Origin of the sequence: Methylobacterium sp. E-016, from assembly GCF_022829745.1 — a bacterium.
Lineage (GTDB): Bacteria > Pseudomonadota > Alphaproteobacteria > Rhizobiales > Beijerinckiaceae > Methylobacterium.
Genome location: NZ_JAKSYF010000129.1, coordinates 1 through 53,200, shown reverse-complemented (window position 1 = coordinate 53,200; position 53,200 = coordinate 1). Strand labels below are relative to the sequence as shown.

Sequence of the window (53,200 nt, the reverse complement as noted above, 5' to 3'; positions counted from 1 at the left end):
TACACACCGCGTATTAACGATGAAATCCTCAAATCAGGGTGGCCGGGGAATGGTCGGCCGACGTTCTGGTCGGGCCCGGTTGCACCGGGCCGTTCTTGATGGAGATCCGCGATGAGCCTGATGGATGCGCTCTCGAACGCCATCACCGGGACCTCGGCCCAATCCTTCGCGCTGAACAACATCTCGGGGAACATCGCCAACAGCACCACGGCCGGCTTCAAGAGCACGGATACGAGCTTCGCCGACATGCTGGCGCAGTCCGAGGCCGGGACGCAGCCCGCCGGCGGCGTCGCGATCAATACGCGGTCGAACCTGGGGCTCCAGGGCACGGTGGCGTCGACCGGCATCGCGACGAACCTCGCGATCGGCGGCGACGGCTACTTCGTGGTCCGGCAGAATCTCGGGACCGCGTCGGCGCCGAGCTTCGGCTCGGCGCTGGCCTACACCCGGCGCGGCGACTTCGCGCCCGATGCCAGCGGGTACCTCGTCAACGGGGCCGGGTACTACCTGTTCGCCGGGGCCTCGACGGGCGCGCCGGTCCAGGTGCCGGCCACCGCCACGAGCGCGCTCTCCAGCCTGTCGGTCTCGCCCGCCGGCGCCCTCACCGGCACCCTGTCGGACGGCAGCACCCAGGCGCTCGGCACCCTGGCCCTGGCCCAGTTCGGCGCGCGGGACACGCTCGCCTCGGTCGACGGCGGCGCCTTCGTCGCGACCGCGAGCACCGGTGCGCCGAGCTTCGGCCTGAACGGCGCGACCGTGACCGGCGGCTCGGTCGAGCAATCGAATGCGAGCATCTCGGACCAGTTCTCCAAGATGATCGAGACGCAGCAGGCCTATTCCTCCAACACGAAGGTGATCAGCACCGTCAACGAGATGCTGCAATCGGCCATCGCGATGTACGTCTGACGCGGCGCGCGCCGCTACCCGTCCGCCTAGCGCGCCGTTCGGAACACCTGCAGGTCGAGGTCGCGCACCTTCTTGCGCAGGGTGTTGCGGTTGACGCCCAGAAGCTCCGCCGCGCGGATCTGGTTGCCGCGGGTGGCGGCGAGCGCCGCGCCGATCAGCGGGCCTTCGATCTCGCGCAGGATCCGGTGATACAGGCCGGGCGGGGGCAGCGTGTCGCGGTATCCGGAGAAGTAGTCCGAGAGGTGGCGCTCGACCGCGCCGGACAGGGTCTCGTTGTCGGCGCCGGCCTTGCGCGCGGTGCCGTTCCCGGCCGAGGCCGGGGGGCTGAGCGGCAGCGTGTCGAGCTCCGCCTCGATCACCGGGCCGGTGATGGTCTCCTGCGGGTAGAGGGCGGCGAGCCGCCGGACGAGGTTTTCCAGCTCGCGGACGTTGCCGGGCCAGCGGTAGCGCTTCAGGCGCTCCATCGCCTCGCCGTCGAGCATCTTCCGCGTGAGGCCCTCGCGCTCGACCTGGATGAAGAAGTGGCGGACGAGGTCGGGCACGTCCTCGGACCGCTCGCGCAGGGCCGGCAGCCGCAGCGGCACGACGTTCAGGCGGAAGAACAGGTCCTCGCGGAAGATGCCCTGCTGGATCGAGATCCGCAGGTCCTTGTTGGTCGCCGCGATGATGCGGACGTTGGTCTTGATCGGCACCCGGCCGCCGACGGTGGTGTACTCGCCCTGCTGCAGCACGCGCAGCAGCCGGGTCTGCGCCTCCATCGGCATGTCGCCGATCTCGTCGAGGAACAGCGTGCCGCCCTCCGCCTGCTCGAAGCGGCCGGCCGAGCGCTGCAGCGCCCCGGTGAAGGCGCCCTTCTCGTGGCCGAACAGCTCCGATTCGATCAGGTCGCGCGGGATCGCGGCCATGTTGACGGGCACGAACGGGCCGGTGCGCCGGCGGCCGTAATCGTGGAGCGCGCGGGCCACCAGCTCCTTGCCGGTGCCGGACTCGCCGGTGATCATCACGGTCAGGTCGGTCGGCATCAGCCGGGCGAGCGCCCGGTAGATCTCCTGCATCGCCGGCGAGCGCCCGACCAGCGGGATGTCCTCGTTGTCGGGCGGCGCGGCGGCGGCGGCCGTGCCGCGCGGGCGCGACAGCGCCCGGCCGACGATGGCGATCAGCTCCTTCAGGTCGAAGGGCTTGGGCAGGTACTCGTAGGCGCCGCGCTCGGAGGCGCGGATCGCGGTCATGAAGGTGTTCTGCGCGCTCATGACGATGACCGGCAGCTCCGGCCGCACCCGCTTGATGCGCGGCAGCAGGTCGAACACGTTCTCGTCGGGCATCACCACGTCGGTGATGACGAGGTCGCCCTCCCCTTGCGCCACCCAGCGCCACAGGGTCGCGCAGTTGCCGGTGGAGCGGACCTCGTAGCCGGCCCGCGACAGCGCCTGGTTGAGGACGGTGCGGATGGCGGCGTCGTCGTCCGCGACGATGATGTGGCCGTTGGGCATGACTCTTACTCGGGCTCCGCGACCGCTTCGCGCCCGTCGCGGGCGCTCGACATGGGCAGGAGGATTCGGAAGGCGGTGCGGCGGGGCGCGGGATCGCACTCGACGATGCCGCCATGATCGCCGACGATCTTCGCGACCAATGCAAGACCGAGGCCGGAGCCTTGCGCCTTCGTCGTCACGAACGGGTCGAACAGATCCGGCAGCAGCTCGGCCGAGATGCCCGGGCCGTTGTCGCGCACCGCCACCTCGATCGGCAGGCTGACGCGCTCGCGCGAGCCCGGGACCTGAAGCCGCAGGCCGGTGCGGAACGCGGTCGACAGGGTGATCTCGCCGTCGACCGCGTCGGCGCCGATCGCTTCCGCCGCGTTCTTCACCAGGTTCAGGATCACCTGCACGAGCTGATCGCGGTTGCCGAGCACCGGCGGCAGCGACGGATCGTAGGTCTCGACGAAGCGGATGTGGCGCCCGAACCCGGATTGCGCCGAGCGCTTCACCTGATCGAGCACGCCGTGCACGTTGACCGGGCCGCGCTCGACCGGGCGCTCGTCGCCGAACAGCTCCATCCTCTCGACGATCCGCACGATCCGGTCGGTCTCCTCGCAGATCAGGCTGGTCAGCACCCGGTCCTCTTCCGGCCCCGACTGCTCGAGCAGCTGGGCCGCGCCGCGGATGCCGGCGAGCGGGTTCTTGATCTCGTGGGCGAGCATCGCGCCGAGCGCCACCATCGAGCGCGCCGCGCCGCGATGCGTCAGCTGACGGTTCATCTTGTCGGCGATGGTGCGCTCCTGGAGCATCAGCACCACCGCCTCGCCGTCGTCGCCGAGCGCGGTGGCGAACACGTCGACGCTGCGCTCCGCGCCCGAGCGCGGTTGCGTCAGCTCGACCCGGTACTCGCTGACGCTGGACCCGCGCCGGCGCACCTCGGCCACCAGCGCGATGATCGGCGAGGCGAAGGGGATGATGTCGCGAAGCCGGCGCCGCTGCATCAGCCGGGCGGAATAGTCGAAGAACGTCTCGGCCGCGTGGTTGCAGTGCATGATGCGGTCGTCCGCGCCGATGGTCAGCACCGGCAACGGCAGGGCGTTGATCACCGCCTCGGCGCTCGGCATGCCGCGGGGTTTCGCCGCGGGCTCCTTGGCGGCGGGGTCGAGACCGATCGGCATCGCCTCGTCCCTGGGTTCCCCGTCGCTCATGCGGCCTCCGCGATCGCCGGGGCGGCCTCGAAGGCGGCGCGCAGGAGCCGGTCCGCCACCTCCGGGTCGGTGGTGGTCAGGAGCCGCGTGCGCTCGGCCGCATCGAGGCCGCCCGCCGCGTCGGCATAGGCCGCCAGATGCTTGCGGGCATGACGCACGCCCATCGCTGCGCCGTAGAGCGCGATCAGCCCGGCATAATGCGCCGCCGCCAGCCCCGCCCGGGCCGACCGCGACAGCGTCGGCACCGGGCGCCCGGCCAGCCCCGCGGCGAGGGCGCCGACGAGCCAGGGCCGCCCGACCGCCGCGCGGCCGACCATGATGCCGGCAGCACCCGAGGCCCCCAGGCACGCCCGGGCGCTGGAAAGGTCCGTCACGTCGCCGTTGGCGATGACGGGGATCGACACCGCCGCGACGACCGGCCGGATCGCGTCCCAGTCGGCGCTGCCCTTGTAGAATTGCTGCCGGGTGCGACCGTGGACGGTGACCGCGTTCAGCCCCAGCGCCTGGGCCCGGCGGGCGAGCTCCGCGGCGTTCAGGCCGTGGTGGTCCCAGCCGAGGCGCATCTTCACCGTCACCGGGATCGACACCGCCTCGCGCACGGCGCCGAGGAGGCGGGCCGCATGGTCGAGGTCGCGCATCAGCGCGGAGCCCGAGGCGATGCCGGTGACGATCTTGGCCGGGCAGCCCATGTTGACGTCGATCACGTCGGCGCCGTTCGCGGCGGCGATCCGGGCGGCCTCGGCCATCGGCTCGGGGGCGCAGCCGGCGAGCTGGACGATGTGAGGCGCGATGCCCGACCCTTCCGCCCTGAGCCGCGCCTCCTCCGAACCGCGCGCGAACTCGGCCGCCGCGACCATCTCCGACACCACCGCGCTCGCGCCGGCACCCTGCGCGATGCGGCGCATGTGCAGGTCGGTGACGCCCGACAGCGGCGCCAGCAGCGCCACCGGATCGACCGAGCGCTCCCCTCGCAGGACGCTCAAATAATGATCAGCCATCATTCTGCACAACAAATAGACAAAACCAGCCCGGCGCAAGCCCCCGGGCGAGGGTTGGGCGGGGAACCGCGCGATTTGATTTCGCTTCATCCCCCGCATAAACGACAGGCAGATTTTTGAGGACCCGAACCGGCCGCATGGCAGGCGGTCTCGGCCCCGGCACGACGGAAACCCCCAGGCATGTCCGAACCCGGATCGAGCGTCGCCGCCGTCGTCGTGGCGGCCGGTCGCGGCATCCGCATCGGCGGCGGGATGCCCAAGCAGTACCGTCGCGTCGGCGGGCAGGCGGTCCTCACCCGCACCCTCGACGCCCTCGGCCGCGACCCCGTGATCGGCCGGATCCAGGTGGTGATCGCCGCCGACGCGGCCGCGTTCTACGACACCTGCCGCACCGAACTCGCGCCCGCCATCGCCGACAAGCTGCTGCCGCCGGTCGAGGGCGGGGCGACGCGCCAGGACTCGGTCCGAGCCGGGCTCGAAGCGCTCGCGGCGGCGGGCGCACCGGACGTGGTCCTCGTCCACGACGCGGCCCGGCCCTTCGTCGATGCCGGGCTGATCGCCCGCGCCGTCGCCGCCGGGCGCGACCACGGCGCGGCGGTGCCGGGCGTGGCCGTCGCCGACACGATCAAGCTCGTGGACGAGCAGGGCGGCATCGGCCGCGTGCGCGAGACGCCGGCCCGCGAGCACCTGCGCGCGGTGCAGACGCCGCAGGCCTTCGTCTTCGGGACCTTGCGCGACGCGCACCGCGCCGCCGCCGCCGAGGGCCTGCACGGCTTCACCGACGACGGCGCCCTTGCCGAATGGGCCGGCCTCGCCGTGGTGGTGTTCGCCGGCGACCCGAAGAACCGCAAGATCACCCAACCCTCCGACCTGATCGAGGCCGACCGGGCCTTTTCCGGCTCGGGCGAGGAGACGGCGAAGGACAGTGCGAAGGACATCGCCATGACGACCTACGTGACCCGCCTCGGCACCGGATTCGACGTGCACGCCTTCACCGACGGCGACCATGTCTGGCTCGGCGGGGTGAAGATCCCGGCCGACCGCGGGGTGCTCGCCCATTCCGACGGCGACGTCGCGCTGCATGCCCTCACCGACGCGCTGCTCGGCGCCATCGCCGACGGCGACATCGGCACCCATTTCCCGCCCTCGGACGAGCAGTGGCGCGGGGCGTCGTCGGACCGGTTCCTGGCCCATGCCTGCAAGCTGGTGCGCGACCGCGGCGGCCGCATCGACCATCTCGACATCACGGTGCTGGCGGAAGCGCCCCGCATCGGCGCCCACCGCGAGACGATCCGCGCCCGCATCGCCGAGATCTGCGCCGTGCCGCTGACCGCGGTGTCGATCAAGGCGACGACCACGGAGAAGCTCGGCTTCGTCGGCCGCGCGGAAGGCCTCGCGGCCCAGGCCGCCGCGACCATCCGCCTGCCGGAGGAGGTGGAGACGAGCCCGGTGGACGCCCAGGCCGAGACGGCCATGCGCCAGGGCTGACGGTTGGGCGGACGCGCATCCGCTGCGATGATCCGAAGGCCGCTTCGAACCAAAATGGGATTCGCGCGATGTTCGACGACGCCCTCCTCGCCCGCGCCGCCGCCCTGGTCGGGGCCTACGCCGAGGCCGGCACCCGGATCGCAACGGCCGAATCCTGCACCGGAGGGCTCGTCGCCGGGTTGCTGACGGCGGTGCCCGGCTCGTCGGTGGTCGTCGAGCGCGGCTTCGTCACCTACTCGAACGAGGCCAAGTCCGAGGCGATCGGGGTGCCCGCCGCACTCATCGGCGCGCACGGCGCGGTCAGCGAGGCGGTCGCCCGCGCGATGGCGGGCGGCGCGCTGGCGGCGTCGCGGGCCGACGTGGCGGTGGCGATCACCGGGATCGCCGGCCCCGGCGGCGGCAGCCCGGGCAAGCCCGTCGGCCTCGTGCATTTCGGTCTGGCGACCGGCGGCGGCGTCCGCCACCTGGAGCGGCGCTACGGCGATCTCGGCCGTGCCGAGATCCGACGTCGCGCCGTCGTCGATGCGTTGGACCTGTTGGAGGGGGCGCTCGTTTCCTGATCGGAGCGTTCCTGCGGCGAACGCCGCCGAACCGGAGGCGCGGTTCCATGGACAGCCTGTCGGCACAAATCTGCATCGTCGGCGGTGGACCGGCAGGGATGATGGCGGGCCTGCTGTTCGCCCGCGCGGGCGTCTCGGTCGTGGTGCTCGAGAAGCACAGCGACTTCCTGCGCGATTTCCGCGGCGACACCATCCATCCCTCGACCCTGGCCGTGATGGACGATCTCGGCCTCGGCGACGCCTTCCGCGCCCTGCCGCAGCGCAGGGTCGAGACGTTATCGGCGGTGATGGGTGGCCGGACGTTCAGCGTCGCCGATTTCCGCCGGCTCGCGACGCGGAACCGCTTCATCGCGCTGATGCCGCAATGGGATTTCCTCGACTTCCTCGGCCGCGAGGCGAGGAAGCTGCCCGGCTTCCGGCTGCTGATGGCGACCGAGGGGCAGTCGCTGATCGAGACGGATGGCCGGATCGCCGGGGTTCGCGCCGCCGGCCCCGACGGTACGATTGCGATCGCCGCCGACCTCGTCCTGTGCGCCGACGGCCGGCATTCCGCGATGCGACGTCGGGCCGGCTTCGTGCCGCGCGACTTCGCGGCGCCGATCGACGTGCTGTGGTTCCGCCTGTCGCGCCGCCCCGGAGACCCGGAGGCCGCGGCCGGTCGCTTCGGGGCGGGCCGCATCCTGATCACGATCGATCGCGGCGATTACTGGCAATGCGCCGCAATCGTGCCGAAGGGCGGCGATGCGGCGATCCGCACGCGCGGACTCGCGGCGTTCCGCGCCGGCATCGCCGACCTCGCGCCGTTCCTGGCCGACCGCACCGGCGAGATCGGGACCTTCGAGGCGGTGAGGACGCTGACGGTGACCGTGGACCGGCTGGAGCGCTGGCACCGTCCGGGGCTGCTCTGCATCGGCGACGCGGCGCATGCGATGTCGCCTGTCGGCGGCGTCGGCATCAACCTCGCGATCCAGGATGCGGTCGCCGCCGCCAACCTGCTCGCCGGGCCGTTGCGGGCCGGACGCCTCGCCGAGGCCGACCTCGCGCGGGTCCAGGCCCGCCGAAGCCTTCCGACGCGGCTGACGCAACGGGTCCAGCGCCTGATCCAGGATCGGATCATCGCCCCGGTGCTCGACCACGGGGACGCGCGCCTCAGCCCGCCGCTCGCGCTCCGGCTGCTCGACCGCCTGCCGTGGCTTCAGCGCATCCCGGCCCGGATCGTCGGCCTCGGCTTCCGCCCGGAGCATCCGCGGTGAGGCGCACGATCCAGCGCGTCCTCTTCGTCTGCGGTCGCGCCCGGCTCCGCAGCCCGACGGCCGAGCAGGCCTTCTCTCGGGTATGCCCAACCGGATGCCGCCGGCGCGGCCGGCCTCAGGCCCTACCGTAGACCCGGTCCGCCCGGCTCTCGAACGCGTCGGTGAACTTGCGGAAGGCGCGGTCGAACATCTTGCCCATCAGCAGGCCGAGGGCGAAGCTCTTGAACTCGTAGGTGATGAAGAAGTCGACGTCGCAGCCGCCGTCGCGGCCGGGCTTGAACGCCCAGCGGTTCTCGAGATGCCGGAACGGGCCGTCGATGTACTCGGCCGTGATCTTGAGGTTCGGGCGGTCGAGGCCGACCCGGGTGGTGAAGCGCTCGCGGATCGCCTTGTAGCCGACGCCCATCTCGGCCACGAGCACCTCGGTCCCCTCCCCGGTGCCGGGCTGGCGGCGCAGCACGCGCAGCGATTCGCACAGCGGAAGGAACTCGGGATAGTGCTCCACGTCGGCGACGAGGTCGTACATCTGCTGGGGCGAGTGACGCACCCAGCGGGTGATCCGGAAGGATGGCATGACGACTCAGGCTGAGAGGGTGTCGGGGGCGAGCCGCGCGTTGCGGGCGGCCTGGAGCCGCGAGAAATCCTCGCCGGCGTGGTGCGACGAGCGGGTCAGCGGCGTCGCCGAGACCAGCAGGAAGCCCTTGGCGTAGGCGGTGGTCTCGAACGCCTTGAACTCGTCCGGCGGCACGAAGCGGACGACCTCGTGGTGCTTCTTGGTCGGCTGCAGGTACTGGCCGATGGTGAGGAAGTCGACGTCGGCCGAGCGCAGGTCGTCCATCAACTGCACGACCTCGTTCCGCTCCTCGCCGAGGCCGACCATGATGCCGGACTTGGTGAAGATCGTGGGGTCGAGCTCCTTGACCCGCTGCAGCAGGCGCACCGAGTGGAAGTAGCGGGCGCCGGGGCGGACCGTGAGGTAGTTGCCGGGCACCGTCTCGAGGTTGTGGTTGAACACGTCGGGCTTGGCGGCCACGACCGCCTCGAGCGCGCCGTCCTTGCGCAAGAAGTCCGGCGTCAGGATCTCGATGGTGGTGCCGGGGCTGAGCCGCCGGATCGCCGCGATGGTGCGGGCGAAATGCTCGGCACCGCCGTCGGCGAGGTCGTCGCGGTCCACGGAGGTGATGACGACGTGGTGCAGGCCGAGCTTGGCCACCGAGTCCGCGATCTTGTCGGGCTCGTGCTGATCCAGGGCGTTGGGTAGGCCGGTGCGCACGTTGCAGAAGGCGCAGGCCCGCGTGCAGGTGTCGCCCATGATCATGAAGGTGGCGTGGCGCTTCTCCCAGCACTCGCCGATGTTGGGGCACCCGGCCTCCTCGCAGACCGTGACGAGGCCGTGCTCGCGCACGATCGCCCGGGTCTCGGCCCAGGCCGGGGAGCCCGGCGCCTTCACGCGGATCCAGTCGGGCTTGCGCAGCTGCACCGGCTGGTCCGGCCGGTGCACCTTCTCCGGGTGGCGGATGCGGGCCGGAAGCGGTGGCCGCGGATCGTTCTGCAGGAGATCGAGGACGGTCGCCATGACACACCGCGTGCGAGGCACCCGCGGTGCGGGTATCGGGGAGCACCTGCGACTTAAGACGTCCGGCCCCGCGCCGCAAACCGGCGCGACCGCAGGTCGCCCACGATCCCGAGACAGGGTGCGCGGATTCGTCATGGCCGGCGGGCCCGCGCGATCCGCCGCAACGCCCGCCCGGAACCCGGCGTGACGGATCCGGTTCCTTGGGGTCAACGGCCGCCGCACGGCCCTCACCGGAAGGAAGATCGCTTGACCCGGATCCTGCGCCGCGCGCTCGCCGCACCCGTGATGCTCGCGCTCGTGTTCCCGGCGCTCGCCGGTGTCGGCCCGGAGGACAAGCCGGCGCAGAGCGACGGCATGGTGGTGCAGGGCACCGGCCCGGGCACCAGCGCGGGCGGCAGCCCGTCCGATGTCGGGATCAAGGGCGCCGGATCGAAGGCGGATGCCGAGGGCCGCAACAAGCTCAGCCCCGCCGGCTTCCTCACCACCGACGTGATCGGGATCAAGGTCTCGGACAATGCCGGCAACGCGCTCGGCACGGTGGTCGACCTCGTGATGGAGGACGGGCGCACCCTGACGGCCGTGGTGCTCGACATCGGCGGGTTCCTCGGCGTCGGCACGCGCTACGTCGCGGTGCAGCCGGCCGCGCTGATCCTGTCCCCGGGCGGCGAGCGCTACGCCGCCACGCTCGACATGAGCAAGGAGCAGCTCGGGGCCGCGCCGGACTTCAAGTACAGCAAGTACAAGCCGCAGAACTGACGCGGCATCAGCGTGTTGCAGGCGGCGATGCGTCGTCGGCCACGCCGATCCCGGCCGCGCTAGGGCAGGGAAATCCGCCTTCAAGAATGTCGCTTACGGTCAAGCTTGGCTATGGCGATGTCCACGGGATTTTCGGTGGGAACGGTGATGGTCGAGGCCTTGCGGAAGGCGATCCGGTTGCGGGCGACGCGGCGCTCGCGCGACCTGCGGATCGGAACCAGCGGCTGCGCCCGCACGCCGCCGGTCGGCACCGCCGACCGCGGCACGGCCACGGCGCACCGCCTCACGGCGCGCGAGCTGATCGCGATGGCGCAGGCCGCGCGTCGGGCGCGCGGCAGGGAAGAGCCGGAGGGCTGAGCGGGAGGGCTGAGCCGCCTCAGCCGCCGCCCGGAAGCGCGCCGAGGCCCGCCACCTGGCAGATGTCGCGGGCGGGTTCGGCCAGCACCGTCTGCGCGGCCGCGACCTCGGTCTGCGCCGGGCCGGCCGGGGCGATGGTCGCTGCCGGCGGGATCGCCTCGGCGTAGGCCATCGCGGTCGAGGCGGGCGGCGGGGTCTGGGCCTGGCTCCCGGCCTTGCGCTTCTCGTAGAAGGCGTTGCCGCCGGCCACCGCCACGTAGTGCATGTTGTCGTACGGGTATTTCCGGCCGGCGGTGTGGAAGTACATCGCCCGGCCGACCTTGGGATGGCGCTCGCCGGCAAGGATTGCGTCGGCGGCGTCGGCGACCTTCTGCAGGTCCTTCTCGGCCATCGGCTTGGTCAGCACGCCGGTCGCGAACTGCCGCGGCTGGCCGACCACCGAGCAGATGCCGCCGTTCGGGAAGGCGGCGTTCTCCAGGCGGTTCATCACCACGGTCCCGACCGCGAGCAGGCCTTCGGAATCGCTGCGGTTCGATTCGAAGTACATCGCACGACCGAGGCAATCGCGCTCGGTATCCGACACCACCATCGGCTTGCCGCGCGTCGAGCCGGTGCTGAGAGCGGTGTTCGCGCTGGTGTTGCAGGCGCCGAGACTTGGTCCGAGCAGGAGGACCGACAGGGCCGGCACCGTCAATCTCGTCCCGATACCCTGCATGCCGCCCGGCCTCCCAGCCCATTGCCTCGCCGATGCGATGCGTTCCGGCCAAGCTCGACCCGAAAGGTGCGGATTTTGTGGCATCATGGTGAACCGACGGTTGCGTCAGCGCGTCGTCGCCTGCGCTTTCAGCATCGCCGCCGCGGTTCCGCGGAATGCGGCGGTCGGCACGGCGACGGACGGAGCCCGCCCCTCCTCCCGGCTGCCTGCCACCAGCACGCCGATCACCACGGGGCCGCCCGCCTCGACCTGCAGCAGCGCCGAGCCCGATTCTCCGGGCACCGCCCGGCAATCGTGCAGCAGCAGGGGCGCCGGGCCGGGGTCCCGCCACGCGCTGCAACCGCCCTGCGCGGTCATCAGCTGGGGCTTGAGCCGGCTGTAGCCCGCCCGCCGGATCTCGCGGCGGATCGCGGCCGGGTCGGCTTCGGCACCGGGATCCTCCAGCGTCAGCGGCGTGCCGGGGATCGGGTCGGCGAGCTCGACCAGGGCCCAGTCGCCCTGCATGTTCGGCCGCGCGGTGCCGTAGGCGAAGGCGTAGTCGTCCGGCTTGCGGTAGGCGGCGGCCAGGCTGTGCGCGCGATACGCGCCCTGGCGGTACCCGGCCACGAAGTGGACGACGCCCGGGTTGACCCAGCGCTTGCGCGGCTCGTCCCACAGGCAGTGCGCGGCGGTGAGCGCGAGCCGCGGACCGATCAGGGTCGCGGTGCAGGATTGGAGGCGGTTGGTGCCGAGCACCACGTTGAGCTTGCCGATCGCGCTGTAGGGCCATGCCTCGGCATCGAAGGCCATGTCCTCCGCACGCGCCGCGCCGGCCCACAGGCATGCGCCGACGAGGACCAGGGCGCGCACCTTCCTCAGCCCGCGACGTGCCGGGCGAACGATGCGAGGTCGATGTTGCCGCCGCTGATCACCACGCCGACGCGCCTGCCCCGCACGTCGAGGCGGCCGTGCATCACCGCCGCCGCCGCGAGGCAGCCGGTCGGCTCGACCACGAGCTTCATCCGCTCGGCGAAGAAGCGCATCGTGGCGACGAGCTCGGCGTCCGTCACCGTCACGATGTCGGCGACCCGCTCCTGGATGATCGGGAAGGTCAGCGATCCGAGGAACGTCGTCTGCGCGCCGTCGGCGATGGTGCGCGGCACCGGGATCGTGACGATCCGCCCCTCGCGGAGCGAGCGTTGCCCGTCGTTGCCGGCCTCCGGCTCGACGCCGATCACGGCGCAGCCGGGCGAGCGCTCGGCGGCGACGAGGGCGCAGCCCGACAGCATGCCGCCGCCGCCGAGGCAGACGACGAGCATGTCGAGCGGCCCGGTCTCGGCGATCAGCTCGAGGGCGAGCGTTCCCTGGCCGGCGATCACGTCCGGATGGTCGTAGGGCGGGATCAGGGTGAGGCCGCGCGCCTCCGCGAGTTCGCGGCCGAGGGCGACGCGGTCCTGGGTGTAGCGGTCGTAGCGCACCACCTCGGCGCCGTAGCCTTGCGTCGCCGCGACCTTCATCGCCGGCGCGTCCTGCGGCATCACGATGGTGGCCGGCACGTTCAGCAGCCGGCTCGCGAGGGCGATCGCCTGGGCGTGGTTGCCCGAGGAGTAGGCGATGACGCCGCGCGCCCGCGCGTCGCCGGCGAGCGCCGCGATCGCGTTGTAGCCGCCGCGGAACTTGAAGGCGCCGGCGCGCTGCAGGTTCTCCGCCTTGAAGAACAGGCTCGCCCCGGCGCGTTCGTCGGCGGTGCGCGACGTGAGCACCGGGGTGCGGTGGGCCACGCTGGCGATGCGCTCGGCGGCGCGCGCCACGTCGGCGAAGGTCGGCTGGCCTGGGGTCGCATCGGTCATCGAGGGCTCGCTCGGCGCCCGCGCCGCTCGCGCCCGGAGCGCGACCCTTCGGCGAGGGACCCACGCACCGTCCTATACGCGTCCCCGGGCGCCGCCGGCACCCTCGGCGTGCGAACGGAGCCAATTGCCCGCTCGGTTCTTATCCTCGGACACGATCATCATCCGGCAGGGCCGGTCCCGTCCGATCGGCGGGCCAGGCCGCCGGACGAACGACGGATTCACGGAACGACATGCGGACATCGGCAAAACTCGGGCTCGCGGCGCTGGCCGTGGTCCTCCTCGGCGGCGCGGCCTTCGTGCGCTTCGCGGTCTATCCCGAGAGCGCGTCGCTCCCGCTCGCCGACGGCCAGGGGGCGAGCCCGACGCTGCCCGCCCCGAACGCGACGCCGCTGCCCACCGTCAACATCGCGCCCGCCACCGGCTGGGCGAAGGGCGCCAAGCCCGCGCCGGCCGCCGGCCTCTCGGTCGCAGCCTTCGCCGAGGGGCTCGACCATCCGCGCTGGCTCTACACCCTCCCGAACGGCGACGTGCTCGTCGCCGAGAGCAACACCCCGCCCTCCGACGGCACGTTTCCCGGCGTGAAGGCCTGGATCGCGGGCAAGATCATGGATCGGGCCGGCGCCGGCGTGAAGAGCCCGGACCGGATCGTGCTGCTCCGCGACGGCGACGGGGACGGGGTCGCCGAGGTGAAGACGGTCTATCTGAAGGGCCTGACCTCGCCGTTCGGCATGGCGCTGGTCGGCAGCGACCTCTACGTCGCCAACGCCGACGCGCTGGTGCGAGTGCCCTACGAGGCCGGCGGGACCGAGAACGGCGCGACGCCCGAGAAGGTCGTCGACCTGCCGGCCGGGATCAACCACCATTGGACCAAGAACGTGGTCGCGAGCCCCGACGGCGCCAAGCTGTTCATCACCGTCGGCTCGAACAGCAACGTGGCCGAGAACGGGCTCGAGGCCGAGAAGGGCCGCGCCGCGATCTGGGAATACACGATCGCGACAAAGACCTTCCGCGAATACGCCACCGGCCTGCGCAACCCGAACGGGTTGGGCTTCGAGCCCGAGACCGGCGCCCTCTGGGCCGCGGTCAACGAGCGCGACGAGATCGGCAGCGACCTCGTGCCGGACTACGTCACCGCGGTGAAGGAGGGCGGGTTCTACGGCTGGCCCTACAGCTATTACGGCCCGCACGTCGACGAGCGCGTCACCCCGCAGCGCCCGGACCTCGTCGCCAAGGCGATCGTGCCGGACTACGCCCTCGGTCCCCACACGGCCTCGCTCGGCATCGCGTTCTCGCGGGGCGCGCACCTGCCCCCGGCCTGGACCAGCGGCCTGTTCGTCGCCCAGCACGGCTCGTGGAACCGGCGTCCGAAGAGCGGCTACAAGGTGATCTACGTGCCGTTCGCCGACGGCCGGCCCGCGGGCACGCCGGTGGACGTGCTGGCCGGCTTCCTCGACGCCGACGAGAAGGCGCAGGGGCGCCCCGTGGACGTGGCCTTCGACAAGACCGGGGCGCTGCTCGTCTCGGACGACGTCGGCAACGCGGTCTGGCGGGTGACGGGGGCGGCCGCCTCGCAGTGAGGCGGACGCCTCAGATCCCCGCGTACCAGCTGAAGCCGAGTTCGGAGACCATGCTGCCGCGGCCCTGGCCGAGGCCGTCCACGCGATCGACGGCCTCGATCGAGGCGAGGTACTTCAGCGACTTGTAGCCGAGCTGCCGCTCGACCCGGAGCCGCACCGGCGCGCCGTGCGCGATCGGCAGCGCGTCGCCGTTCATGCCGTAGGCGAGGATCGTCTGCGGGTGCAGCGCGTCGAACAGGTCGTAGGTGTCCCACCAGCCGTCGACGGTGCGGATCACGATGAAGCGCGCTTCCGGCTTCAGGCCGGCGACGGCCAGGACGTGGGCCAGCGGAACCCCGGTCCATCCGCCGATCGCCGACCAGCCCTGCTCGCAGGAATGTAGCGTGATCTGGGTGCGGGCGGGCATCGCCTTCAGGTCGGCGAGCGAGAATGCGGCCGGGTTCGCCACCAGCCCGCGCACCGGCAGGCGCCAGTCCGAGAAGCCGATCTCCTTCGAGCGGCGGTAGGCAACGTCGTCGGGGTCGGTGGTGTTTATCGTCGGGAAGACCGCCGAGATCGCGTCCGGGGAGAACTCGCGCACCAGCGGCTGATGGCGCAGCAGGAAGCGCTGCACGGTGAAGCTCAGGCGCTCGCTGATCCCGTAGAGGCCGCCGCGGCTCGGGCCGCCCTCCCCGATCCTCTCGCAGCCGGCGAGCAGCCCGGTGCCGCCGAGAGCCGAGGCGCCGAGGATCAGCTTGCGCCGGGAGATGCCGCTCATCGCTTTGCCTCGCGCTCGTGCCGCCGCGCGGGTTCCGCGGCCGGCGCCCGGCGCCCGATGGTCATCCCGCGCATCAGCGCCGCCGGGCCGTTGGCCAGGACCTGCCAGACGTGCACGGCGAGGAACGCCACCAGCAGGGACGCGCACAGGAAGTGCAGGGTCCGGGCCGACTGCCGTCCGCCGAACAGGTCGAACAGCTCGGGGATCGCCGTCGTGACCCCGGGCGACATCGTCAGGCCGGTGAGCAGCATCAGCGGCGACAGCACCAGGACGACCGCTAGGTAGGCGAGCTTCTGCAGAACGTTGTAGCGGGTCTGCGTCGGCCCCGGGCCGCGCAGGTGCAGGTGCTCGCGCACCGTGCCGGCGATGTGCGCCGGGCGGACCTGATCCGCATCCGGCAGCAGCCGGCGGGACAGGTGGCGCGTCGCGAGGCTCCAGGCGAGATAGAGCAGCCCGTTGAGGACGAAGATCCAGGCGGCGAGGAAGTGGATGTTGCGGCCCCAGCCGGTCTGCTCGAGGTTCACCGGCAGCGGCAGGGCGATCCATGCCGGGGCATCGAGCGCGCCCGTCTCGCCCCAGAACAGCCGCGGCAGCGCCAGCAGGATCGCCGTGCCGCTGACCGCGAGCGCGACGAACGCGGCGGCGTTGATCCAGTGCGTCGCCCGCACCCAGGCGGAATGGCGGATCCGGCCGTCCTCGCGTCCCGTCATCGTGCGCCGATCGGATGGTCCTGCATCATAGCGCAGGATCGCACGGCCCCTCGATCGATCCAATGTGAAAGTCCGCCGCGGCCCCGGCGCCGCGAGACCCGTGCCGCCCGGGCGTATACGATGGCGGCCCGCTGTCCCCAGCACCTTGCGTCGACGCGGGAACCGTTGCGGTCATCCTCGGCTTCCGGGATGGTCGGTGAATCGGCAATGTTGCATCCGTTCATCCTGCACACAGACAGGATATGCGATGTGCGACCACGGCCTCCGTCGCTGGAAAACGAGCTTCCGTGAAGATCGCTCTCATCGCCCACCTGAAGTTCCCCATCGCGCAGCCGTATCCGGGCGGTCTGGAGATGCACACGCATCTCCTCGCCGGTGCCCTGATGCGACGCGGGCACGACGTGACGTTGTTCGCCTCGGAGGGATCGGATCCGACACTTGCGCCGGTCTGCGTCTGCCCACCGACCGGTGACGGGCTCGGCGATCCACTGCGTCATGCGTCCATCGATCGCGCCGAGAACGCGGCCTATGCGCGGATCATGGAGATGGTGCGGGCCGGCGACTTCGACATCGTGCACAACAACAGTCTTCACGACCTGCCGCTGCGCCGGAGCCGGGACCTCGCGGTGCCGATGGTGACGGCGCTTCACACGCCCCCGTTCAACTCTCTGGAGGCGGGCGTGCGCGCCGCCCCCGCCGGCATGCCGTTCGCCGCCGTCTCGGACCACACGGCCGACGCGTGGCGCGAGATCGTCGCCGAGCCGGTCGTCATCGGCAACGGCGTCGAGCTCACGGTCTTCGTCTACCGCCCGGCGCCGGACCCGGTGCCCTACGTGTTCTGGTCCGGCCGGATCGTGCCGGAGAAGGGGCTGCACCTGGCGATCGACGCCGCGCGCGCCGCCGGCCTCCCGCTGCACTTCGCCGGCCCGCGGCCCAATCCCGCCTACTGGGCGGAGTGGATCGCCCCGCGCCTCGGGGACGACCTCGTCGATCTCGGCCATCTCGGCCATGCCGACCTTGCGCGTCACCTCGGCGGTGCGCGGGCGGCCCTGGTCACCCCGCGCTGGGAGGAGCCGTTCGGGCTGGTGGTCGCCGAGGCGCTGGCCTGCGGCACGCCGGTCGCCGGCTTCCGCCGCGGCGCGCTCCCCGACATCCTCGATGCCACCTGCGGCGCGCTGGCGGCGCCCGACGACGTCGCGAGCCTGTCGGATGCGATCGTCCGCGCCGTCGCCCTCGACCGCCGCGCCTGCCGGCAGCGTGCCGAGGACCTGTTCGACGCCGACGCGATGACCGCCGGCTACGAGGCGCTCTACGACGCGGCGCTCGCCGCGCACGACCTCTCGCTGCTGCCGGTGCCCCGCCTGCGCCGCGTCGCCGGCGCGCAGGCGTGACCATGCGCCCGTCCGAACAGGCGGTCGTCTGCGTGCCCGCCCGCGACGAGGTGCGCTGCCTGCCGCGCCTCCTCCGCTCGCTGGCCGCTCAGGACGGCCTCTCGGCCGGGACGCCCCTGCGCGTCCTGATCGTGGCCAACAACTGCACCGACGGCACGGTCGCCGCCGTGCGCGCGATGGAGGCGGCGGGCGAGGCGCCCGCGCTCGCGATCCGGGTGATCGAGGCGCATCTCGAGCCGGCGGAGGCCCATGTCGGCACCGCGCGGCGGATGGCGCTCGATGCCGGCGCCGCCTGGCTCGACGCCGACGGGCATCCCGACGGCATCCTGCTCACCACCGACGCCGACGCGCGGGTGCCGCGGACCTGGCTCGCCGCCAACCTCCGGGCGCTGGAGGGCGCCGAGATCGTCGGCGGCCGTCTCGTGATCGACCCGGAAGAGGAGACCGATCCGGCGCTCGCCGACCTGCATGACCGGATCGAGCGCTACTGGGCCGCCGTCCGCCGGATCGAGGACGCGCTCGATCCGCCGCCGCACGATCCCGCCCCCCGTCACGGCGACCATACCGGCGCGAGCCTCGCGCTGCGCGCCGCGCTGTATCGCAGCGTCGGCGGCCTGCCGGCCCTGCCGCGCGGCGAGGACAACGCCCTCGTCGCCCGCGTCCGCGAGGCCGGCGGACGCCTGCGCCACTGTCCCGAGGTGTCGGTGATGGTCTCCGACCGCGCCGCCGGCCGGGCGCAGGGCGGCATGGCCACCGAGATGGTCCGGCGCGCCGTCACCGCCCGCGCCGGCCTCCCCTACCGCCTGCCCGCACCGAGCCACTGGGAAGCCGTGATTGCGCGGCGCGCGGCGCTGCGCAGCGTCTTCCGCGGCACGGCCGGACCCGAGCGCCTTGCCGCCCTCGCGGCGTTCGGCCTCACCGCCGCGGACCTCGCATCCATCAGCCCGGATGCCTGCGTCAACGACATCGCCTTCGTCGAGCGGGCGGGCCCGCTGTGCGAGGCCGCCGACGGACCGGCTCCGGAGATGGAACTCGACGCAGCCCTCGCCGCCTTCGACACGATCCTCCGCCCGAGCGCGGCCGCGTGAAGCGGCCGGTCGGCTACTACGTCCACCATCAGGGCGCCGGCCATTGGCAGCGCGCCTGCGCGATCGCCCGGCACCTCGACCGGCCCTGCACCCTGATCGGCACGCTGGCCGGCCTCGATCGCGACGCGGCGCCGGGCAGCGTCCTCGACCTGCCCGACGACCGCTTGCCCGAGGCCCGTTCGCCCGAGGCCGCTTTCGACGGCCGTGACGGGGCGGCGACGCGCCCCGAGGCCTTTCACTACGCGCCCCTCGGGCTGGCGGGCCTGCGCGACCGCATGGCGGCGATCGCGGCCTGGATCGCGCGGGAGGACCCCGCCCTGATCGTGGTCGACGTCTCGGTCGAGGTCGCGCTGTTCGCGCGCCTGATGTCGGTGCCGGTGCTGATGGTGCGGCTCGCCGGCACCCGGACCGATCCGCCCCATCTCGAGGCCTTCCGCAGCGCCGAGCGCCTGATCGCACCGTTCCCGCGCACCCTCGACGGCGCGTCCGTCCCGGCCTGGGTGCGCGACAGGACCCATTACGCCGGCTTCCTCGGCGCGACCGCCCGCCCCGGCCCCGCCCCGGACCCCGACGGCCCGATCGTCGTGGTGTTCGGCCGCGGCGGCGCGGGCGGCGACGCCACCGAGCTTGCCGCCGCGGCGCGCGCGGTGCCGGATCGCGCCTGGCACGTCCTCGGTCCGGTCGCGGGCATGGTCGCCGATCCGCCCCCGAACCTGCACCTGCACGGATGGGTCGCCGAGATCGGCCCGCATCTCGCCCGCGCCGCCCTGGTCGTCGGGGGCGGCGGCGACGGCGTGGTCGCGGCGGTGGCGGCTGCGGGACGCCGCTTCGTCTGCCTGCCCGAACCGCGGGCCTTCGGCGAGCAGACCGAGAAAGCGGCGGCGCTCGAGCGCCTCAATGCCGCCGTGGTGCGCCCGTCCTGGCCGGAGGCGTCCGCCTGGCCCGCCATCGTCGCGGCCGGCCTCGCCCTCGACCCCGCGGCGATGTCCGCCCTGCACGATCCTGACGCCGTGCCGCGGCTGGCCGCGACGATCGAGCGGATCGCCGCCGGCCTCGACGCGCGCTGAGCCCGCGCTCAGAACGGCCGGTCGGCGGGGACCTGCGCCGCCGCGATCTCGGCCTCGGTCGGGGAACGCAGCACGGCGAGGCCGCCGGCGCGGTCGGCCGCCACCAGCCCGAGCCCGGCGAAGGCGTCGAGCCAGCCGTCCATCGGCCAGATCCCGTGGCGTCGGTGGAAGCGCCGGGCGTTGGCGACGATGTCGGTGAAGTGCTGCAGCGGCGGGTCGCAGGACAGGTGGTGCTGGTGGAAGGCGTGCATCCCGCCGGCGAACAGCACCGGCACCCCGGCCTGCGCCGCGCGGAAGGCGAGGTCGGTGTCCTCGGCGCCGTAGCCCGTGAAGCCCTCGTCGAAGCCGCCGATGCGGTCGTAGGTGGCGGCCCGCACCGCGAAGGCGAGCGACCAGAACAGGCCCGGTTGCGGCGCCGGGATCACGCCGGCCTCCGGGAAGCGGCGCGCCGGATGGCGGTGGCCGACCCGGTCGAGGCCGGCTTCGGTCCAGCCGTCGGAGACTGCCGCGCCCGGAAGGTAGCGGATCTCGCAGCAGATCAGCCCGTCGTGCTCGGCGACGGATGCGGCGAGCCCGGACACCAGGGTCGCGGACGGGATGCAATCGACGTCGAGGTAGACCAGGACGTCGCCGGACGCCGCGCGGCGTCCGGCGTTGCGGGCCGCGGCGAGGGGCAGGCCGTCGCGCCGCAGATGCGTGCGCCGCACCGGGAAGCCGAGATCCGGCAGCGGGCCGTCGTCGCCGCCCATCTCGACGATCACGGCCTCCGCCGGCGGCGCGCCGCGCCCGAGGCCTTCGAGCAGGCGCGCGAGATGGTGCCCGCGGCCCTTGTTCAGGGTGACGACGCTGACGCTCACGCCGAGACCTCGTTTACGTGCAGCACGTCGAGGCGGTACTCGGCGGTGCGGACCCGATGCACCGGCCGCGCGAAGCGCGCATCCGCGATCAGGGCCTCGGCCGCGGCGTCGCCCGAGAGCGGATAGTCGGTCTCGCCGAGCCAGTGCACCAGCACGATGTCGCCGCCGGGCAGGATCGACGACCCGATCCGCGCCGCGATCCGCGCGACGTCCGCGCGCGAGAAGAAGTACGCCACCTCCGACAGCACGATCAGGTCGAACCGGCCCGCCGGCCAAGCATCCGGGATCGCGCAGGCCTCGAAGCGCACCCACGGCGTCGCGGCGTTGCGGGCGCGGGCAGCGGCGAGCGCGGTCTCGACCACGTCGATGCCGAGCAGCGCCGCGCAGCGCGGCGCGAGCCGGTGGGTGAGGACGCCGATCGAGCAGCCGATCTCGAGGCCCGAGGCGTAGCGCTCGCGCGGCAGGGCTTCGAGCGTCGCGGCGTACTTGGCGGCCTCGTAGGCGCTGGTGGTGAAGCCCCATGGATCGGGATCGGGGTCGGCGCCGTAGAGCCCGGCGAAGTAATCCGGCGTCAGCGAGTCGGCGCGGCGGCTCATCGCGGCAACTCCACGAAGCGCTCGTAGGGGCCGCACAGGCGCTCGACCATCGCCTCCGACAGGCGGAAGCCGTCCGGATCGTCGGCGATCAGCCGCGTCGTCTGCGAGGCGTGCGCCGCGACCGCCCGGCGCTTGGCGGGGCGGTGCGCCTCGACGTCGAGTCGGAATCCGGTCGGCGCCGGCCCGACCTCGCGCTCCGGCGGCAGGGTCCAGCCCCAGACCGGGTAGGCGTAGGCGCGGATGCCGGGGATCAGCGGGCGGGCGAGCCCGACGATGTCGGCCGCCGCGGTGTGATCGCAATGCGGGTCGTGGCGCCAGGTGACGAACACCGCATCGGCCTCGCTCTCGCGCACGGCGTCCGCGATTACCTCGGCCGCGGCCTGCGCCGTCGCGCCGGTGCTCGGCACGTGCGCGTCGGGCAGGCGCAGGAAGGCGACGTGCTCGGGCGCCAAGCCGAGCTCGCCGACCGCCCGGCGGGTCTCGTCCTCGCGCAAGCCGCGCAGCCGCTCGGGCGGGTACAGGCGGGAATTCGGGTGCGAGCCGCAACCGTCGCTGACGACGACGAGCCGGACGGGCAGGCCGCGCGCCCGTGCCTCGGCGATCAGGCCGCCGCAGCCGAGGCTCTCGTCGTCGGGATGGGGGGCGACCACGACGAGGCCGCGCGTCGCCATCGCCGAGAGATCGGCGACGGGCAGGGTATCGAGGAGGGGCAGGAAGGCGTCGGCGCGCATCGGGTCTCGGCGGTTCGCAGGGCTCGGCGCGACGGGGTCGTGCGTCGATGCGGCTGTCAGGTCGGTTCGGGGTCGTGCCAGAGTGCGTGGACCGGGGCGTCGGCCCCGGCGACGTAGGCCGCCGCGCTGACGAGGGCGCCGTCGGGGGCCGGCTGGCGCAGGTAGGTCGCGAGGTCGCGCACCAGCCGCTCGAGCGGGTGGGCTTCGAGGAAGCCGGAGAGGCCGACCGAGCGCTGGGCCAGCTCGATCGCGTCGAGGCCCGCCCGCTCGACCGCGCCGCGGGCGAGGGCGACGTAGGCGACCGCCCGGTCGCCCTCGACGGGCTCCGTCGTCGCCAGCCGGGCGGCATGCTCCACGAACAGGCGCGCGGTCTCGGCGGCCGTGGCCGCCTGCCCGAGGCGGGCGCGCTGGTGCGGATCGCCGCCGCGGCCGGTCTCGGTCAGGTGGCCGCGATGCGCCTCCAGCACCGCTTCGATGCCGCCGCACTGGACCGCGAGGAAGCGCCACGCCCCGGCGGCGAAGAACGGCTGGCGATAATAGTCGTCCGGGGCGCCGATGCGGTCCAGGGGCTCGACCCGCAGGCCGGAGAAGTCGACGGTGCCGGTGGCGGAGGCGCGCATCCCGTGGGCGCGCCAGTCGGCGAGCTCGGCGCGGGCTTCCGGATCGAGCGGCACCACGAGCATCTGGCGGCGCCCGTCCGGCAGCCGCGCGGTCACCAGCGGGCGCGTGACGTGCCCGGCCCCCGAGGCGTAGGACTTCGCGCCGGTCAGCACCGCCGGATCCGCCTCCGTGCCGAGCGCGAGACCGCCCGGCTCCGCCGGCTCGGTGTTCCACACGCCGAACAGGTGCCCGGCACGGGCATCGGCCGCGAAGCGCGCGCGCACCGGATCGCTGCCGTAGCGCAGCACCAGCGCCAGCGCGTTGACGTGGCCCTCGTAGATCCGCCCGACCGCGAGGTTGCCGCGCCCGATTCCGCGCAGCACGTCGCGCAGGCGGTCGGCGCCGCCGGGCGTGCACAAGCCCGCTCCGCCCAACGCCTCGGGCAGCGGCGCGACGAGCAGCCCGGCGCCGCGCAGCGCCGCGATCGCCTCGACGGGGAAGGTGCCGTGCCGATCGGGCGCCGGCGCGCGCGCCACCGCGGAGGCGGCGAGCTCGGCGATGCCGACGGGGCGCGCGTTCACGAGCGCGATGGGGAGGGGAATCGTCATGTTCGGATCCGCAGAATGACGCGTGCGCGTGAACGCGCCATGTACGGACGCGCGAAGGTTCAATCAGCGGTAGGCGCGGCACGTTCCGGTCGCCCGGAAGGCTTGACCGTCGCACCAGCATGATCCTTGCTCCAGGTCCGAACCGGCCGAAATGAGTCCGGACCGGCCGAAATCCGAGAGGGCTCCTCGTGCTGCTGACGCCTCGCGAAAAAGACAAGCTCCTCGTGGCCATGGCCGCTCAGGTCGCGCGGAACCGCCTTGCCCGCGGCGTCAAGCTCAACCACCCGGAGGCGATCGCGCTGATCACCGACGTCGTGGTCGAGGGCGCCCGCGACGGGCGCTCGGTCGCCGAGCTGATGCAGGCGGGCGCCAACGTGCTCACCACGGACCAGGTGATGCCGGGCATCGCCGAGATGATCCACGACATCCAGGTCGAGGCGACCTTCCCCGACGGCACCAAGCTCGTCACCGTGCACCATCCGGTGCGCGGCGCGCCCTCCCCCGACGTGCCGGGCGCCGTCACCACGCTGCCGGGCGAGATCGTGTTCAACGAAGGCTGCGAGCGCACCGTGGTCGAGGTCGCCAATGTCGGCGACCGGCCGATCCAGGTCGGCTCTCATTACCATTTCTTCGAGGTCAACCCGGGGTTGCGCTTCGACCGGGAGAAGGCCCGCGGCCGGCGCCTCGACATCGCGCCGGGCACGGCGGTGCGGTTCGAGCCCGGCTCGACGCGGGAGGTGGCCCTGGTGCCGCTGTCCGGCGGGCGGACGGTGTACGGCTTCCGCGGCGACGTGATGGGGGCGCTCTAGCATGGCCAACACGCCCCCCCGCGCCGCCCTCCCCCGCGCCGCCTATGCCGACATGTTCGGGCCCACGACCGGCGACCGCATCCGGCTCGCCGACACCTGCCTGGAGATCGAGGTCGAGCGCGACTTCACCACCTACGGCGAGGAGGTGAAGTTCGGCGGCGGCAAGGTGATCCGCGACGGGATGGGGCAGAGCCAGGTCACCAACGCCGACGGCGCGGTGGACACGGTGATCACCAACGCGGTCGTGCTCGACCATTGGGGCGTGGTGAAGTGCGACGTCGGGATCGTGAAGGGGCGGATCGTCCGGCTCGGCAAGGCCGGCAACCCGGACATCCAGCCGGGCGTCGACATCGTCGTCGGCCCGGGCACCGAGGTGATCGCCGGGGAGGGCAAGATCCTCACCGCCGGCGGCTTCGACAGCCACATCCACTTCATCTGCCCGCAGCAGATCGACGAGGCCCTGTGCTCGGGGATCACCACCATGCTCGGCGGCGGCACCGGGCCGGCGCACGGCACCTTCGCCACCACCTGCACGCCGGGCCCCTGGCACATCGCCCGGATGATCGAGGCGGCGGACAGCTTTCCGATGAACCTGGCGTTTGCCGGCAAGGGCAACGCCTCGCGCCCCGACGCTCTCGTCGAGATGGTGCGGGCCGGCGCCTGCGCGCTCAAGCTGCACGAGGATTGGGGCACCACGCCGAAGGCGATCGACACCTGCCTGACGGTCGCCGACCAGCACGACGTGCAGGTGATGATCCACACCGACACGCTGAACGAGTCGGGCTTCGTCGAGGACACGATCGCCGCGTTCGCCGGCCGCACCATCCACGCCTTCCACACCGAGGGCGCCGGCGGCGGGCACGCGCCCGACATCATCAAGGTGGCGGGGCTCGCGCACGTGCTGCCCTCGTCCACCAACCCGACGCGGCCCTACACGAAAAACACCATCGACGAGCATCTCGACATGCTGATGGTGTGCCACCACCTCGACCCGTCGATCCCGGAGGATCTCGCCTTCGCCGAGAGCCGCATCCGCAAGGAGACGATCGCGGCCGAGGACATCCTGCACGACATCGGCGCGCTCTCGATGATGTCGTCGGACAGCCAGGCCATGGGCCGGGTCGGCGAGGTCGCGATCCGCACCTGGCAGACGGCGGACAAGATGAAGCGCCAGCGCGGCGCCCTCCCCGGCGACGCCTCGGGCAACGACAACATGCGGGCGCGGCGCTACATCGCGAAATACACGATCAATCCGGCGATCGCGCACGGCGTGTCGGCCCATATCGGCTCGGTCGAGCCGGGCAAGCTCGCCGACCTCGTGCTGTGGTCGCCGGCCTTCTTCGGGGTGAAGCCCGACCTCGTGATCAAGGGCGGGATGATCGCGGTGGCGCCGATGGGCGATCCCAACGCCTCGATCCCGACGCCGCAGCCGGTGCATTATCGCCCGATGTTCGGCGCCTACGGCCGCGCGCCGTTCGCGACCGCGCTGACCTTCGTCTCGAAGGCCGCGATCGAGGACGGCCTGCGCGAGCGCCTGGGTGTCCAGAAGCAGCTCGTCGCGGTGGAGAACGTGCGCGGCGGCATCTCGAAGAAGAGCATGATCCTCAACGACGCGACGCCCGAGATCGAGGTCGACCCCGAGACCTACGACGTGCGCGCCGACGGCGAGCTGCTGGTCTGCGAGCCGGCCGACGTTCTGCCGATGGCGCAGCGGTACTTTTTGTTTTGAGGTAGGATCGGCACGTTCGAGGAGAGCCACGATGTCGAACGCCGCGCTGAGACCGCCTCCGGCGGCCGATCCCTATGAGACGGACTTCTATCTCTGGACGCAGGCCCAGGCCGAGCTGCTGCGGGCACGCCGGTTCGACGAGCTCGACCTGAGGAACCTGATCGACGAGGTGAGGAGCGTGGGCGCAAGCGAGAAGCGCGAGATCGGCAATCGCCTCGCCGTTCTGCTGGGGCACCTCCTCAAGTGGAAGTATCAGCCCGGTGCTCGCAAGAACGGATGGATGTCGACGATCGTCGAGCAGCGTACGCAGATCGCCGACATCATGACGGCAAGCCCGAGCTTGAAGCGGCATCCGGCGAGCGTCTTCACGAGATGCTACCTGTCCGGCCGCCTGCTGGCGTCGAAGGAGACCGGCATCGACTTCACGCTGTTTCCCGAGGTGCCGCCGTTCACGGTCGTTCAGGCGCTCGACCTCGACTACCTGCCCAAGGAGCCCGACCTGCTGGATCAGTCCTGACCCCATGATCCGCGCCACCCGCGTCATCCGCTCCGACGTTCTCGCCGGGGCCGAGATCGTCGACCGCATCGTGCTCGACCACGGCGACCGGCATCGCCGCCGCATGGCGATGCGCGGCGTCGGCGGGCTCGCCTTCCTGCTCGACCTGCCCGAGCCCATGGTGCTCGACGACGGCGACGCGCTGGCGCTGGAGGATGGGCGGCTCGTCTGGGTCGAGGCCGCGCCCGAGCGCCTGCTGGAGGTCCGGGCCGGGTCGGACCACGCCCTGAAGCGGTTGATCTGGCATATCGGCAACCGGCACATCCCGGCCGAGATCACCGCGGACGCGGTGTTCATCGCCTTCGACCATGTGCTGGCCGAGATGGTGCGGGGCCTCGGCGGCAGCGCCGAGCCGGTCGAGCGCCCGTTCCGGCCGGAAGGGGGCGCCTATGCCGGCGGCCACGCCCAGGCGCATGGCCATGATGTCGGCGACCCTGGCGAGCCCGCGGGCGGCCGCGCCCATCATCACGGCGACGGGCGCTACCACACCCATGATTGAGCGCATCCGGCTGATGGCGTGGCTGTCGCCGACCTACCCGGTCGGCGCCTACGCCTACTCGCACGGGCTCGAATGGGCGGTGGAGGCGGGCGACGTCGCCGACGAGGCGGGCATCTCCGGATGGCTCGGTGACGTGATGGAGCACGGGGCCGGCCGCAACGACCTGATCCTGGCGGCCCACGCCCACCGCGCCGCGGCGGCGGCGGCTCTGCCGGACCTCGCCGGGATCAACGATCTCGCCCTGGCGCTGGCGCCGTCGCGCGAGCTTCACCTCGAGACGAGCCAGCAGGGCCGCAGCTTCCTCGACGCGACCCTGGCGGCTTGGCCGTGCCCACCCCTCGACGGGGTCGCCGGGGCGCTGCCAGGGGCGGTCGCCTACCCGGTCGCGGTCGGGGCCGCCGCGGGCGCGCACGGCATGGACCGGCCGGGGATGCTGGCCGCCTACGGACTCGCCTTCGTCCAGAGTCTCGTCTCGGCCGCGTTGCGCGCCGCGCCGATCGGGCAGGCCGCGGGCACGCGGATCATCGCCGGCCTGAGCCCGCGCATCGCCGCGCTCGCCGAGCAGGCGGAGGCCTGCAGCCTCGACGACCTCGGCTCGGCGACGCTTCGCCTCGATCTCGGCTCGTTCCGGCACGAGACCCAGTATTCGCGGATCTTCCGCTCGTGATCCTCTAACGGAGCTTGCCCCCATGGCATCGAACAACGGACCCTTGCGCGTCGGCATCGGCGGGCCCGTCGGCTCGGGCAAGACCGCGCTGATGGAGCAGCTGTGCAAGCGCTTCCGCGACACCTACGAGATCTGCGCGATCACCAACGACATCTACACCAAGGAGGATGCCCGCATCCTCACGGTGGCCGGCGCGCTCCCCGAGGAGCGGATCATGGGGGTCGAGACCGGGGGCTGCCCGCATACGGCGATCCGCGAGGACGCGTCGATCAACCTGGCGGCGGTGGCCGAGATGCGCCGGCGCTTCCCGAAGCTCGACCTGATCCTGATCGAGTCGGGCGGCGACAACCTCGCGGCGACCTTCTCGCCGGAGCTCGCCGACATCACCCTCTACGTCATCGACGTGGCAGGCGGCGAGAAGATCCCGCGCAAGGGCGGCCCCGGCATCACCCGCTCGGACCTGCTCATCGTCAACAAGACCGACCTCGCGCCGCTGGTCGGCGCCGATCTCGGGGTGATGGAGGCGGACACCCGGCGCATGCGCGGGCCGCGGCCCTACGTGTTCGCATCCCTGCGGGAGGGCGCGGGAGCCGACGCGGTCGCGCGCTTCGTCGTCGAGGCCGGCGGCCTCGGTGAGATGCCGTCGCGTTAGTGCTCGGCGTTGGCCGAGCGGGAGCGGGCCGTCCCCGGGCTCTGCGGGACGCCGCCCATCAGCGCATCGAGGCGGCTCATGCGGGCGGAGAACTTCTGGGCGGTCTCGAGGGCGGCGCGGTCGCGCGGGCTCAGCGGCTTCGACCGGGTGTCGCCGGCGTGAGCCGAGGCGATCGGCAGGGCGGCGAGGACGAGGGCGGCGATGCGCAGGGACGATGTCATGATCATCACTCCATGCCGGCTCGGCCGTTCACGCGCGAGCACGGGTCGGCCTTCGGCAGGACTTCAACGTAGGGGTGAACGTGCGGCCAAGCTGTGCGCTGTCGCACCGCGGCCGGCGACCGCGCGCATCTCGACAGCCGGATCGATCGATGCAAGGTTTCGTTCGGGATAGCGCCGGCCGGAGGCATCGTGTCCGCCGGCTGTGATGGAGCGGGCATGTCGCCGGAATTGCAGGAATCGCGTGCGGCCCTGATCCTGATCGCCGTCGTGGTCGTATCCGTTCTGATCTTCGGGGCCGTGACCCTGTTCAGCCAGATCGGCTGATCGTCCCCCCTCGTCCGGTCTCGGGCCTCGCCCGAGCGATGTCGGGAATCGAACGGGGCGACGTCTCGGCCTCGTCGGCCGGGCCTGCGCGCCTGCACTGGGCTCGAACAGCATTCCCAGCATCGGATAGCCCTGCATCCCCCAGGAATCGGTAGAATGCAGCGGTGTCGAGCCTGATCCGAGTGTTGAATTAACGCGTTGTTAATTCCATCTTGGGTTGTATATCGGCGGTTCCCAAGCGAAACTGCAACCGAACCGTGGAGGTCCTCCATGCGCTCAGAAACGATCGACCGGTCCCGCTCGCGGCCCGTCGACCTGACGGCGGCCCTGTCGGCCTCCGGCGTGGTCGGAACCTGGGCCTGGTCGACCCGGCCCGACCGCTGCATTCTGGATGCCGGGGCCGCCGACGTTCTGGCGGGAGACCATGCGATCGCCGGGCTGCCCGTGCCGTTCGAGCGGGCCAAGGCCCGCGTCCATCCCGACGACTTGCCGAAGCTGTCGCGCCACTTCAAGCGCCTGCGCCGCAGCGGGGGCCTGTTCGTCGCAGAATACCGCACCGTCTCGACCGCCGGCCGCGTCCGCCGGATCCTCGATCGCGGCCGGCTCGTCCGCAACGAGTCGGGGACCGTGCTGCACGGCCACGGGATCATCATCGACGTCACCGAGGGCGATCTCGACCTCGGCGCCTTCGCCGAGATCGAGCGGAAGGACCCCTCGGCGATCCTCGACACCGCCGCCGCCCACGCCTTGGCCTGCCGCGAGACGATCGATCAGCTCGACAACTCGGAGTTGCGTCTTCTCGTCGACGTGCTGCTCCTCAGCCTCGGCCAGCAGATCGCCGCCCTGTCGCGCGGGCCGGGGCGCGGGCACTGATCGTCGAACCGGCCGGTGCGGCGCGCGTGCCGCCGCGCCGCTGGCGAGGCCGGGCTTCGGCACATCGATCGTGCCGGGCCGGGCGTCCGGCAGGCGCCGGGCCGAAGCGGCGGCGTGCTACTGTACCAGCACGGCCTGGTTGCACATCGTGCCGTCGACGGTGACGTCGGCGTAGCCGAGGCGCAGCCCCAGGATGCGCAGCGTCGTGTCGAGCACCATGTCGAGGGCCGGGGTCACCGCCATCAGCGCGGTCGACAGCAGCGGCCCGAGCAGGGGCGGCACGATCAACCCGTTGATCGAGAGCGACAGGCCCTGGACCAGGCTTCCGGTCAGCGATTGCGTCAGGCCGGTGGTGGACACGGTCTTGGTGACCTGCCGCGTGATCTCGTCGTCGGAGAAGGTCAGGGTCTGCGGCGCCGGGCTGGCGATGGTCGTCCGCGCCGTTCCCTGCACCGTCAGCAGCGGCAGCGCGATGAGGTTCGCGAACCGGCTCAGGTCGGGCGTGCCGGCGCCGACCGCGATGCTGCTGCGCGGGACGTTGGCGACGGCGAGGGTCGCGAGGCCGGGCTGCGCATCCACCGTCGCCTGCCGCCGGGTCGAGGCGGTCCAGGGGCAGGCGACCCCGCGCAGGGTCGCCGAGGCCTGCGCCGCCTCGAGATAGATCGGCAGGGTCACGGTTCCGAGGCCGAGCGGCGCGGTCAGCGTCGTCTCGAGCAGCATCCGCACCTGCGCGGTGTGGACCGTCGCGTTCGGCGTGCCCGGCTGGACGTAGCCGGAATCCTGGCGCCGCTCGCCGATCGCCAGCGTCAGCCGCGTGTTGAGCAGGCCCGGGACCGTCGCGCCGAGGTCGAACGCGATCTGGTTCTGGCCGTTGGCGTTGGCGGCGATGTCGGAGATCACGTCCATCAGGCCGACGAGGGGGCCGGCCGCGCCCCGCGCCGGGGACAGGGCGGCCGCATCCCCGAGGTCGACGACCTGCGCCACGGCGATCAGCGCGCCGGCGTTGGGCAGCGCGCCCATCAGCTTCGTCAACGCCGTCACCGCGGCGCCCGCCCCCGACGTGCCCTGTGCCGCGACCTTGAGGGCGGCGGTGAGCTGCCCGACGCTGGCGTTGGCGGCGACGAGGTCGGTGTAGTCCGCCGCCTGGAGGTTCAGGTTGGTCGCCAGCGCGTCGAGGAAGCGGAAGGCGTCGACCTGCATCGACAGCAGCGCGTTGTAGTCGAGGACGGAGAGCGAGAGCTTCGTCCCCAGCATCGCCCCGAGCAGGGCGTTGGCGATGCCGCCATCGAGCGCGGCCACGCCGGAGCCGATCGAGATGGCGGCGAACTGCGCGCTCGCGGCCGTGCCCGTCACCTGGATCGGCACGGTCCTGGGCAGGCCGAGCACCTGGGCGAAATGCACCGGCACCCCCGTCCGCAGCCCGACGCGGACGGCATTGGCGGGGCTGGCGCCGGCCTGGAACCGGCTGGCGGGCGCGATCCTGGCGTTGCCGGCGTAGCTCCCGGGCGAGACCGTCACCGTGGCGGCGGCGTAGCCGTTGTCGGCCAGCGAGCGGCGGGCGAGCGCGTCGGCCCCGCCGCCGCCGGCGGCGGCCAGCATCGCGGCGATGTCGACGGCACCCTGCGCCTTGCGCTTGGCCTGCACCACCATGCCGAGATCGATCCCGACCGCGGCCGCGCCCATCAGCGCGGTGGCCCCGAGCGCCACCAGAACCGCGACCGAGCCGCCCCGGGCCGATCGCAGGTCGCGCGCCCGGCGGCTCACAGCCCGCCCCGGCGCACGCTGACCGTGCTGGTGAAGATGTCCGGCGGCAGCGGGACCAGCTTGCCGAGGGACTTCAGCCCGAGCCCGGAGGAATCGTAGGTGAGCGTGACCGTGTAGACGGTGGCGTCGCTCGGGCTGGTGCCGACCGAGACCCCGACGCTGCCGGCCTTGAACATCGCGCTGGCGGCGAGGCTGCGCTGCACCACCGCCTGGGCGAGGGAGGCGCGCTCGCCGTCGCTGACGCCGGCGACCGAGGCGCGTGCCGCCTCCGCCGCGATCTCGCGCAGGGTGTGCGTGGCGCCGAGATAGATGCCGAAGGCGGAGATGCCGGCGAACAGCAGCAGCAGGAGCGGCGTGACCAGCGCGAACTCGACCGCCGCGTTTCCGCCGCGGCAGGCCGCCAGCCTTCCGCCCCCGCGTCCCGCCCTCGTTCCCATCGCACGCGATCCCATGAGCTTGCATCGCAAACCGGCTATGCAACCTACCGTATGGGTTTCGGCTTAAGGAAAGATGTAAATACAATCCGGAGTTGTATATGCTGGTCTCAGGCTGCGGCGGCTTCGTCGCGCGCGGCCGTCAGCATCGCCGTGATCTCGTCGGCCGTGCGCGGCCGGCTGAACAGGAAGCCCTGCATCTCCTGGCAGCCCTCGGCCCGGACGGCGGCGAGCTGTTCCTCGGTCTCGATGCCCTCGACCAGCGTGGTGATGCCGAGGCTGGTGCCGAGGCTCACCAGGGCGCGGATGATCGCCCCGGCCTCGGTCGCCTTCCCGGCATCCTGGACGAAGGACCGGTCGATCTTGATCTTGTCGAAGGGGAAGCGGCGCAGGTAGGTCAGGCTCGAGTAGCCGGTCCCGAAATCGTCCATCGAGATGCGGATGCCGGTCCGGCGCAGCAGGTGAAGGGTCTTGAGGTTGGCCTCGGTGTCGTCGAGCAGGACGCTCTCGGTGATCTCGAGCTCCAGCCGGTCGGACCGCAACCCGCTCGCGGCCAGGGCGAGCAGCACCGTCTGCGCGAAGGTGCGGTAGCGCAGCTGCACGGCCGAGACGTTGACGGCGACGCTGATCCCGCCCGGCCAGGCGACGGCGTCGCGGCAGGCCCGGTTCAGCACCCATTCCCCGAGGGCGACGATCAGCCCGGTCTCCTCGGCCACCGGGATGAAGGTGGCCGGCGGGATCAGCCCGCGCTCCGGATGGCGCCAGCGGACCAGGGCCTCCAGGCCGGTGACCCGGTTGCTGTCGAGGTTGACCAGCGGCTGGTAATGCACCTCGAACATCCCGTGCTTCAGGGCATCGGCGAGGTCGCGCTCGATCGCGCGGCGGACCTCGGCGGTCTCGTCCATCGCCGCCTCGAACAGGCAGGCGGTGCCGCGGCCCTTGCCCTTGGCGTGGTAGAGCGCCGTGTCGGCGTTCTTGAGCAGGCGGTCGATGTCGTCGGCCGCCTCGTCGGCGATGGCGATGCCGACGCTCATGCCGATCTCGACGGTGTAGCCGTCGAGATCGTAGGGCGTGCTCACCAGCTCGATCATCCGCTCGGCCAGGGCCAGCGCGCCGGCCGCGTCGGCGACGCGGTGCAGCACCGCGAACTCGTCCCCGCCGAGGCGCGCCACCAGGTCGCCGGTGCGGACACGCGCGCAGAGCCGTTCGGACACCGCGCGCAGGAGCGCGTCGCCCGCGCCGTGCCCGTGCGTGTCGTTGACCGCCTTGAACCGGTCGAGGTCGAGGCAGAGGATCGCGAGCCGCGTGGTCTCGCCCGCACGCCGCGGCTTGCCAAGCATGCTGAGGCCGTGCTCGCGCAACGCCGTGCGGTTGGGCAGGTCGGTGAGCGCGTCGTGGCGCGCCATGTGCGCGATCCGCGCTTCGTTGCGGCGGCGCTCGGTGATGTCCTCGAAGGTCGAGACCCAGCCGCCGTCCTCGATCGTCCGATAGCACACGGCGAGGATCCGGCCGTCGGCGAGCTCGCGCTGGATCGGCTTCGGGTCCGGGTCGAGCAGGGCCTGGCGCGTGCCCTCGCACAGGACGTCGACGGTGGTGCCTCCGCGATAGCAGCCGGCCGCCACCAGCATCGTGCAGATCTCGCGCTGAGACATCCCGATCCGCAGGGCCTGCGGTGCCAGGCCGAAGATCTCGCAATAGCGCTGGTTGTAGACGACGAGGCGCGCCGCCTCGTCGAACAGGCACAGGCCCTGGGTCATGTTGCTCAGCGCCGCCTCGAAGCGCTTGTTCTGCTCCACCAGGCTGGCGTGCGAGGTGCGCAGCTCCGCGAGCGCGTCGGCGAGGGCACTGCGCGCCTGGCCCTCGGAGCTGATGTCGGTGCCGGTGCCGCGATAGCCGCAGAAGGTCCCGTCCGGCGCGACGACGGGCTCGCCGCTGATGCGGAACCAGCGCACGTGGCCGTCGGGATGGGCGTAGGGATAGATGAAGCCGGTGAAGGCCTGCCGCCGGTCGAGCGCCGTGAAGTAGGGCTCCCAGAAGCTGCCGTCGCCGCCGTTCGCGGCGATCGTCATCCGCGACGTGCCGGTCAGCGCGCCGGCGGTTCGGCCGAGGAAGCGTTCCACCTCGGGAGACAGATAGGTGAAGTTCTGCGCGGCATCGGTCTGCCAGACCCAGTCGGAGTCGATCCTCGCGAGCTCTTCCAGGGTTTGAACGGGCATTCGGGCACCATCAGTCGTGATGCGACCCTCCACGACAGGGATTAAGATTTTATTCGCATTCCCTGCCGCGCGTGGGCGCATCGCCGCCGGAGCCCGACGCCCCTGAGCGCGTTTGACGCTGGCGCGCGACGCCGCCACCCGCGGGTCGCGATCGGCGAAGGTTGGAGCAAGGCCCATGTCGAGCGGTGGCGACGATCTGTTTCCCGGGTTCGAGGCGCTGTGGACCGAGGCCGCCTGGGGCAAGGCCTTCGCCCGCGTCGGCGGCCCGGCGGATGCGCCGCCGCTCCTGCTGCTCCACGGCTTCCCGCAGAGCCACGCGCTCTGGCACCGCATCGCCCCCGACCTCGCCCGCGACCACCGCGTGATCTGCCTCGACCTGCCGGGCTACGGCTGGTCGGCCGCTCCAGAGGGCGATCCGGCCCACGACGGCTACTCCAAGCGCCGGATCGGCGGGGCCATCGTCGCGCTGATGGAGCGGATCGGCCATGTCCGCTTCGCGCTCGCCGGGCACGATCGCGGCGCGCGGGTGGCCTACCGCCTCGCCCTGGACCAGCCCGCCCGCGTCTCGACGCTCGCGCTGCTCGACGTCGTGCCGACGGCGGTCCAGTGGGAGCGGATCGAGGCCGCGCCGGGCGCCAACCCGCACTGGCCGTTCCTCGCCGAGCCGGCCCCGAACCCGGAGACCGCGATCGGCAGGGATCCCGACGGCTATTTCCGGACGCTGATCGCCGGCTGGACGTCGGCCAAGGACCTCTCGGCGTTCGACCCGCGCGCGCTCGACCTCTATGCCCAGGCCTGGTCCGTGCCCGAGCGCATCCATGCGATGTGCGAGGATTACCGCGCGGGCGCCGGCCCCGACCGCGCGGCCGACCGGGCCGACATCGCCGCCGGGCGGACCTTGGCGATGCCGGTCCTCGTTCTCGCCAGCAGCCGCTACCTGGATCGCGACAAGCCGGAGACGGCGCTCGCGGCGTGGCGGCGGACGCTGGCGCCGAACGCGGTCGGCGCCGAGATCGAGTCCGGCCACTTCCTGGCCGAGGAGAACCCGGCCGCGACCCTCGCGGCGCTCCGCCCCTTCCTCGAGAATGAAGCTCCGCGCAAAGCGTAACACGGAGGGCGACGCCCGCCGTGGTTGCGCGGCCGCCCTTCGCCTAGCATGCGCCCCGGACCGCCCGAACGGCGGCCGATCGACAAGATCACGTCTTCCGGGAGGATACGCATGACCAAGGGACAGGTCCGTCTCGCGCTGGCGGTCGCGCTCGCCGCGCTCGCCGCACCCGCCGCCGCGCAGGGCTTCTCGGACGGCGTCGTGAAGATCGGCATCCTCAACGACCAGTCCGGCACCTACGCCGAGTTCGGCGGCCGCTCCTCGATCGAGGCGGCGCGGATGGCGGTCGAGGATTTCGGCGGCTCGATGAATGGGACGCCGATCGAGCTCGTCTCCGCCGACCATCAGAACAAGCCCGACATCGCGTCGGGCATCGCGCGGCAATGGTACGACCGCGACAACGTCGACGCGATCATGGAGCTGACGACCTCGTCGGTGGCGCTCGCGGTCCAGGGCCTGTCGAAGGACAAGCGCAAGATCACCATCACCACCGGCGCGGCCACCGCCGACCTCACCGGCAAGGCCTGCACGCCCTACGGCTATCACTGGGCCTACGACACCCACGCGCTCGCGGTCGGCACCGGCGGCGCCCTGGTGCAGCAGGGCGGCGACACCTGGTTCATGCTGACCGCCGACTACGCCTTCGGCTACTCGCTGGAAGCCGAGATCGCCCGCTACGTCACCTCGAAGGGCGGCAAGGTGCTGGGCAACGTCCGCCATCCGCTCTCGGCGCAGGACTTCTCCTCGTTCCTGCTCCAGGCGCAGGGCTCCGGCGCCAAGGTGATCGGGCTGGCCAATGCCGGCCTCGACACCTCCAACAGCATCAAGCAGGCCGCCGAGTTCGGCATCGTCGAGGGCGGGCAGCGGCTCGCGGCGCTGCTGTTCACCCTGGCGGAGGTAAAGGGTCTCGGCCTCAAGGTCGCGCAGGGCCTGACGCTCACCGAGGGCTGGTACTGGGACCTCACCGACGAGACCCGCGCCTTCGGGCAGCGCTTCATGAAGCGCACCGGCAAGATGCCCAACATGATCCACGTCGGCACCTATTCGGCGGTGCTGCAATACCTCAAGGCGGTGAAGGCCGCCGGGACCGACGAGACCGAGGCGGTCAACACGCTGCTGCACACGATGCCGGTCGACGACGTCTTCGCCAAGGGCGGCAAGGTGCTGCCGAACGGGCGCATGGTCCACGACATGTACCTGTTCGAGGTCAAGAAGCCCGCCGAATCCAAGGGCGAGTGGGACCTCTACAGGAAGCTCGCCACCGTGCCCGGACCGGAGGCCTTCGCCACCGCCGAGGCCAGCGGCTGCCCGCTGACGACGGCGGCGAAGTAGGACCGGAAAGCAGGGACGAAGCGGCCGACCCGTGGCGGCCGACCCGTGGCGGCCGACTCCCATCCCCCCCCCTGATCCTGAGGTGCGGCGCGAGCCGCCGCGAAGGAGACCTCGAAGGAGACCTTGAGGGATCGCGCGTCGGCGGGAGGCCTCCTTCGAGGGCCGCCGAGGCGGGCGCCTCAGGATGAGGCGGCGGGTGGGAGTGACCCTTGCCGAAGGCGCATCGGGGAGACTGTCGCGACGGCCGCCGCTCAGACGGCCATCAGGCGCAGAACGCCCTCGCCGCGGCGGTGGCCCACGGCGGTGACCGCGACCTCCGACAGGCGGCGATCGGCCACGAGCCCGGCGGCCAGGGCGGCCCCGAACGGCGCCGTCACCTCGAGGCCGTGGCCGATCAGGTCGCCCAGCGCATGGACCGGCCGGTCGGGCGCCAGGGCGGACAGGCGCGCGTGCTCCTCGCCGGTGATCGCCGCGACGCCGGTGGCGCCGGAGACGACCGCTTGCGCCTGCCCGATCCCGGCCTGCCGCCACAGGGCGTCGAGGCTGGTCGAGACGCTGCCGGGCGCGCGCCGGGTGCGGTCGCTCGCGACCGGTCCGAGGCGGGCGAGCGCCCGCGCCCCACGGGCCGCGGCGGTCTCGGCGGCTTCGAGCATCAGGAAGGCCGCGCAGCTGCCCAGGATGAACCCGGGTGCGTCGTCGCGGGCGAAGACCGCCGCGTAGTCGGGCTTGCGCAGGAAGCCGCCCATCTCGTGGACGACCATCACGTCCGGCCGCTCGGCGCTGTAGGACCCGCCGACCAGCATCGCGTCGATCTGGCCGGAGGCGATCCGCGCCTGGCCGATGCGCAGCGCGTCGACGCCGGCCGCCTCCTCGCCCATGAAGGTGCGCGACGCGCCGCTGACGCCGTGGACGATGGCGATGTTGCCGGCGAGCAGGTTCGAGAGCTGCGCCAGGAACAGCGTCGGCCGCAGGTCGTTCTGCAACCGTTCGTTGAGATAGGCGCCGGGATCGGCGGCATCGCGCAGGCCGGTGAGGATCGCCCCGTCGACCGCGTAGTCGCGCTCGCCGCCGCCGGCCGCGACCACGAGGTGGAGCGCCTGCTTGAAGGCGGCGTCGTCCTTCACGCCGGCCGAGTCGAGGGCGAGCCCGGCGGCGTAGACGCCGAGGCGCTGCCACGCCTCCATCTGCCGCTGGTCGGACTTCTTCGGGATCTGACCGTCCCAGGCGAGCGCCGGCGCCGGGTGGACGGGATAGGGCGCGAACGTCGTCGCGTCGGTCCGCGGCGGCGTGCCGGCCGCGAGCGCGTCGAGATGGGCGGCCAGGCCCTCGCCGGCACAGGAGACGAGGCCGATCCCGGTGACGACGACGGCGCGGCTCATGCGGGTTCTCCTGCCGGGGCCTCCGCCGGATCCCCGTCCATCACCAGGCCGATCTTCGCGGTGCGCGCGCGCATCAGCGCGTCGAGCCCGTCCGGGAACGGCATGGTGCGGAAGCGGAGCTCGGCATCGGCCAGGAGCTTGCCATCGTGGCGGATCGCGGCCTTGGTCACGGCGTAGCCCGAGCCGTCATGCTCCAGGCTCGCGGTGACGCTGAGCGTCGCCCCGGGGCCGACGAAGGAGCGGAAGCGCGCCTTGTCCACCGCCATCAGGAACGGCATCTGCGCGAAGTTCAGGTGCGCGAGCACGAGGTAGCCCGAGGCCTGCGCCATCGTCTCGGTGAGCAGCACGCCAGGAACCAGCGGATGGCCGGGGAAGTGCCCTTCGAAGACCGGGCTCTCCATCGGCACCTGGGCCAGGGCCTCGATCCGGCCGGCGGCGCGGTCGAGGCTCACCACGGAATCGATCATCTCGAAATATTCGAGGCGCATGGGCTGCCGATCCGCAGGCTTTCGGAGGGTCGTTCGGTCCGGGCGTCGCCGCCCGGGTCTTGCCGGTGCCGGTCTCGGTGCCGAGACCCCGGGATCAGACCTTGGCGGCCTTCTCCGCGACCAGCGCGTCGATGCGGGCGCAGAGGTTCTTCAGCACGAAGTACTCCTCGGCCGGGACCTTGCCCTCGTTGACTTCCTGGGTCCAGCGCTCGAGCGGCAGCTTAATCCCGAAGGCCTTGTCGACGGCGAACGCGATGTCGAGGAAGGCGAGGCTGTCGATGCCGAGATCGTCGATCGCGTGGCTCTCGGGCGTGATCTTCTCGCGCGGGATGTCGGCGGTGTCGGCGATGATGTCGGCAACGCGCTCAAAGGTGGCGGTGCCGGTGCTGGGCTGGTCTGACATGCGTTCTCGCCGAATCGGGATTGGTGCGACGGGCCGCCGCCGGTGCTCGACGCGGCGCCCCCATCCGCACGGCCCAGTGGCGGAGGGCGCCGCGCGCCGCCCCGTCATGTGGCCGCGACCTCTACACGAGGGGGTCCGGCCCGGCAACCGTGCCGCCCCCGGGGCCCGGATTCCGCGTATGGCAAAGGTCCCGCGGCGGCCTACATGAGCGCGCGGCGGATCGCGCCGGAGGACCCGCCTGATGGACCAGACGCTTCGCACCGAACACGCGCCGCCGCTTCCGCCGGTGGAGAAGGCCAGGGGCCAGGGCGTCGCCCGCGTCGTGCTGGTGCTGGCGCTCGCCGCCCTCGGGCTCTGGATCCTGTCCGGCTTCCTGCCGGCGCTGGCCTGGGCGGTGGTGCTCGCGATCGCGCTGTGGCCGCTCTACGTGCGCGTCGAGCGGCGCTTCCCGCCGGGCGGACACAACGTCGTGCTCCCGCTTGTCGCGACGCTCCTTGTCGCCCTCGTCTTCCTCGCGCCGCTCGTCGTCCTCGGCATCCAGGCGGCGCGCGAGGCCCACGACGTCCTCGACTTCGTGCGCGCGGCCGAGAAGGAAGGCATTCCCGTGCCGGACGTCGTCAACCACCTGCCCTACGGCGCGGCGCAGGCCTCGGCGTGGTGGAGCACCAACCTCAGCCATCCGGATGCCGGCTCCGACATGCTGCGCAGGCTCGACAACGATTCGGTGATCGGGGTGTCGCGCAACGTCGGCAAGGAGGTCGTGCACCGCGTCGTGTTGTTCGGCTTCAGCCTGGTCGCGCTGTTCTTCCTGTTCCGCGACGGCCGCACCATCCGCGATCAGGTCCTCGTCGCCTGCAACCGCCTGTTCGGGCCGCGCGGCGAGCGGGTCGGCCGGCAGATGGTCGCCTCGGTGCACGGCACGGTCGACGGCCTCGTCCTCGTCGGCCTCGGCGAGGGCGTCGTGCTGGGCATCGTCTACTACTTCGCCGGCGTGCCGCACCCGGTGCTGCTCGGCGCGTTCACCGCGGTCGCCGCGATGATCCCGTTCGGCGCCGCGCTCGCCATCGCCATCGCGGCGCTGCTGCTGGTGGCCGCCGGCTCGGTGAAGGCGGCGGTGATCGTGGCCGTGGCCGGCTTCGTCGTGACGTTCGTGGCCGACCACTTTGTGCGCCCGGCGCTCATCGGCGGCACGACCAAGCTGCCGTTCCTGTGGGTGCTGCTCGGCATCCTCGGCGGGGTCGAGACCTTCCACCTGCTCGGCCTGTTCCTCGGCCCGGCGGTGATGGCGGCGCTGATGCTGCTGTGGCGCGAGTTCACGGTCGGCGCGGACGCGAAGGCCCCCTGACATGCGAACGGCCGCGGGATCCGAGATCCCGCGGCCGTTCGGACATGATCAGTCAGGCGCGGCGGCACGGACACGCGTGCCGCCGGCGCCCGGGATCACATCGGCGGGGTGAGGCCGTCCTTGCCGACGGCGATCAGCTTGCCCTCGATCTTCGATCCGGCCTTGTCGACCACGGCGAAGATCTTCGATCCGGGCATCAGGATCGCCTTGTCGGCCGGCTCGAAGGCGACGATCGGCGCGGTCGGCGGCACCTCGATGGTCTTGGCCGCACCGTCCTTGCCGTAGCCGACGGTCAGCGTCTTGGTGCCGGAGGCGCCGGCCGTGTCGGCCTTCACCGTGCCGTTGGTCATCGCGCTCTTGACGCGCGGCGTGCCCGACTCGGCCTTGACGGTGCCGTTGGTCATCGAGCTCTTCACCGCCGTGCCGCCCGCGGCGGTGTGGTCGGTGATCGAATCCCAGCCGTAATGGCCCTCGCCGGTGCCGCGCATCGACTCGGGGAACAGAACCACCTCGAGCGCCGTCATCGGGTTCTCGCCCTTGGTCGCGGTGCCGATGAAGACGCCGTCCTTGATCTGGTCGAGGCTCGACTTCACCACCCAGGCGAACTTGGCGCCGCCGACGTCGACGGTCTCGGTCGCGCCGTCGACGGTCTTGATCGTCACCATGCCGCCGTCGGCCTTCTCGATCGTGCCGCGGACGCGCTCCAGCGCCTGGGCCGAGAAGGCGGCGCCGGACAGGGTCATCAGGCCGGCAAGGGCGAGGACATTCAGGGTCTTCATGGGGCATCTCCCGGTTGTGGTCGGAGGGTTATGGGGCGGCGGCGGCCGCAAAACACCCTTGCGCACAATCTATTCGCGGTCGCCGGCTCTTATTTCTGGCTCAGACGCGCATCGCCCGGCCGGCGCGCCCGGCCCGCATCATCCGCGGCGGCCGAGCTCGGCGACGTAGCTGCGCAGCAACGCCACCCGTCGCGGGCGGAAGCTGGTGCCGGCCGGTTCCGCCGCCGCGATGCGGTCGGCGCGGAACATGCGGAACGCCGCGCGCAGGCAGCACCAGGCCAGCACCGTCATCTTGTCGTCGAGGTAGACGATGGAGAGCGGCAGGATCGTCCGCACGGTCGTCGCTCCGTCCTTGTCGGCATAGCGGATGGTCACCGCCTCCTCGCGCCAGCACCCGGTGCGGATCGTCGTCATGTCGAAGGTCGCCGGGTAGCGCGTCCCGAAGCGGCGGACTTGCGACACCGCGTGGAGCAGGTGCTGCTCGCGCCGGTCGGACAGCGTTGCCGCGACCTTCGCCAGCACCGAGGCGGCGGCCTCCGCGAGCGCCGGGTCGCCCATGTGGCGGACCTCGCCGAGACCCAGCACCAGGGCCTCGATCTCAATCCGGTCGAAGGTCTGCGGCGGCAGCGCGACGTCCTCGACGAGGCGATAGCCGTAGCCGCGCTCGCCCTCGATCCCGGCGCCGGCTGTGCGCAGGCTGTCGATGTCGCGATAGATCGATCGCAGCGACACCCCGGTCTCCTCGGCCAGCCGGGCCGCCGTCACCGGCGCCGGCAGGACGCGCATCGCGTGGAGCAGTCGGAGAAGCCGGTCGGCTCGGGCCATCGTGCAACTGACGGAAACTGGCAGGAGACCTTGGCTAGACCATCCCCTGCCGACCCGCCAGCAGGAGATCGCCGTGATCACGCTCTACCATTCCCCCAACAGCCGCTCGACCCGCATCGTCGCCCTGCTCAAGGAGCTCGACGCCCTCGACGACGTCCGGATCGAGCGGGTGACCATCCCGCGCAGGGACGGGTCGGGGATCCGCGATCCCGGCAACCCGCATCCCGAGGGCAAGGTGCCTATGCTCGACCACGACGGCACGCTGGTCCGCGAATCGAGCGCCATCGTGCAGTACCTCGCCGAGCTGTTCCCGAAGGCCGGGCTCGCCGTCCCCCACGGGCACAGGCAGCGCGGCGCCTATCTCGGGTGGCTCGCCTGGTACGCGGGCGTGCTGGAGCCGGTTCTGGTCGTCGAGGCCGCCGGGCTGGATCACCCGTTCCTGACGCAGACGTTCCGGGACGGCGCGGAGGCCAGGGCACGCCTGGCCTCCGCACTCGCCGGCGGCCCGTTCCTGCTCGGGGACCGCTTCACCGCGGTCGACCTGCTGCTGCACTCGCCCTTCGCGTGGTTCGGCAAGCCCGGCGTGCCGGCCATCGATGCCTGGGTCGATCGTTGCACCGCGCGGCCCGGCGCCGCCTTCGCGGCGGCGTTCGACGCGGCGCAGGCGGCCGCCTGATCCGACCGGCACGCACCGCATGAAAAGAGCCGCCGCGGGACGGACCCGCGGCGGCTCGACGACGTGTCGTGAGGCCGGGCGACCCGAGGGCCGCCCGAACCGAGCTTCAGGCTGCGAGCGAGCGCAGCACGTAGGGCAGGATCCCGCCGTTGCGGAAGTATTCCAGCTCGTCCAGCGTATCGATGCGGCAGGTCAGCGGCACCTCCTGCTTGGTGCCGTCGGCCGCGGTGATCTCGGCCGTCAGGGTCTGGCGCGGCTTCAACTCGCCGGCGAGGCCCTTGATCGTGACGGTCTCGTCGCCCTTGAGCCCGAGCGAGGCCCACGAGGTCTCGCCCTGGAACACCAGCGGCACCACGCCCATGCCGACGAGGTTCGAGCGGTGGATGCGCTCGAAGCTCTCGGCCACGACCGCGCGCACGCCGAGCAGCTTCGTGCCCTTGGCCGCCCAGTCGCGCGACGAGCCGGTGCCGTACTCCTTGCCCGCGAAGACCACGAGCGGGGTGCCGGCTTCGGCGTATCTCTGCGCCGCGTCATAGATGTACATCTGCTCGCCCGAGGGCTGGAACAGGGTCCAGCCGCCCTCGACCACCTGGCCGGCGGGATCGCGTACCATCTGGTTCTTGATGCGGATGTTGGCGAAGGTGCCGCGCATCATCACCTGATGGTTGCCGCGGCGGGTGCCGTACTGGTTGAAGTCCTGCACCCGGACCTGATGCTCCTGCAGGTAGGCGCCGGCGGGCGAGGCCGCGCGGATGTTGCCGGCCGGCGAGATGTGATCGGTGGTGATCGAGTCGAGGAACAGGCCGAGGATGCGGGCGTCCTGGATGTCGGTGATCGGCGCCGGCTCCTTCTGCATCCCCTCGAAGTAGGGCGGGTTCTGCACGTAGGTGGAGCCGCCGTTCCAGGCGAAGGTCTCGGCCTCGGTGACCTCGACCCCCTGCCAGTTCGCGTCGCCGGTGAAGACGTCGGCGTAGCGCGACTTGAACAGCGCCGAGGTGATGTTCGCCTCGATGAACTGCGCCACCTCGGCCGTCGTCGGCCAGATGTCCTTGAGGTAGACCGGCTGGCCGTCCGAGCCGGTGCCGAGCGGCTCGGTGGTGATGTCGATCTGCATCGAGCCGGCGAGGGCGTAGGCGACGACGAGCGGCGGCGAGGCGAGGTAGTTCGCCCGCACGTCGGGGTTCACGCGGCCCTCGAAGTTGCGGTTGCCCGAGAGCACCGCCGCGGCCACGACGTCGTTGTCGTTGATCGCCTTCGAGATCGCGGCCGGCAGCGGGCCGGAATTGCCGATGCAGGTGGTGCAGCCGAAGCCGACGAGGTTGAAGCCCAGCGCATCGAGCGGCTGCTGCAGCCCGGCCTTCTCGAGGTACTCGGCGACGACCTGCGAGCCCGGCGCCAGCGAGGTCTTCACCCAGGGCTTCGAGCGCAGGCCCTTGGCCACCGCGTTGCGGGCCAGCAGCCCGGCGCCGATCATCACCGACGGGTTCGAGGTGTTGGTGCAGCTCGTGATCGCCGCGATCACTACGTCGCCGTGGCCGATGTCGTAGTTCGCGCCCTCCACCGGGTAGCGCTTGGCAATGTCGGCCGCCTTGCGGAACTCGGTCTCCATCGAGCCGGCGAAGCCGGGCTTGGCGGCGTCGAGCAGCACCCGGTCCTGCGGGCGCTTGGGGCCGGCGAGCGAGGGCCGCACGTCGCCCATGTCGAGCGCGAGCGTGTCGGTGAAGACCGGGTCGGGGGTCTGGGCGTCGCGCCACATGCCCTGCGCCTTGGCGTAGGCCTCGACCAGCGCGATGCGCTCGTCGGTGCGGCCGGTGACCTTCAGGAAGTCGATGGTCTTGCGGTCGATCGGGAAGAAGCCGCAGGTCGCGCCGTATTCGGGCGCCATGTTCGAGATCGTGGCGCGGTCGGCCACCGCCATCTCGTCGAGGCCGGGGCCGTAGAACTCCACGAACTTGCCGACCACGCCCTTCTTGCGCAGCATCTGCGTGACGGTGAGCACGAGGTCGGTGGCGGTGGTGCCCTCGGGCAGCTTGCCGGAGAGCTTGAAGCCGACGACCTCGGGGATCAGCATGGACAGCGGCTGGCCGAGCATCGCGGCTTCCGCCTCGATGCCGCCGACGCCCCAGCCGAGCACGGCCATGCCGTTGACCATGGTGGTGTGCGAATCGGTGCCGACGAGCGAGTCGGGATAGGCGATCTCGGAGCCGTCCGAGGCGTCGGGGTCCCGCTTCGTCCACACGGTCTGCGACAGGTACTCGAGGTTGACCTGGTGGCAGATGCCGGTGCCGGGCGGGACCACGGAGAAGTTGTCGAACGCCGACTGGCCCCACTTGAGGAAGGTGTAGCGCTCGCCGTTGCGCTCGTATTCCAGCGCGACGTTGTCGGCCAGCGCCTTCGGCGTGCCGAACTCGTCGACGATCACCGAATGGTCGATCACGAGGTCGACCGGCACCAGCGGGTTGATCTTCTGCGGGTCGCCGCCGAGGGCCACCATCGCGTCGCGCATCGCGGCGAGGTCGACGACGGCGGGCACGCCGGTGAAGTCCTGCATCAGCACGCGGGAGGGGCGGAAGGCGATCTCGGTCTCGGTCTTGCCGCGGTTGTCGACCCAGGCGACCGTCGCCTCGATGTCGCCCTTCCTGACCGAACGGTCGTCCTCGTAGCGCAGGAGGTTCTCGAGGATCACCTTCATCGAGAACGGCAGGGCCGTGGAGTTGGCGAGCCCGTTCTTCTCGGCCTCGGGGATCGAGTAGTAGGTGTAGGTCTTGCCCGCCGCCTGAAGCGTCTGTCGGGACTTGAAGCTGTCGATGGAAGCCACGGCTGGTCTGATCCTCGCTGGCGTTTGTCGAACACGCGCAGGCATAACCCGCGCCACGAAACCGGTGTTCGGCCTGACTGCGCTCGCAGGGAGCGCGCGCCGCCCCGGGGGTGCCCGGGCAGGAGGGTGCGCGAGGAGCGAATTGGACGCTCGAAGGTCGCGCGGCGCAGCCTGGGGACCGTATAGAACGATTCGAATCTGCCCGCTACCGGGTCGCGGGTGACAGTGCCGCGAGGCTGTCCGCCCGCGTCCTCGGTCCCGTCCGGCTCAGGCGGCGGCTTCCGGCGCCGGGCCGCCGAAGCAGCGCCGCACCGCCGCCCAGAACGCGGCCTGCTCGTCCGCGGTGCAGCGCGCGACCCGCGCCTCCACCATCGCGCGGCCGGCGAGCGCGTCGGGATCCCGGGCCATCTCGGCTTCGGTGCGGACCCGCGGGTCGTTCACGCGCAGCTTCGCGGATTGCGACGGCTTGGTCATGGCGACATCCTCCGTGTCGGCGGTGCGTCCCGGCGTCCCACGATCGCGGAACGCCGCTTGCCCGATGACGGTGAGGTTGCGCGGCTCCTTCGTCTTGCGCAATCGGGCAAGGCGGCGCGGGTGCCATGGGCTCGTCGTGCAAGAGGGCTTGGTGCCGAGAATGGACGGATGCGCGCCGCCATCGTAAGCCTGACGCGCCTCGGAGACTTCCATGCTCGCCCTCGACCTGCCGCCGGAGATCGAACGCCGCCTCGACGCCCTGGCCCGACGCACCGGCCGCAGCGCGGACGATCACGTGCGTGAGGCGATCCAGGACCACCTCGACGAGATCGAGGACGTCGAGCTCGCGGAGAGCCGGGTCGCAGCTCTGAAAAGCGGCGAGAGCCGGACCGTCACGCTGCAGGCGGTGATGGATCGGCATGGCTTGTCGGATTGAGTTCGAACGGTCCGCGGAACGCGAACTCGATAGGCTCGATCGTGAGGCCGCCGCGCGGATTCTCCGTTTCCTGCGGGATCGCCTGTCGCCCCTGGACGATCCGAGAAGCCTCGGTGAGGCGCTCAAAGGTTCGCGGCTGGGCGGCTTCTGGAAATATCGGGTCGGCGATTACCGGATCATCGCTGCGATCGACGACGCGACCGTCAGGGTCGTCGTGGTACGGATCGGCCACCGGCGCGCGATCTACCGGTAGATCGAAGCGTTTCATTCTCTGAACAGGCAACCTTCGTGCGGCTGACCGTCGATGCCCTCTGCTGCCGCCGCTCGGGGCGAAAAATCTTCTCCGGGCTGACCTTCGCCATCGGCCCGGGCGAGGCGATCACCGTCACCGGCCGCAACGGCGCGGGCAAGTCGAGCCTGCTCGCGATCCTGTCCGGGCGGCTGCGGCCGGATTCGGGCCGGCTCACCGTCCACGACATGGGCGAGGCGGCCCTGCCCGAGTGCCTGCACGCCGTCGGCCATCGCGACGGGCTGAAGAGCAGCCTGACGGCGGCCGAGAACCTCGCCTTCGCGCAAAGCCTTCTCGGGACGAAGCGGCTGAGCCCGCGGGCGGCGCTCGACCGGCTCGGCCTCGCCCACGCGCTCGACCTGCCGGTCGCCTACCTGTCCGCCGGGCAGCGGCGGCGGGTGGCGCTGGCGCGGCTCCTCGTCTGCGCGCGCCCGCTCTGGCTCCTCGACGAGCCGACGGCCGCCCTCGACACCGCCTCGCAGGGCGTGCTCGCCGGTCTGATGGCCGAGCACCGGGCGGCCGGCGGCCTCGTCATCGCCGCCACCCACCAGGCCCTCGGGCTCGAGGACGCGCGCAACCTCCACATCGCGCAGGCCGCTCCGCGGGCGCCCGAGCCGGCGGACGACGCGGAGGAGGCGTGGGCGTGATCCGCATCCTCGCAGCCCTCGTCGCCCGCGACCTGACGCTGGCCTCCCGCGTCGGCGGGTCGGGCATGCTGTCGCTGGTCTTCTTCCTGATGATCGTGGCGCTGGTGCCGTTCGCCCTCGGGCCGGACCTCAACCTGCTTTCGCGGATCGGCCCGGCCATCCTCTGGCTCTCGGCGGTGCTGGCGACGCTGATCGGCCTCGACCGGCTGTTTCAGGCCGACGAGGAGGACGGCTCGCTGGACCTGATGACCGCCGCGCCGGTGCCGCTCGAGCTCGTGGTGCTGGCCAAGGTGATCGCGCACTGGATCACCACCGGGCTGCCCCTGGCGCTGGCCTCGCCGCTGTTCGGCCTGCTCGTCGCGCTCGACGGGACCGCCATGGCCGCGACCGCCCTGACGCTGCTCGTCGGCACGCCGGCGCTGACCTTCGTCGGCGCGGTCGGCGCGGCGCTCACCGCCTCGATCCGCCGGGGCGGCTTGATCCTCGCCGTGCTGGTGCTGCCCTTGATGATCCCGACGCTGATCTTCGGCGTCTCGGCCGCGCAGTCGGCCCTCGGCGGCACCGTCCCCTTCGCCACCCCGCTGATGATCCTGTCCGGCCTCAGCCTGATCGCCGCGCTGGTCGGCACCTTCGCGGCGGCGGCGGCCCTGCGCTGGTCGGAATGAGGGCGGGACGCTCGCGCAAGAGATCGGAACGGTCGTGCAATTTCCTTTGCGCCGCCCTGCCTTAACAGACGGCTGGCAGCGGCGGCGCGAAGGGTTCGGCCGCCCTGTCAAGCTCGATGGGGACGTAACGATGAAGACCCTGATGTCCGCGCTGCTCCTGGCGCTCCTCGCGACCGCTCCCGCCGCCGCGGCCGGCGCCTTCGCCGTGGACACCGAGGAGGGCCAGAAGGCCGGCGACGAGGGCTACGGCATCGGCTGGGGCGATTCGCGCGAGGCCGCGGGCGCCGCCGCGATGCGCCAATGCGCCAAGATGGGCAACGACAACTGCAAGGTCGTCGCCCGCTTCGACGCCTGCGGCGCCTACGTCTCCAATCGCACCACCTACGGCGTGGGCTGGGGCCGGACCGAGGCCGCCGCCAAGGAGATGGCCTTCGACAAGTGCCCCAGCTGCAAGCTCGTCCTCTCCGAGTGCGAGTGACCGTTCCACCCTGCGACGCCGCACGACGGATCGGCGGCCTCCAGGGGTGATTGATCGACCGCTGCGTCCGCCGACCGGGCTCACCGGGCGGCGCATGCGGCGACATCGACGCCTGCGCGCGTTGAGGGCTCATGCCGCCGGTGCCCGCGCCGAGCGAGGCTGCGCCAGACGTGCGCATTGCCGCTGCACCGCACCCCGGGCTAAGACATCGCCCATGTCGACGCCCCTGTGGACGCGCCTGTCCAACCCGAGTCACTTCATGCGCTGGTCCGGCACGCTGGTGCCGTGGCTCGCCGCGATCTCGACCGCGATCCTCGCGCTCGGGCTCTACCTGTCTTGGTTCGTCGCCCCGCCCGACTACCAGCAGGGCGAGACCGTGCGGATCATGTTCATCCACGTGCCGGCGGCCTGGCTTGGGGTGTTCTTCTACGCGTCGATGAGCCTGTCGGCGATCGGCACCCTGGTCTGGCGCCATCCGCTCGCCGACGTGGCGCAGCGCGCCGCCGCGCCGATTGGGGCGGCCTTCACCCTGATCTGCCTCGTCACCGGCTCGCTCTGGGGCAAGCCGATGTGGGGCACCTACTGGGTCTGGGACGCGCGGCTCACCTCGATGCTGATCCTGTTCCTGATCTACTGCGGCATCATCGCCCTGTGGCGGACGATGGAGGACCCGAACCGGGCCGCCCGCTCCGTCGCGATCCTGACGCTCGTCGGCGCGATCAACCTGCCGATCATCAAGTTCTCGGTGAACTGGTGGTCGACCCTGCACCAGCCGGCCTCGATCCTGCGCATGGGCGGCTCGACCATCGACCCGTCGATGCTCTACCCGTTGCTGGTGATGATCGGCGCCGCCACCCTCGGCGGCACCACCCTGCACCTCTATGCCATGCGGACCGAGATCATGCGCCGGCGCGTGCGGACCCTGACGATCCGCGAGGCCGAGCGCCTCGATGCCGGTTCGACCGTGACGACCTCGGACGCCGGGCGCGACCTGCCGCTCGGCCAGGCCGTCTGATCGCGAGACGCGTCCGCGTGCGGCGCGCCCCGCATCCCGGAAGGAGACGCGGCCCATGAAGACGGTGAGAACCTGCCTCTGGTTCGGCACCGATGCGGAGGCGGCGGTGCGCCGCTATGTCGGGCTCGTGCCCGATTCCCGCATCGATCACATCCAGCGCGCGCCGAGCGCGTGGCCGGGCGGCGCCGCGGGCGACGTGATCCTCGTCGCGTTCACCCTCGGCGGCCAGAGCTTCCAGGCGCTGAACGGCGGTACGCCGGTCGAGTACGGCACGGCGGCGTCGATCTCCGTCTCCTGCGCCGATCAGGCTGAGGTCGACCGGCTCTGGGCGGGCCTGACCGCCGACGGCGGCACCGCGATCATGTGCGGCTGGCTCCGCGACCGCTGGGGCATTCCCTGGCAGGTCGTGCCGGAGGTGCTTCCCCGCTTCCTGGCCGACCCGGATCCCGCCGTGTCGGCCCGGGTCTTCTCGGCCATGCAGGGCATGATCAAGCTGGACGTCGCCGCCCTCGAGCGGGCGGCCCACGCATGAAACCGATCCGGATCGCCTGAACCCATGACCTTCGACCTCGGCAGCCACGGCGGCTTCATCCTCGCCTCCTACGCGTTCACCGCCCTGGTGATGGCGGCCCTCGTCCTCAACGCGATCCGCGACCGGCGGGCGCAGAGGCGGGCGCTGGCCCAGCTTCAGCCGGAGGATCGCCGGTGAGCGTCGAGGCCCCTCCGGAGCCGGTCCGCCGCTCGCTCCTCGTCGTCGTCCCGGTGCTGGCCTTCGCGGTGCTGGCCGGCGTGTTCTTCCTGCGCCTGCGCTCCGGCGTCGATCCGGCCGCCCTCCCCTCCGCGCTGATCGGCAAGCCGGTGCCGAGCTTCGCGCTCCCGGCGGTGCCCGGCCTGACCGCGGACGGCAAGCCGGTGCCGGGCCTGTCGAGCGCCGACCTGAAGGGCGGCGTCACGGTGCTCAACGTCTGGGCCTCGTGGTGCGCGCCGTGCCAGGTCGAGCATCCGATGCTGATGCGGCTGGCGCGCGAGCCCGGCATCCGGCTCGTCGGGATCGACTACAAGGACGCGGCCGAGAACGGGCGCCGCTTCCTCGCCAAGAACGGCGTCCCGTTCCAGGCGGTGGGCCACGACGAAACCGGCCGCGTCGGCATCGATTTCGGGGTCTACGGCGTGCCCGAGACCTTCATCATCGGCCCGGACGGCGTGATCCGCGACAAGCTCGTCGGCATCGTCACGCCAGAGAACCTCGCGGACGTGATCGCCAAGATCCGGGCGGCCGGGAAGGTGGCCGCGAAGTAGGAAGGGACGGTCCGCACCGGCCCGGGCGGGCCGTCCGCCGAGCCGGCGGCGCCGGTTCGGCTTGCGCCCGATTCACGCGTCGGTCTTCTTGCGCTCGTAGCGGGCGAGCAGGGGCGTCTGGGCCAGCGCGAACACCACGGTCAGCGGCATGATGCCGAAGACCTTAAAGTTCACCCAGAAATCCTCGCTTTGGGTCCGCCACACCACCTCGTTGATCAGTGCCAGCGCGAGGAAGAACAGGCCCCAGCGGAAGGTCAGCTTCCGCCATCCCTCCTCGGTGAGCGAGAACACCGAGTCGAGCACCACCGAGAGCAGGGACTTGCCGAAGGCGAGCCCGCCGAGCAGCACCAGGCCGAACAGGGTGTTCACGATGGTGGGCTTCACCATGATGAAGGTCTTGTCCTGCAGATAGAGGGTCAACCCGCCGAACACGACCACCACCACGCCCGAGACCATCGGCATGATCGGCAGCCGGCGCACCAGGGCGAAGTGCACGGCGAGCGCCAGCACCGTCGCCGCGATGAACACCCCGGTCGCCACGAACAGCTTCTGATCGGCGGCGACGCCGAAGCGCTCGGCATAGGCGTTGCCGAGGAAGAAGATCACCAGCGGCCCCATCTCCAGGGCGAGCTTCAGGGCCGGCGGCAGGTGGCGGTGCGGGGGGACGGATTCGATCTGCATGCGTCTGGCCAGTGAATCCGAGCGGTCCGTCACGTCCCCGAACGGTCCGTCACGTCAGGGCGTCTCTATCGACGGGGAATGGTGAGGTCTACCGGAGGCGATCGGCCTCAGCCCTTCTCCAACCCCGCGATCGCCCGCGCGAAGTCCCGTGCCGCGAACGGCTCCAGGTCGTCGACGCCCTCGCCGACGCCGATGAAGTGGACCGGTAGGCCGAACTTCGCGGCGAGCGCGATCAGGATGCCGCCGCGCGCGGTGCCGTCGAGCTTGGTCATCACCAGGCCCGAGACCGGCGCGGCCTCGGAGAACAGCTCGACCTGCGACAGCGCGTTCTGGCCGACGGTGGCGTCGAGCACCAGCAGCGTGGCGTGCGGCGCTTCCGGGTCGCTCTTGCGCAGCACGCGGATGATCTTCTCGAGCTCCGCCATCAGGCCGGCCTTGTTCTGGAGCCGGCCGGCGGTGTCGATCAGGAGCACGTCGGTGCCCTCGGCCTTGGCGCGCTTCAGGGCGTCGAAGGCCAGGCCCGCCGCGTCCGCGCCCTGCGCCCCGCTCACCACCGGCGTGCCGGTGCGCGCACCCCAGACCTTGAGCTGCTCGATCGCGGCCGCGCGGAAGGTGTCGCCCGCCGCCAGCATCACCGAGCGCCCTTCCGCCTTGAGGCTGAGGGAAAGCTTGCCCAGCGTCGTGGTCTTGCCGGCGCCGTTCACGCCGATCATCAGGACCACGAACGGCTTCTTGGCGGCGTCGATCACCAGGGGCTTGGCCACCGGCTCCAGCGCGCGCTCGACCTCGGTCGCCAGGATCGCCCGGACCTCGTCGGGGGAGATGCCCTTCTCGTAGCGGCCCTTGCCGACGGCCTCCGAGATCCGCGTCGCGGTCTCGACGCCGAAATCCGCCTGGATCAGCGCGTCCTCCAGGTCCTCCAGGGTGTTGGCGTCGAGCTTGCGCTTGGTGAACAACCCGGTGACGCGGTCGGACAGGGCCGAGGAGGTCCGCTTCATGCCCGAGGTCAGCCGGGTCCACCAGCCGCGCTTCTCCGGCTCCGCCTCGGCCGGCGCCGCGTCGTTGACGGCGTCGTGGGCGAGGGAGGCGGCGACGTCGACCGGCTGGATGTCGGGCGCGCTGGCCGCCGCACCGGTCACGGTCTCGGTCCCGGTCGCCGGTTCCCGGGTGACGGTGGTGGCGTCGGCCGGCCCCGCGCCGTGGGCCGGGTCGTCGCCCGCGGTGCCCGCCGGCGGCGTCTCGGGCTCGCCCTCGATCGGTTGCAGGTCGGCGCCCTCGGTCGCGTCGGGCACCGCGTTGCGGTCGGGGTCGACCGGCGACGGCTCGGCCGGCGGCAGCGGCACGTGCGCCACGTCGTCGGCGCCGGTGGCGAAGTCCGGCTGGCCCTCCGCCGGCGAGGCGGGCGAGTCCGCCGGCGGCTCGGGGGCTTCGGTCGCGCCCTTGCGCCCGAACAGGCGGCCGAACCAGCCCGGCTTCTCGTCTTGGCTCATGTCGTCCTTGCTCCCGCGCCCCGGCACCGTTAGCCGGGAGGCATGTCGTCGCCCGCCGCTATCCACCCTGACATAGGCGCGCGCCTGCTCTACCGCGATGCCCTGGTCCTCGTCATCGACAAGCCTGCGGGTTTGCCGGTGCATCCGGGGCCGAAGGGCGGCGAGACCCTGACCGACCACCTCGACGGGCTGCGCTTCGGCCTGCCGCGGCGCCCGGAGGCCGCGCACCGGCTCGACCGCGACACCTCCGGCTGCCTCGCGCTCGGGCGCCACGCGCAGGCGCTCGCCCGCCTGAACAAGCTGTTCGCCGACGGGCGGGCCCGGAAGGCGTACTGGGCCCTGGTCGAGGGCGGCCCGACGGAGGAGACCGGCAGCGTCGACCTGCCGCTCGCCCGGCGCTCGAGCGATCCACGCTCGTGGTGGATGAAGGCGGATCCCGCCGGCGATCCGTCGCTGACGCATTGGCGCGTGCTCGGCCGGTCCGGGAGCCAGGCCTGGCTCGAGCTCGTGCCGGTCACCGGCCGCACCCATCAGCTTCGCGTCCACTGCGCCGCATCGGGGTTTCCGATCGTCGGGGACCCGATCTACGGCACCGCGCCGCGCCACGGCGGACCCGGCCTGCAGCTCCATGCCCGGCAGCTCGCCCTGCCGCTCTACCCGAAGAAGCCGCCGGTCGTCGCCGAGGCGCCGGCGCCGGAGCACATGCGGAGCGGGCTCCTCGCCTGC

59 protein-coding genes are annotated in these 53,200 nt (G+C 72.0%); 32 read left to right on the top strand and 27 right to left on the bottom strand.

Going from position 1 to position 53,200, the window contains the following annotated elements; genetic code table 11:
- The first annotated feature begins 111 nt into the window (after positions 1-111).
- Positions 112-906, top strand: a complete 795-nt coding sequence (locus MKK68_RS17635) for a flagellar hook basal-body protein (RefSeq protein ID WP_244031958.1) — start codon at positions 112-114, stop codon at positions 904-906.
- Positions 907-932: 26 nt separating this feature from the next.
- Here the strand turns inward: MKK68_RS17635 and ntrC are convergent, their stop codons facing one another.
- The 3 genes from ntrC to dusB are packed head-to-tail and all read right to left on the bottom strand — an operon-like array spanning position 933 to position 4,590.
- The gene (ntrC, locus tag MKK68_RS17630) at positions 933-2,396 is read right to left on the bottom strand and encodes a nitrogen regulation protein NR(I) (protein ID WP_147728390.1); all 1,464 of its coding nucleotides are present in this window, start codon (positions 2,394-2,396) and stop codon (positions 933-935) included.
- A gap of 5 nt (positions 2,397-2,401) precedes the next feature.
- On the bottom strand, positions 2,402-3,559 hold the full coding sequence (locus MKK68_RS17625) for a two-component system sensor histidine kinase NtrB (RefSeq protein WP_187274736.1): 1,158 nt from the start codon (positions 3,557-3,559) through the stop codon (positions 2,402-2,404).
- Between the two features lie 26 nt (positions 3,560-3,585).
- Complete coding sequence (gene dusB / locus MKK68_RS17620; RefSeq protein ID WP_244031956.1) at positions 3,586-4,590, bottom strand: tRNA dihydrouridine synthase DusB; 1,005 nt, start codon at positions 4,588-4,590, stop codon at positions 3,586-3,588.
- Between the two features lie 177 nt (positions 4,591-4,767).
- On the opposite strand from dusB, the gene MKK68_RS17615 reads away from it, so the two are divergent.
- The 3 genes from MKK68_RS17615 to MKK68_RS17605 all read left to right on the top strand — a co-directional run bounded on the left by MKK68_RS17615 (position 4,768) and on the right by MKK68_RS17605 (position 7,888).
- The gene (locus MKK68_RS17615; RefSeq protein ID WP_244031954.1) at positions 4,768-6,075 is read left to right on the top strand and encodes a bifunctional 2-C-methyl-D-erythritol 4-phosphate cytidylyltransferase/2-C-methyl-D-erythritol 2,4-cyclodiphosphate synthase; all 1,308 of its coding nucleotides are present in this window, start codon (positions 4,768-4,770) and stop codon (positions 6,073-6,075) included.
- A gap of 68 nt (positions 6,076-6,143) precedes the next feature.
- Entirely contained in the window at positions 6,144-6,635 is a 492-nt protein-coding gene (locus MKK68_RS17610) for a CinA family protein (protein WP_244031952.1), read from the top strand.
- Between the two features lie 47 nt (positions 6,636-6,682).
- On the top strand, positions 6,683-7,888 hold the full coding sequence (locus tag MKK68_RS17605; protein WP_244031911.1) for an FAD-dependent oxidoreductase: 1,206 nt from the start codon (positions 6,683-6,685) through the stop codon (positions 7,886-7,888).
- A 115-nt stretch (positions 7,889-8,003) separates the two neighbouring features.
- Here MKK68_RS17605 and MKK68_RS17600 read toward each other — a convergent pair whose 3' ends face one another.
- Both MKK68_RS17600 and lipA read right to left on the bottom strand, forming a co-directional pair.
- Positions 8,004-8,462 carry a type II toxin-antitoxin system RatA family toxin gene (locus MKK68_RS17600; protein ID WP_147843149.1) on the bottom strand — a complete coding sequence of 153 codons (459 nt, stop codon included), beginning with the start codon at positions 8,460-8,462 and terminating at the stop codon, positions 8,004-8,006.
- Between the two features lie 6 nt (positions 8,463-8,468).
- A complete protein-coding gene (lipA, locus tag MKK68_RS17595; RefSeq protein ID WP_244031909.1) occupies positions 8,469-9,464 on the bottom strand; it encodes a lipoyl synthase in 996 nt (331 codons plus the stop codon).
- Between the two features lie 246 nt (positions 9,465-9,710).
- On the opposite strand from lipA, the gene MKK68_RS17590 reads away from it, so the two are divergent.
- Both MKK68_RS17590 and MKK68_RS17585 read left to right on the top strand, forming a co-directional pair.
- Positions 9,711-10,220: a PRC-barrel domain-containing protein gene (locus tag MKK68_RS17590; protein WP_244031882.1), complete on the top strand. Its 510-nt coding sequence runs from the start codon at positions 9,711-9,713 to the stop codon at positions 10,218-10,220.
- A gap of 117 nt (positions 10,221-10,337) precedes the next feature.
- A complete protein-coding gene (locus MKK68_RS17585) occupies positions 10,338-10,577 on the top strand; it encodes a hypothetical protein (protein WP_147858770.1) in 240 nt (79 codons plus the stop codon).
- Positions 10,578-10,596: 19 nt separating this feature from the next.
- On the opposite strand, the gene MKK68_RS17580 is transcribed toward MKK68_RS17585, so the two are convergent.
- From MKK68_RS17580 to MKK68_RS17570, 3 genes are all read right to left on the bottom strand, one after another.
- Positions 10,597-11,265, bottom strand: coding sequence for a cell wall hydrolase (locus tag MKK68_RS17580; RefSeq protein WP_405042778.1), 669 nt, complete (start codon positions 11,263-11,265; stop codon positions 10,597-10,599).
- 132 nt (positions 11,266-11,397) lie between these two features.
- Positions 11,398-12,141 (bottom strand): trypsin-like serine peptidase, encoded by a 744-nt coding sequence (locus MKK68_RS17575; protein WP_243947691.1) that lies wholly within the window; start codon positions 12,139-12,141, stop codon positions 11,398-11,400.
- A 5-nt stretch (positions 12,142-12,146) separates the two neighbouring features.
- Positions 12,147-13,121: a threo-3-hydroxy-L-aspartate ammonia-lyase gene (locus MKK68_RS17570; RefSeq protein WP_244031873.1), complete on the bottom strand. Its 975-nt coding sequence runs from the start codon at positions 13,119-13,121 to the stop codon at positions 12,147-12,149.
- A 230-nt stretch (positions 13,122-13,351) separates the two neighbouring features.
- Here MKK68_RS17570 and MKK68_RS17565 point away from each other — a divergent pair, with 230 nt between their 5' ends.
- Positions 13,352-14,698, top strand: a complete 1,347-nt coding sequence (locus MKK68_RS17565) for a PQQ-dependent sugar dehydrogenase (RefSeq protein ID WP_243988023.1) — start codon at positions 13,352-13,354, stop codon at positions 14,696-14,698.
- Between the two features lie 10 nt (positions 14,699-14,708).
- Here the strand turns inward: MKK68_RS17565 and MKK68_RS17560 are convergent, their stop codons facing one another.
- Positions 14,709-15,455: a molybdopterin-dependent oxidoreductase gene (locus MKK68_RS17560; protein ID WP_243988025.1), complete on the bottom strand. Its 747-nt coding sequence runs from the start codon at positions 15,453-15,455 to the stop codon at positions 14,709-14,711.
- Positions 15,452-16,165 carry a cytochrome b/b6 domain-containing protein gene (locus tag MKK68_RS17555; RefSeq protein WP_244031854.1) on the bottom strand — a complete coding sequence of 238 codons (714 nt, stop codon included), beginning with the start codon at positions 16,163-16,165 and terminating at the stop codon, positions 15,452-15,454. Before MKK68_RS17555 ends, MKK68_RS17560 begins: the two co-directional genes overlap by 4 nt.
- A 287-nt stretch (positions 16,166-16,452) precedes the next feature.
- Here MKK68_RS17555 and MKK68_RS17550 point away from each other — a divergent pair, with 287 nt between their 5' ends.
- The 3 genes from MKK68_RS17550 to MKK68_RS17540 are packed head-to-tail and all read left to right on the top strand — an operon-like array spanning position 16,453 to position 19,711.
- Complete coding sequence (locus MKK68_RS17550; RefSeq protein ID WP_244031851.1) at positions 16,453-17,556, top strand: glycosyltransferase family 4 protein; 1,104 nt, start codon at positions 16,453-16,455, stop codon at positions 17,554-17,556.
- Between the two features lie 2 nt (positions 17,557-17,558).
- The gene (locus MKK68_RS17545) at positions 17,559-18,644 is read left to right on the top strand and encodes a glycosyltransferase (protein ID WP_244031849.1); all 1,086 of its coding nucleotides are present in this window, start codon (positions 17,559-17,561) and stop codon (positions 18,642-18,644) included.
- Positions 18,641-19,711, top strand: coding sequence for a glycosyltransferase (locus MKK68_RS17540; RefSeq protein ID WP_244031847.1), 1,071 nt, complete (start codon positions 18,641-18,643; stop codon positions 19,709-19,711). Before MKK68_RS17545 ends, MKK68_RS17540 begins: the two co-directional genes overlap by 4 nt.
- Positions 19,712-19,719: 8 nt before the next feature.
- Here MKK68_RS17540 and MKK68_RS17535 read toward each other — a convergent pair whose 3' ends face one another.
- The 4 genes from MKK68_RS17535 to MKK68_RS17520 are packed head-to-tail and all read right to left on the bottom strand — an operon-like array spanning position 19,720 to position 23,103.
- Entirely contained in the window at positions 19,720-20,568 is an 849-nt protein-coding gene (locus MKK68_RS17535; RefSeq protein WP_243947679.1) for a glycosyltransferase family 2 protein, read from the bottom strand.
- Positions 20,565-21,164, bottom strand: coding sequence for an SAM-dependent methyltransferase (locus tag MKK68_RS17530; RefSeq protein ID WP_244031846.1), 600 nt, complete (start codon positions 21,162-21,164; stop codon positions 20,565-20,567). Before MKK68_RS17530 ends, MKK68_RS17535 begins: the two co-directional genes overlap by 4 nt.
- Entirely contained in the window at positions 21,161-21,895 is a 735-nt protein-coding gene (locus MKK68_RS17525) for a PIG-L deacetylase family protein (protein ID WP_244031836.1), read from the bottom strand. The genes MKK68_RS17530 and MKK68_RS17525 overlap by 4 nt, the downstream gene beginning before the upstream one ends.
- Positions 21,896-21,951: 56 nt before the next feature.
- On the bottom strand, positions 21,952-23,103 hold the full coding sequence (locus MKK68_RS17520; RefSeq protein WP_243947675.1) for an acyl-CoA dehydrogenase family protein: 1,152 nt from the start codon (positions 23,101-23,103) through the stop codon (positions 21,952-21,954).
- 188 nt (positions 23,104-23,291) lie between these two features.
- Between MKK68_RS17520 and MKK68_RS17515 the strand changes: the two genes are divergently transcribed.
- From MKK68_RS17515 to ureG, 6 genes are read left to right on the top strand one after another with little or no spacing between them, the layout of a single operon-like run.
- The gene (locus tag MKK68_RS17515) at positions 23,292-23,912 is read left to right on the top strand and encodes an urease subunit gamma (protein WP_147729308.1); all 621 of its coding nucleotides are present in this window, start codon (positions 23,292-23,294) and stop codon (positions 23,910-23,912) included.
- A 1-nt stretch (position 23,913) separates the two neighbouring features.
- Positions 23,914-25,641: an urease subunit alpha gene (gene ureC, locus MKK68_RS17510; protein WP_243947651.1), complete on the top strand. Its 1,728-nt coding sequence runs from the start codon at positions 23,914-23,916 to the stop codon at positions 25,639-25,641.
- Between the two features lie 31 nt (positions 25,642-25,672).
- Positions 25,673-26,158, top strand: a complete 486-nt coding sequence (locus tag MKK68_RS17505; protein WP_243937459.1) for a DUF29 domain-containing protein — start codon at positions 25,673-25,675, stop codon at positions 26,156-26,158.
- A gap of 4 nt (positions 26,159-26,162) precedes the next feature.
- Entirely contained in the window at positions 26,163-26,696 is a 534-nt protein-coding gene (locus MKK68_RS17500; RefSeq protein ID WP_244031834.1) for an urease accessory protein UreE, read from the top strand.
- Positions 26,689-27,363, top strand: a complete 675-nt coding sequence (locus MKK68_RS17495; protein ID WP_243937455.1) for an urease accessory protein UreF — start codon at positions 26,689-26,691, stop codon at positions 27,361-27,363. Before MKK68_RS17500 ends, MKK68_RS17495 begins: the two co-directional genes overlap by 8 nt.
- Positions 27,364-27,385: 22 nt before the next feature.
- Positions 27,386-28,015 (top strand): urease accessory protein UreG, encoded by a 630-nt coding sequence (ureG, locus tag MKK68_RS17490; RefSeq protein WP_243934882.1) that lies wholly within the window; start codon positions 27,386-27,388, stop codon positions 28,013-28,015.
- Here the strand turns inward: ureG and MKK68_RS17485 are convergent.
- Positions 28,012-28,236, bottom strand: a complete 225-nt coding sequence (locus tag MKK68_RS17485) for a hypothetical protein (protein WP_147843749.1) — start codon at positions 28,234-28,236, stop codon at positions 28,012-28,014. The genes ureG and MKK68_RS17485 overlap by 4 nt on opposite strands.
- Before the next feature lie 93 nt (positions 28,237-28,329).
- Between MKK68_RS17485 and MKK68_RS17480 the strand changes: the two genes are divergently transcribed.
- On the top strand, positions 28,330-28,560 hold the full coding sequence (locus tag MKK68_RS17480; protein WP_187275569.1) for a hypothetical protein: 231 nt from the start codon (positions 28,330-28,332) through the stop codon (positions 28,558-28,560).
- A gap of 270 nt (positions 28,561-28,830) precedes the next feature.
- Entirely contained in the window at positions 28,831-29,433 is a 603-nt protein-coding gene (locus MKK68_RS17475) for a PAS domain-containing protein (protein WP_244031832.1), read from the top strand.
- Between the two features lie 117 nt (positions 29,434-29,550).
- Here MKK68_RS17475 and MKK68_RS17470 read toward each other — a convergent pair whose 3' ends face one another.
- From MKK68_RS17470 to MKK68_RS17460, 3 genes are all read right to left on the bottom strand, one after another.
- On the bottom strand, positions 29,551-31,197 hold the full coding sequence (locus MKK68_RS17470) for a TadG family pilus assembly protein (RefSeq protein WP_244031830.1): 1,647 nt from the start codon (positions 31,195-31,197) through the stop codon (positions 29,551-29,553).
- Entirely contained in the window at positions 31,194-31,634 is a 441-nt protein-coding gene (locus MKK68_RS17465) for a TadE/TadG family type IV pilus assembly protein (RefSeq protein ID WP_243937449.1), read from the bottom strand. Before MKK68_RS17465 ends, MKK68_RS17470 begins: the two co-directional genes overlap by 4 nt.
- A 107-nt stretch (positions 31,635-31,741) precedes the next feature.
- Positions 31,742-33,847, bottom strand: a complete 2,106-nt coding sequence (locus MKK68_RS17460; RefSeq protein WP_244031822.1) for a putative bifunctional diguanylate cyclase/phosphodiesterase — start codon at positions 33,845-33,847, stop codon at positions 31,742-31,744.
- A gap of 175 nt (positions 33,848-34,022) precedes the next feature.
- Between MKK68_RS17460 and MKK68_RS17455 the strand changes: the two genes are divergently transcribed.
- Both MKK68_RS17455 and MKK68_RS17450 read left to right on the top strand, forming a co-directional pair.
- Positions 34,023-34,955: an alpha/beta fold hydrolase gene (locus MKK68_RS17455; protein WP_147728414.1), complete on the top strand. Its 933-nt coding sequence runs from the start codon at positions 34,023-34,025 to the stop codon at positions 34,953-34,955.
- Between the two features lie 111 nt (positions 34,956-35,066).
- A complete protein-coding gene (locus tag MKK68_RS17450; protein WP_147728415.1) occupies positions 35,067-36,287 on the top strand; it encodes an ABC transporter substrate-binding protein in 1,221 nt (406 codons plus the stop codon).
- 251 nt (positions 36,288-36,538) lie between these two features.
- Here the strand turns inward: MKK68_RS17450 and MKK68_RS17445 are convergent, their stop codons facing one another.
- The 3 genes from MKK68_RS17445 to MKK68_RS17435 all read right to left on the bottom strand — a co-directional run bounded on the left by MKK68_RS17445 (position 36,539) and on the right by MKK68_RS17435 (position 38,557).
- A complete protein-coding gene (locus MKK68_RS17445) occupies positions 36,539-37,666 on the bottom strand; it encodes a beta-ketoacyl-ACP synthase (protein ID WP_243937427.1) in 1,128 nt (375 codons plus the stop codon).
- Positions 37,663-38,154: a 3-hydroxyacyl-ACP dehydratase FabZ family protein gene (locus MKK68_RS17440; RefSeq protein ID WP_147727327.1), complete on the bottom strand. Its 492-nt coding sequence runs from the start codon at positions 38,152-38,154 to the stop codon at positions 37,663-37,665. The genes MKK68_RS17445 and MKK68_RS17440 overlap by 4 nt, the downstream gene beginning before the upstream one ends.
- Before the next feature lie 94 nt (positions 38,155-38,248).
- Positions 38,249-38,557: an acyl carrier protein gene (locus MKK68_RS17435; protein ID WP_147727326.1), complete on the bottom strand. Its 309-nt coding sequence runs from the start codon at positions 38,555-38,557 to the stop codon at positions 38,249-38,251.
- A gap of 241 nt (positions 38,558-38,798) precedes the next feature.
- On the opposite strand from MKK68_RS17435, the gene MKK68_RS17430 reads away from it, so the two are divergent.
- A complete protein-coding gene (locus MKK68_RS17430; protein WP_244031820.1) occupies positions 38,799-39,902 on the top strand; it encodes an AI-2E family transporter in 1,104 nt (367 codons plus the stop codon).
- A gap of 95 nt (positions 39,903-39,997) precedes the next feature.
- Here the strand turns inward: MKK68_RS17430 and MKK68_RS17425 are convergent, their stop codons facing one another.
- Together MKK68_RS17425 and MKK68_RS17420 are read right to left on the bottom strand one after the other, a co-directional pair.
- Entirely contained in the window at positions 39,998-40,681 is a 684-nt protein-coding gene (locus tag MKK68_RS17425; RefSeq protein WP_243947635.1) for a metal ABC transporter permease, read from the bottom strand.
- Between the two features lie 138 nt (positions 40,682-40,819).
- Positions 40,820-41,506 carry a helix-turn-helix transcriptional regulator gene (locus tag MKK68_RS17420; RefSeq protein WP_243937424.1) on the bottom strand — a complete coding sequence of 229 codons (687 nt, stop codon included), beginning with the start codon at positions 41,504-41,506 and terminating at the stop codon, positions 40,820-40,822.
- A gap of 73 nt (positions 41,507-41,579) precedes the next feature.
- On the opposite strand from MKK68_RS17420, the gene MKK68_RS17415 reads away from it, so the two are divergent.
- A complete protein-coding gene (locus tag MKK68_RS17415) occupies positions 41,580-42,182 on the top strand; it encodes a glutathione S-transferase family protein (RefSeq protein ID WP_244031813.1) in 603 nt (200 codons plus the stop codon).
- Between the two features lie 106 nt (positions 42,183-42,288).
- On the opposite strand, the gene acnA is transcribed toward MKK68_RS17415, so the two are convergent.
- A complete protein-coding gene (gene acnA / locus MKK68_RS17410) occupies positions 42,289-45,000 on the bottom strand; it encodes an aconitate hydratase AcnA (RefSeq protein WP_147727321.1) in 2,712 nt (903 codons plus the stop codon).
- Between the two features lie 267 nt (positions 45,001-45,267).
- Positions 45,268-45,474, bottom strand: coding sequence for a hypothetical protein (locus tag MKK68_RS17405; RefSeq protein WP_147727329.1), 207 nt, complete (start codon positions 45,472-45,474; stop codon positions 45,268-45,270).
- A gap of 211 nt (positions 45,475-45,685) precedes the next feature.
- Here MKK68_RS17405 and MKK68_RS17400 point away from each other — a divergent pair, with 211 nt between their 5' ends.
- The 9 genes from MKK68_RS17400 to MKK68_RS17360 all read left to right on the top strand — a co-directional run bounded on the left by MKK68_RS17400 (position 45,686) and on the right by MKK68_RS17360 (position 50,303).
- The gene (locus tag MKK68_RS17400; protein ID WP_147842505.1) at positions 45,686-45,910 is read left to right on the top strand and encodes a TraY domain-containing protein; all 225 of its coding nucleotides are present in this window, start codon (positions 45,686-45,688) and stop codon (positions 45,908-45,910) included.
- Positions 45,894-46,163 carry a type II toxin-antitoxin system RelE family toxin gene (locus MKK68_RS17395; protein WP_244031811.1) on the top strand — a complete coding sequence of 90 codons (270 nt, stop codon included), beginning with the start codon at positions 45,894-45,896 and terminating at the stop codon, positions 46,161-46,163. Before MKK68_RS17400 ends, MKK68_RS17395 begins: the two co-directional genes overlap by 17 nt.
- Positions 46,164-46,198: 35 nt before the next feature.
- Positions 46,199-46,846, top strand: coding sequence for a heme ABC exporter ATP-binding protein CcmA (ccmA, locus tag MKK68_RS17390; protein ID WP_147842504.1), 648 nt, complete (start codon positions 46,199-46,201; stop codon positions 46,844-46,846).
- Positions 46,843-47,511 (top strand): heme exporter protein CcmB, encoded by a 669-nt coding sequence (gene ccmB, locus MKK68_RS17385; protein WP_147842503.1) that lies wholly within the window; start codon positions 46,843-46,845, stop codon positions 47,509-47,511. Before ccmA ends, ccmB begins: the two co-directional genes overlap by 4 nt.
- A gap of 130 nt (positions 47,512-47,641) precedes the next feature.
- On the top strand, positions 47,642-47,989 hold the full coding sequence (locus tag MKK68_RS17380; protein WP_147728617.1) for a DUF4189 domain-containing protein: 348 nt from the start codon (positions 47,642-47,644) through the stop codon (positions 47,987-47,989).
- 214 nt (positions 47,990-48,203) lie between these two features.
- A complete protein-coding gene (locus MKK68_RS17375; protein ID WP_243937409.1) occupies positions 48,204-49,004 on the top strand; it encodes a heme ABC transporter permease in 801 nt (266 codons plus the stop codon).
- A 55-nt stretch (positions 49,005-49,059) separates the two neighbouring features.
- Positions 49,060-49,536 (top strand): VOC family protein, encoded by a 477-nt coding sequence (locus MKK68_RS17370; RefSeq protein WP_244031809.1) that lies wholly within the window; start codon positions 49,060-49,062, stop codon positions 49,534-49,536.
- 24 nt (positions 49,537-49,560) lie between these two features.
- Entirely contained in the window at positions 49,561-49,713 is a 153-nt protein-coding gene (ccmD, locus tag MKK68_RS17365; protein WP_147728614.1) for a heme exporter protein CcmD, read from the top strand.
- Complete coding sequence (locus tag MKK68_RS17360; RefSeq protein WP_147728613.1) at positions 49,710-50,303, top strand: DsbE family thiol:disulfide interchange protein; 594 nt, start codon at positions 49,710-49,712, stop codon at positions 50,301-50,303. The genes ccmD and MKK68_RS17360 overlap by 4 nt, the downstream gene beginning before the upstream one ends.
- Before the next feature lie 72 nt (positions 50,304-50,375).
- On the opposite strand, the gene MKK68_RS17355 is transcribed toward MKK68_RS17360, so the two are convergent.
- Both MKK68_RS17355 and ftsY read right to left on the bottom strand, forming a co-directional pair.
- Positions 50,376-50,984 (bottom strand): septation protein A, encoded by a 609-nt coding sequence (locus MKK68_RS17355; protein ID WP_147728612.1) that lies wholly within the window; start codon positions 50,982-50,984, stop codon positions 50,376-50,378.
- A gap of 107 nt (positions 50,985-51,091) precedes the next feature.
- Positions 51,092-52,474 carry a signal recognition particle-docking protein FtsY gene (gene ftsY, locus MKK68_RS17350; RefSeq protein WP_244031807.1) on the bottom strand — a complete coding sequence of 461 codons (1,383 nt, stop codon included), beginning with the start codon at positions 52,472-52,474 and terminating at the stop codon, positions 51,092-51,094.
- 42 nt (positions 52,475-52,516) lie between these two features.
- Here ftsY and MKK68_RS17345 point away from each other — a divergent pair.
- A partial coding sequence (locus tag MKK68_RS17345) for an RluA family pseudouridine synthase (RefSeq protein WP_244031805.1) occupies positions 52,517-53,200 on the top strand: 684 nt, incomplete at its 3' end.

Bases quoted from the DNA above. Each gene is read 5' to 3' on its own strand.
- MKK68_RS17455 (WP_147728414.1), top strand. From the start codon at position 34,023: ATGTCGAGCGGTGGCGACGATCTGTTTCCCGGGTTCGAGGCGCTGTGG.
- MKK68_RS17465 (WP_243937449.1), bottom strand. From the start codon at position 31,634: ATGGGAACGAGGGCGGGACGCGGGGGCGGAAGGCTGGCGGCCTGCCGC.
- ureG (WP_243934882.1), top strand. From the start codon at position 27,386: ATGGCATCGAACAACGGACCCTTGCGCGTCGGCATCGGCGGGCCCGTC.
- dusB (WP_244031956.1), bottom strand. From the start codon at position 4,590: ATGATGGCTGATCATTATTTGAGCGTCCTGCGAGGGGAGCGCTCGGTC.
- MKK68_RS17375 (WP_243937409.1), top strand. From the start codon at position 48,204: ATGTCGACGCCCCTGTGGACGCGCCTGTCCAACCCGAGTCACTTCATG.
- MKK68_RS17545 (WP_244031849.1), top strand. From the start codon at position 17,559: ATGCGCCCGTCCGAACAGGCGGTCGTCTGCGTGCCCGCCCGCGACGAG.
- MKK68_RS17520 (WP_243947675.1), bottom strand. From the start codon at position 23,103: ATGACGATTCCCCTCCCCATCGCGCTCGTGAACGCGCGCCCCGTCGGC.
- MKK68_RS17615 (WP_244031954.1), top strand. From the start codon at position 4,768: ATGTCCGAACCCGGATCGAGCGTCGCCGCCGTCGTCGTGGCGGCCGGT.
- MKK68_RS17420 (WP_243937424.1), bottom strand. From the start codon at position 41,506: ATGGCCCGAGCCGACCGGCTTCTCCGACTGCTCCACGCGATGCGCGTC.
- MKK68_RS17355 (WP_147728612.1), bottom strand. From the start codon at position 50,984: ATGCAGATCGAATCCGTCCCCCCGCACCGCCACCTGCCGCCGGCCCTG.
- ccmD (WP_147728614.1), top strand. From the start codon at position 49,561: ATGACCTTCGACCTCGGCAGCCACGGCGGCTTCATCCTCGCCTCCTAC.
- MKK68_RS17525 (WP_244031836.1), bottom strand. From the start codon at position 21,895: ATGCGCGCCGACGCCTTCCTGCCCCTCCTCGATACCCTGCCCGTCGCC.
- MKK68_RS17530 (WP_244031846.1), bottom strand. From the start codon at position 21,164: ATGAGCCGCCGCGCCGACTCGCTGACGCCGGATTACTTCGCCGGGCTC.
- MKK68_RS17425 (WP_243947635.1), bottom strand. From the start codon at position 40,681: ATGAAGACCCTGAATGTCCTCGCCCTTGCCGGCCTGATGACCCTGTCC.
- MKK68_RS17565 (WP_243988023.1), top strand. From the start codon at position 13,352: ATGCGGACATCGGCAAAACTCGGGCTCGCGGCGCTGGCCGTGGTCCTC.
- MKK68_RS17560 (WP_243988025.1), bottom strand. From the start codon at position 15,455: ATGAGCGGCATCTCCCGGCGCAAGCTGATCCTCGGCGCCTCGGCTCTC.
- MKK68_RS17635 (WP_244031958.1), top strand. From the start codon at position 112: ATGAGCCTGATGGATGCGCTCTCGAACGCCATCACCGGGACCTCGGCC.
- ftsY (WP_244031807.1), bottom strand. From the start codon at position 52,474: ATGAGCCAAGACGAGAAGCCGGGCTGGTTCGGCCGCCTGTTCGGGCGC.
- MKK68_RS17395 (WP_244031811.1), top strand. From the start codon at position 45,894: ATGGCTTGTCGGATTGAGTTCGAACGGTCCGCGGAACGCGAACTCGAT.
- MKK68_RS17435 (WP_147727326.1), bottom strand. From the start codon at position 38,557: ATGTCAGACCAGCCCAGCACCGGCACCGCCACCTTTGAGCGCGTTGCC.
- MKK68_RS17555 (WP_244031854.1), bottom strand. From the start codon at position 16,165: ATGACGGGACGCGAGGACGGCCGGATCCGCCATTCCGCCTGGGTGCGG.
- MKK68_RS17600 (WP_147843149.1), bottom strand. From the start codon at position 8,462: ATGCCATCCTTCCGGATCACCCGCTGGGTGCGTCACTCGCCCCAGCAG.
- MKK68_RS17500 (WP_244031834.1), top strand. From the start codon at position 26,163: ATGATCCGCGCCACCCGCGTCATCCGCTCCGACGTTCTCGCCGGGGCC.
- MKK68_RS17445 (WP_243937427.1), bottom strand. From the start codon at position 37,666: ATGAGCCGCGCCGTCGTCGTCACCGGGATCGGCCTCGTCTCCTGTGCC.
- MKK68_RS17440 (WP_147727327.1), bottom strand. From the start codon at position 38,154: ATGCGCCTCGAATATTTCGAGATGATCGATTCCGTGGTGAGCCTCGAC.
- MKK68_RS17430 (WP_244031820.1), top strand. From the start codon at position 38,799: ATGGACCAGACGCTTCGCACCGAACACGCGCCGCCGCTTCCGCCGGTG.
- MKK68_RS17585 (WP_147858770.1), top strand. From the start codon at position 10,338: ATGTCCACGGGATTTTCGGTGGGAACGGTGATGGTCGAGGCCTTGCGG.
- MKK68_RS17400 (WP_147842505.1), top strand. From the start codon at position 45,686: ATGCTCGCCCTCGACCTGCCGCCGGAGATCGAACGCCGCCTCGACGCC.
- lipA (WP_244031909.1), bottom strand. From the start codon at position 9,464: ATGGCGACCGTCCTCGATCTCCTGCAGAACGATCCGCGGCCACCGCTT.
- MKK68_RS17605 (WP_244031911.1), top strand. From the start codon at position 6,683: ATGGACAGCCTGTCGGCACAAATCTGCATCGTCGGCGGTGGACCGGCA.
- MKK68_RS17370 (WP_244031809.1), top strand. From the start codon at position 49,060: ATGAAGACGGTGAGAACCTGCCTCTGGTTCGGCACCGATGCGGAGGCG.
- MKK68_RS17625 (WP_187274736.1), bottom strand. From the start codon at position 3,559: ATGCCGATCGGTCTCGACCCCGCCGCCAAGGAGCCCGCGGCGAAACCC.
- ureC (WP_243947651.1), top strand. From the start codon at position 23,914: ATGGCCAACACGCCCCCCCGCGCCGCCCTCCCCCGCGCCGCCTATGCC.
- MKK68_RS17475 (WP_244031832.1), top strand. From the start codon at position 28,831: ATGCGCTCAGAAACGATCGACCGGTCCCGCTCGCGGCCCGTCGACCTG.
- MKK68_RS17495 (WP_243937455.1), top strand. From the start codon at position 26,689: ATGATTGAGCGCATCCGGCTGATGGCGTGGCTGTCGCCGACCTACCCG.
- ntrC (WP_147728390.1), bottom strand. From the start codon at position 2,396: ATGCCCAACGGCCACATCATCGTCGCGGACGACGACGCCGCCATCCGC.
- MKK68_RS17570 (WP_244031873.1), bottom strand. From the start codon at position 13,121: ATGACCGATGCGACCCCAGGCCAGCCGACCTTCGCCGACGTGGCGCGC.
- MKK68_RS17450 (WP_147728415.1), top strand. From the start codon at position 35,067: ATGACCAAGGGACAGGTCCGTCTCGCGCTGGCGGTCGCGCTCGCCGCG.
- MKK68_RS17610 (WP_244031952.1), top strand. From the start codon at position 6,144: ATGTTCGACGACGCCCTCCTCGCCCGCGCCGCCGCCCTGGTCGGGGCC.
- MKK68_RS17380 (WP_147728617.1), top strand. From the start codon at position 47,642: ATGAAGACCCTGATGTCCGCGCTGCTCCTGGCGCTCCTCGCGACCGCT.
- MKK68_RS17485 (WP_147843749.1), bottom strand. From the start codon at position 28,236: ATGACATCGTCCCTGCGCATCGCCGCCCTCGTCCTCGCCGCCCTGCCG.
- MKK68_RS17505 (WP_243937459.1), top strand. From the start codon at position 25,673: ATGTCGAACGCCGCGCTGAGACCGCCTCCGGCGGCCGATCCCTATGAG.
- MKK68_RS17405 (WP_147727329.1), bottom strand. From the start codon at position 45,474: ATGACCAAGCCGTCGCAATCCGCGAAGCTGCGCGTGAACGACCCGCGG.
- MKK68_RS17460 (WP_244031822.1), bottom strand. From the start codon at position 33,847: ATGCCCGTTCAAACCCTGGAAGAGCTCGCGAGGATCGACTCCGACTGG.